Annotated in this window: 52 protein-coding genes, 1 tRNA gene and 1 pseudogene (1 of these 54 only partly in view); 38 read left to right on the top strand and 16 right to left on the bottom strand. The window is 56.8% G+C overall.

What is annotated here, in order from left to right; translation table 11 throughout:
• From JFT87_RS27415 to JFT87_RS27405, 3 genes are all read right to left on the bottom strand, one after another.
• A protein-coding gene (locus tag JFT87_RS27415; protein ID WP_201206485.1) for an alkaline phosphatase D family protein crosses the window boundary here: on the bottom strand, window positions 1-1,016 show its 5' portion. The gene continues 895 nt to the left of window position 1, outside the view; only the first 1,016 of its 1,911 coding nucleotides appear in the window; it begins with the start codon at window positions 1,014-1,016; its stop codon lies off the left edge, out of view.
• A gap of 72 nt (window positions 1,017-1,088) precedes the next feature.
• A complete protein-coding gene (locus JFT87_RS27410) occupies window positions 1,089-1,883 on the bottom strand; it encodes a hypothetical protein (protein ID WP_242487351.1) in 795 nt (264 codons plus the stop codon).
• A 206-nt stretch (window positions 1,884-2,089) separates the two neighbouring features.
• On the bottom strand, window positions 2,090-2,419 hold the full coding sequence (locus JFT87_RS27405) for a hypothetical protein (RefSeq protein ID WP_201206483.1): 330 nt from the start codon (window positions 2,417-2,419) through the stop codon (window positions 2,090-2,092).
• A gap of 922 nt (window positions 2,420-3,341) precedes the next feature.
• Here JFT87_RS27405 and JFT87_RS27400 point away from each other — a divergent pair.
• Together JFT87_RS27400 and JFT87_RS27395 are read left to right on the top strand one after the other, a co-directional pair.
• Window positions 3,342-7,376: a Pls/PosA family non-ribosomal peptide synthetase gene (locus JFT87_RS27400; RefSeq protein ID WP_446739744.1), complete on the top strand. Its 4,035-nt coding sequence runs from the start codon at window positions 3,342-3,344 to the stop codon at window positions 7,374-7,376.
• Complete coding sequence (locus tag JFT87_RS27395) at window positions 7,369-7,902, top strand: 4'-phosphopantetheinyl transferase family protein (RefSeq protein WP_201206479.1); 534 nt, start codon at window positions 7,369-7,371, stop codon at window positions 7,900-7,902. Before JFT87_RS27400 ends, JFT87_RS27395 begins: the two co-directional genes overlap by 8 nt.
• Before the next feature lie 12 nt (window positions 7,903-7,914).
• Here JFT87_RS27395 and JFT87_RS27390 read toward each other — a convergent pair whose 3' ends face one another.
• Together JFT87_RS27390 and JFT87_RS27385 are read right to left on the bottom strand one after the other, a co-directional pair.
• Window positions 7,915-8,187 (bottom strand): hypothetical protein, encoded by a 273-nt coding sequence (locus JFT87_RS27390; protein WP_242487350.1) that lies wholly within the window; start codon window positions 8,185-8,187, stop codon window positions 7,915-7,917.
• Between the two features lie 265 nt (window positions 8,188-8,452).
• Window positions 8,453-9,493, bottom strand: coding sequence for a DMT family transporter (locus JFT87_RS27385; RefSeq protein ID WP_274610105.1), 1,041 nt, complete (start codon window positions 9,491-9,493; stop codon window positions 8,453-8,455).
• Between the two features lie 904 nt (window positions 9,494-10,397).
• Between JFT87_RS27385 and JFT87_RS27380 the strand changes: the two genes are divergently transcribed.
• From JFT87_RS27380 to JFT87_RS27365, 4 genes are all read left to right on the top strand, one after another.
• Complete coding sequence (locus tag JFT87_RS27380) at window positions 10,398-11,408, top strand: AAA family ATPase (RefSeq protein WP_201206477.1); 1,011 nt, start codon at window positions 10,398-10,400, stop codon at window positions 11,406-11,408.
• 369 nt (window positions 11,409-11,777) lie between these two features.
• On the top strand, window positions 11,778-13,970 hold the full coding sequence (locus JFT87_RS27375) for a S8 family peptidase (RefSeq protein WP_201206475.1): 2,193 nt from the start codon (window positions 11,778-11,780) through the stop codon (window positions 13,968-13,970).
• Between the two features lie 501 nt (window positions 13,971-14,471).
• On the top strand, window positions 14,472-15,467 hold the full coding sequence (locus JFT87_RS27370; protein WP_201206473.1) for an AAA family ATPase: 996 nt from the start codon (window positions 14,472-14,474) through the stop codon (window positions 15,465-15,467).
• A complete protein-coding gene (locus JFT87_RS27365) occupies window positions 15,460-16,128 on the top strand; it encodes an HNH endonuclease (RefSeq protein ID WP_242487349.1) in 669 nt (222 codons plus the stop codon). The genes JFT87_RS27370 and JFT87_RS27365 overlap by 8 nt, the downstream gene beginning before the upstream one ends.
• Before the next feature lie 130 nt (window positions 16,129-16,258).
• Here the strand turns inward: JFT87_RS27365 and JFT87_RS27360 are convergent, their stop codons facing one another.
• The 6 genes and pseudogenes from JFT87_RS27360 to JFT87_RS27335 form a co-directional block, all read right to left on the bottom strand.
• Window positions 16,259-16,624, bottom strand: coding sequence for a histone-like nucleoid-structuring protein, MvaT/MvaU family (locus JFT87_RS27360; RefSeq protein WP_201206471.1), 366 nt, complete (start codon window positions 16,622-16,624; stop codon window positions 16,259-16,261).
• A 65-nt stretch (window positions 16,625-16,689) separates the two neighbouring features.
• Window positions 16,690-16,878, bottom strand: coding sequence for a hypothetical protein (locus tag JFT87_RS27355; protein ID WP_201206469.1), 189 nt, complete (start codon window positions 16,876-16,878; stop codon window positions 16,690-16,692).
• 64 nt (window positions 16,879-16,942) lie between these two features.
• Window positions 16,943-17,923 (bottom strand): chromosome segregation protein SMC, encoded by a 981-nt coding sequence (locus JFT87_RS27350; RefSeq protein ID WP_242487348.1) that lies wholly within the window; start codon window positions 17,921-17,923, stop codon window positions 16,943-16,945.
• 91 nt (window positions 17,924-18,014) lie between these two features.
• Window positions 18,015-18,776 (bottom strand): annotated as a pseudogene (locus JFT87_RS28570) (DUF927 domain-containing protein); the annotation flags it as partial.
• Window positions 18,737-19,135: an Arm DNA-binding domain-containing protein gene (locus JFT87_RS27340; RefSeq protein ID WP_446739743.1), complete on the bottom strand. Its 399-nt coding sequence runs from the start codon at window positions 19,133-19,135 to the stop codon at window positions 18,737-18,739. The gene JFT87_RS27340 and the pseudogene JFT87_RS28570, both read right to left, overlap by 40 nt.
• 171 nt (window positions 19,136-19,306) lie before the next feature.
• A tRNA-Leu gene (locus JFT87_RS27335) sits at window positions 19,307-19,391 on the bottom strand.
• A gap of 107 nt (window positions 19,392-19,498) precedes the next feature.
• Here JFT87_RS27335 and queA point away from each other — a divergent pair.
• The 6 genes from queA to JFT87_RS27305 all read left to right on the top strand — a co-directional run bounded on the left by queA (window position 19,499) and on the right by JFT87_RS27305 (window position 25,592).
• Window positions 19,499-20,563 carry a tRNA preQ1(34) S-adenosylmethionine ribosyltransferase-isomerase QueA gene (queA, locus tag JFT87_RS27330; RefSeq protein ID WP_201206467.1) on the top strand — a complete coding sequence of 355 codons (1,065 nt, stop codon included), beginning with the start codon at window positions 19,499-19,501 and terminating at the stop codon, window positions 20,561-20,563.
• Between the two features lie 5 nt (window positions 20,564-20,568).
• On the top strand, window positions 20,569-21,684 hold the full coding sequence (tgt, locus tag JFT87_RS27325) for a tRNA guanosine(34) transglycosylase Tgt (RefSeq protein ID WP_201206781.1): 1,116 nt from the start codon (window positions 20,569-20,571) through the stop codon (window positions 21,682-21,684).
• A 43-nt stretch (window positions 21,685-21,727) separates the two neighbouring features.
• Entirely contained in the window at window positions 21,728-22,066 is a 339-nt protein-coding gene (yajC, locus tag JFT87_RS27320; RefSeq protein WP_201193698.1) for a preprotein translocase subunit YajC, read from the top strand.
• Window positions 22,067-22,129: 63 nt separating this feature from the next.
• Entirely contained in the window at window positions 22,130-23,998 is a 1,869-nt protein-coding gene (gene secD, locus JFT87_RS27315) for a protein translocase subunit SecD (protein WP_201206465.1), read from the top strand.
• 9 nt (window positions 23,999-24,007) lie between these two features.
• Window positions 24,008-24,922 (top strand): protein translocase subunit SecF, encoded by a 915-nt coding sequence (gene secF, locus JFT87_RS27310; RefSeq protein WP_201206463.1) that lies wholly within the window; start codon window positions 24,008-24,010, stop codon window positions 24,920-24,922.
• 121 nt (window positions 24,923-25,043) lie between these two features.
• The gene (locus tag JFT87_RS27305; protein WP_201206461.1) at window positions 25,044-25,592 is read left to right on the top strand and encodes a glycine zipper 2TM domain-containing protein; all 549 of its coding nucleotides are present in this window, start codon (window positions 25,044-25,046) and stop codon (window positions 25,590-25,592) included.
• 221 nt (window positions 25,593-25,813) lie between these two features.
• Here the strand turns inward: JFT87_RS27305 and suhB are convergent, their stop codons facing one another.
• Window positions 25,814-26,629 carry a type III secretion system regulator SuhB gene (gene suhB, locus JFT87_RS27300; protein WP_008147729.1) on the bottom strand — a complete coding sequence of 272 codons (816 nt, stop codon included), beginning with the start codon at window positions 26,627-26,629 and terminating at the stop codon, window positions 25,814-25,816.
• A 146-nt stretch (window positions 26,630-26,775) separates the two neighbouring features.
• Between suhB and trmJ the strand changes: the two genes are divergently transcribed.
• The 21 genes from trmJ to JFT87_RS27195 all read left to right on the top strand — a co-directional run bounded on the left by trmJ (window position 26,776) and on the right by JFT87_RS27195 (window position 45,700).
• The gene (gene trmJ / locus JFT87_RS27295) at window positions 26,776-27,546 is read left to right on the top strand and encodes a tRNA (cytosine(32)/uridine(32)-2'-O)-methyltransferase TrmJ (RefSeq protein ID WP_201206458.1); all 771 of its coding nucleotides are present in this window, start codon (window positions 26,776-26,778) and stop codon (window positions 27,544-27,546) included.
• A gap of 3 nt (window positions 27,547-27,549) precedes the next feature.
• Window positions 27,550-28,326: a serine O-acetyltransferase gene (cysE, locus tag JFT87_RS27290; protein ID WP_149658082.1), complete on the top strand. Its 777-nt coding sequence runs from the start codon at window positions 27,550-27,552 to the stop codon at window positions 28,324-28,326.
• A gap of 196 nt (window positions 28,327-28,522) precedes the next feature.
• The gene (gene iscR, locus JFT87_RS27285) at window positions 28,523-29,014 is read left to right on the top strand and encodes a Fe-S cluster assembly transcriptional regulator IscR (RefSeq protein WP_007956690.1); all 492 of its coding nucleotides are present in this window, start codon (window positions 28,523-28,525) and stop codon (window positions 29,012-29,014) included.
• 50 nt (window positions 29,015-29,064) lie between these two features.
• Window positions 29,065-30,279 (top strand): IscS subfamily cysteine desulfurase, encoded by a 1,215-nt coding sequence (locus JFT87_RS27280; protein ID WP_059403380.1) that lies wholly within the window; start codon window positions 29,065-29,067, stop codon window positions 30,277-30,279.
• Between the two features lie 84 nt (window positions 30,280-30,363).
• The gene (iscU, locus tag JFT87_RS27275; protein ID WP_003443374.1) at window positions 30,364-30,750 is read left to right on the top strand and encodes a Fe-S cluster assembly scaffold IscU; all 387 of its coding nucleotides are present in this window, start codon (window positions 30,364-30,366) and stop codon (window positions 30,748-30,750) included.
• Window positions 30,751-30,784: 34 nt separating this feature from the next.
• On the top strand, window positions 30,785-31,108 hold the full coding sequence (gene iscA, locus JFT87_RS27270; protein WP_007903589.1) for an iron-sulfur cluster assembly protein IscA: 324 nt from the start codon (window positions 30,785-30,787) through the stop codon (window positions 31,106-31,108).
• An 8-nt stretch (window positions 31,109-31,116) separates the two neighbouring features.
• A complete protein-coding gene (gene hscB, locus JFT87_RS27265; protein ID WP_201206779.1) occupies window positions 31,117-31,638 on the top strand; it encodes a co-chaperone HscB in 522 nt (173 codons plus the stop codon).
• Window positions 31,639-31,689: 51 nt separating this feature from the next.
• Entirely contained in the window at window positions 31,690-33,552 is a 1,863-nt protein-coding gene (hscA, locus tag JFT87_RS27260) for a Fe-S protein assembly chaperone HscA (RefSeq protein ID WP_201206456.1), read from the top strand.
• A gap of 3 nt (window positions 33,553-33,555) precedes the next feature.
• On the top strand, window positions 33,556-33,897 hold the full coding sequence (gene fdx, locus JFT87_RS27255; RefSeq protein WP_133840209.1) for an ISC system 2Fe-2S type ferredoxin: 342 nt from the start codon (window positions 33,556-33,558) through the stop codon (window positions 33,895-33,897).
• Window positions 33,898-33,911: 14 nt separating this feature from the next.
• Window positions 33,912-34,112 (top strand): Fe-S cluster assembly protein IscX, encoded by a 201-nt coding sequence (gene iscX / locus JFT87_RS27250; RefSeq protein WP_201206454.1) that lies wholly within the window; start codon window positions 33,912-33,914, stop codon window positions 34,110-34,112.
• 88 nt (window positions 34,113-34,200) lie between these two features.
• The gene (ndk, locus tag JFT87_RS27245; RefSeq protein ID WP_007916882.1) at window positions 34,201-34,626 is read left to right on the top strand and encodes a nucleoside-diphosphate kinase; all 426 of its coding nucleotides are present in this window, start codon (window positions 34,201-34,203) and stop codon (window positions 34,624-34,626) included.
• Window positions 34,627-34,654: 28 nt separating this feature from the next.
• Window positions 34,655-35,803 (top strand): 23S rRNA (adenine(2503)-C(2))-methyltransferase RlmN, encoded by a 1,149-nt coding sequence (rlmN, locus tag JFT87_RS27240; protein WP_201206452.1) that lies wholly within the window; start codon window positions 34,655-34,657, stop codon window positions 35,801-35,803.
• Between the two features lie 12 nt (window positions 35,804-35,815).
• Window positions 35,816-36,574, top strand: coding sequence for a type IV pilus biogenesis/stability protein PilW (gene pilW / locus JFT87_RS27235; protein ID WP_201206450.1), 759 nt, complete (start codon window positions 35,816-35,818; stop codon window positions 36,572-36,574).
• The gene (locus JFT87_RS27230) at window positions 36,574-37,617 is read left to right on the top strand and encodes a RodZ domain-containing protein (RefSeq protein ID WP_201206448.1); all 1,044 of its coding nucleotides are present in this window, start codon (window positions 36,574-36,576) and stop codon (window positions 37,615-37,617) included. The genes pilW and JFT87_RS27230 overlap by 1 nt, the downstream gene beginning before the upstream one ends.
• A gap of 3 nt (window positions 37,618-37,620) precedes the next feature.
• Entirely contained in the window at window positions 37,621-38,730 is a 1,110-nt protein-coding gene (gene ispG, locus JFT87_RS27225) for a flavodoxin-dependent (E)-4-hydroxy-3-methylbut-2-enyl-diphosphate synthase (RefSeq protein ID WP_133840204.1), read from the top strand.
• 23 nt (window positions 38,731-38,753) lie between these two features.
• Entirely contained in the window at window positions 38,754-40,043 is a 1,290-nt protein-coding gene (gene hisS / locus JFT87_RS27220; RefSeq protein ID WP_201206446.1) for a histidine--tRNA ligase, read from the top strand.
• 40 nt (window positions 40,044-40,083) lie between these two features.
• Window positions 40,084-40,725: a tetratricopeptide repeat protein gene (locus tag JFT87_RS27215; RefSeq protein WP_201193725.1), complete on the top strand. Its 642-nt coding sequence runs from the start codon at window positions 40,084-40,086 to the stop codon at window positions 40,723-40,725.
• Window positions 40,718-41,869 carry an outer membrane protein assembly factor BamB gene (gene bamB / locus JFT87_RS27210; protein ID WP_201206444.1) on the top strand — a complete coding sequence of 384 codons (1,152 nt, stop codon included), beginning with the start codon at window positions 40,718-40,720 and terminating at the stop codon, window positions 41,867-41,869. The genes JFT87_RS27215 and bamB overlap by 8 nt, the downstream gene beginning before the upstream one ends.
• Before the next feature lie 140 nt (window positions 41,870-42,009).
• Window positions 42,010-43,479 (top strand): ribosome biogenesis GTPase Der, encoded by a 1,470-nt coding sequence (gene der / locus JFT87_RS27205; RefSeq protein WP_201206442.1) that lies wholly within the window; start codon window positions 42,010-42,012, stop codon window positions 43,477-43,479.
• Window positions 43,480-43,772: 293 nt separating this feature from the next.
• A complete protein-coding gene (locus JFT87_RS27200; protein ID WP_201206440.1) occupies window positions 43,773-44,921 on the top strand; it encodes a pyridoxal phosphate-dependent aminotransferase in 1,149 nt (382 codons plus the stop codon).
• A complete protein-coding gene (locus tag JFT87_RS27195; RefSeq protein ID WP_201206438.1) occupies window positions 44,909-45,700 on the top strand; it encodes an amidohydrolase in 792 nt (263 codons plus the stop codon). The genes JFT87_RS27200 and JFT87_RS27195 overlap by 13 nt, the downstream gene beginning before the upstream one ends.
• Before the next feature lie 158 nt (window positions 45,701-45,858).
• Here JFT87_RS27195 and leuA read toward each other — a convergent pair whose 3' ends face one another.
• The 4 genes from leuA to JFT87_RS27175 all read right to left on the bottom strand — a co-directional run bounded on the left by leuA (window position 45,859) and on the right by JFT87_RS27175 (window position 51,248).
• Window positions 45,859-47,541: a 2-isopropylmalate synthase gene (gene leuA / locus JFT87_RS27190; protein ID WP_201206435.1), complete on the bottom strand. Its 1,683-nt coding sequence runs from the start codon at window positions 47,539-47,541 to the stop codon at window positions 45,859-45,861.
• A gap of 465 nt (window positions 47,542-48,006) precedes the next feature.
• A complete protein-coding gene (locus JFT87_RS27185) occupies window positions 48,007-48,828 on the bottom strand; it encodes a peptidoglycan DD-metalloendopeptidase family protein (protein WP_201206433.1) in 822 nt (273 codons plus the stop codon).
• Between the two features lie 3 nt (window positions 48,829-48,831).
• Window positions 48,832-50,211, bottom strand: coding sequence for an exodeoxyribonuclease VII large subunit (gene xseA / locus JFT87_RS27180; RefSeq protein ID WP_201206431.1), 1,380 nt, complete (start codon window positions 50,209-50,211; stop codon window positions 48,832-48,834).
• A gap of 89 nt (window positions 50,212-50,300) precedes the next feature.
• Window positions 50,301-51,248 carry a LysR substrate-binding domain-containing protein gene (locus JFT87_RS27175; protein ID WP_201206430.1) on the bottom strand — a complete coding sequence of 316 codons (948 nt, stop codon included), beginning with the start codon at window positions 51,246-51,248 and terminating at the stop codon, window positions 50,301-50,303.
• A gap of 100 nt (window positions 51,249-51,348) precedes the next feature.
• Here JFT87_RS27175 and JFT87_RS27170 point away from each other — a divergent pair, with 100 nt between their 5' ends.
• The 5 genes from JFT87_RS27170 to JFT87_RS27150 all read left to right on the top strand — a co-directional run bounded on the left by JFT87_RS27170 (window position 51,349) and on the right by JFT87_RS27150 (window position 57,628).
• A complete protein-coding gene (locus tag JFT87_RS27170) occupies window positions 51,349-52,116 on the top strand; it encodes a sulfite exporter TauE/SafE family protein (RefSeq protein WP_201206428.1) in 768 nt (255 codons plus the stop codon).
• Window positions 52,117-52,278: 162 nt separating this feature from the next.
• Complete coding sequence (locus JFT87_RS27165; protein ID WP_201206426.1) at window positions 52,279-52,827, top strand: sugar ABC transporter ATPase; 549 nt, start codon at window positions 52,279-52,281, stop codon at window positions 52,825-52,827.
• 252 nt (window positions 52,828-53,079) lie between these two features.
• Window positions 53,080-54,549: an IMP dehydrogenase gene (guaB, locus tag JFT87_RS27160; protein WP_201206424.1), complete on the top strand. Its 1,470-nt coding sequence runs from the start codon at window positions 53,080-53,082 to the stop codon at window positions 54,547-54,549.
• 82 nt (window positions 54,550-54,631) lie between these two features.
• Window positions 54,632-56,209 carry a glutamine-hydrolyzing GMP synthase gene (gene guaA, locus JFT87_RS27155; RefSeq protein WP_201206422.1) on the top strand — a complete coding sequence of 526 codons (1,578 nt, stop codon included), beginning with the start codon at window positions 54,632-54,634 and terminating at the stop codon, window positions 56,207-56,209.
• Window positions 56,210-56,524: 315 nt separating this feature from the next.
• Window positions 56,525-57,628, top strand: a complete 1,104-nt coding sequence (locus tag JFT87_RS27150) for a protein kinase domain-containing protein (RefSeq protein WP_201206421.1) — start codon at window positions 56,525-56,527, stop codon at window positions 57,626-57,628.
• The last annotated feature ends 43 nt before the right edge of the window (window positions 57,629-57,671 follow it).

Here is a 57,671-nt window from a genome sequence, read left to right as displayed (position 1 = left end):
AACGGATGCCCGTAGGCCGTTTCCTCCCATTGCGCGGAAAGATTCCAGTCATCGGTGACATCGTGGTCATCGAAAATCATCAGGCACGGCAGGTGCGCCATCGCCCGGCCAACGCCGCACAGGCCAGCCTTGAAGGCGTCGATACGGGTCTGTTCAAGGGCATAACGTTCAAGTCTTTCGGCCGTCAGTGCTGGCGGCTTCGGATCGATCAACGTCCAGGGCGTCGGCGACCAGACCAGCAGGTACATGGCCATGACTTCAGCAAAGGTCACCAGGTGATTGTCGGCGCTGCTGCTGGTGAAAATCGGCTTACGGGCGCCGCCGAAAAATCGCTCGCGCAGGGTTTCGTTGCTCTCAAGCGCCGGTAACAAATCCGCACGATGGTAGTAACTGGCCGGGTGCTCGTAGAGCCTGGCGCTGTCGCTGACCACGGCGCCTTCGAGGTGTTCGTCGAACAACCCCAGCCGCTGGATCAAGGCATGAATGGCCCGCAGCATCGGCCCAGCGACGTCGTCGGCGTAGACCTGGTCGCCGCTCATCATCAACAGGGCCGGGCGCTCTGTCGCTACATGTTCAGCCGCCAACAGACGATCGACACACAGCAAACCGTCCGCCGCCGGGTGATGAGGCTTACGGCAGGAACCGTGCAGCAGTTGATCGATTGTTGAGCGCAACACGAAGTTTGGAGACGCGGCGTTACCGTACCGCAGATGAGGTGCCCAGTCGGCGATGCCCTTGTTATCAATCAACAGGTCGTAGTTGATCAGGGTGTCGCAGGGCAGGGCGCTTTGCAGGGTGACCTCAATGAGGTGAATGAATGCCCGACGGCCTACAGGAATGACCGTACATTGCTCGGCACCGAGAGGAATATCTCCTACATCGTGCAGGCGCAAAGTCAGTGACAGTTGGCGTGTACCCACCAGCCACAACACCAGTCGCGTCGGTTCCAGCCGTCGCAACAGCGGACCGGCCAAAACGGCTGGCAACGGGATCAGGTCATCAGGTGTTGGAGGCATTCGCAGGCAAAGCTCAAGGCGCACAGGCCGGCGATGATAGCGCAGCCGGCGCCTTTAACCCTTAAGCGAGACTTAAGATTGGCTCTTCTTCAACTTCAGATCGAGCAGTCGCCATTCGGCATTTTCGCCATTGCTGCCCGGTACTGGTTGCACTGAGCAGGTGTAGCGATAACTCACATCGTCGCCAAGCATGTTGCGGGCAGTGACGGTGTTGCTGATCGTATAGACCTGATCCTTGAAGCGCTGGCTTTTGTTGGTGACTTGCGGAGCAATCAGCGTCGCCGCCGGGAAGCGCATGGCACTGTGAATGAACGGTGCGCAGATCACCGCCGCCATCATGGATTTATCGGCATACGGATCTTTGCCGAGGGTTGCGCGCAGGGCAGCGAAGTCCTGGCCGAGCGCGTCTGCAACCTGCTTCTCGGATACCGTGTTGGTCAGGCGATTGCTGTAGTTGGGCAGGAGCGCGGACTCGGGTGGCGAAGGCTCATTCTGTGGTTTACCAGCAACGAATGCCGGAAAATTGTCCGGTGCAGGTGCAGGTGCAGGTGCAGGTGCAGGTGCAGGTGCAGGTGCAGGTGCCGGCGGCGCGACGGCGACCGGGGCCGGCGCAGGAACAGTCTCGGGCTCGGGTTCAGGCATCATCGCAGCAGGCGCGACCGCTTGAGTTGCCGTTTCTTGAACCTGCTTTTTTGCAGTTTTAAGCTCCGGTGCAAAGAGTGACAGCGTGATGGAAAACACCACCACGCCGACAATAAACCCCGCCCCGGCACCGAGAACGTTGCCGAAAAAAGATTCCAGTTGCCGCGGTTCTTCACCACCCAGCGCCACATTAAACCCCATGTCGCCAGAAATGCGAGTAGACACAGAAACGCCATTCGATCCTTTCCTTTACCTGCAAAAATCCTGAGACAGCGCGCATTGATGAGGCGCGCTGTAGACGGACGGCAAGATAACAAAATAGTAGCGTCGCGCCACTCACTTCATCGGTGTCAAACGGTGGAGAAGAGCGATGGGGGCGGGATTTTTCTTCAACCAGAGGATGGATAGATAAGGGCGCGCGGCGCGCTGAATTACAGAATGTCCTTCAGATAACCCTTGAGCGCGAGCAGCGGCTGATCAAGCTGCTCCAGCGACTGCGCCTGGCTGAAGTCCGCTGACAGCTTGTGCAACTCACGACCGAGCGGTTTCTCGACACCGCCCAAGGCGTCCAGCGCCAGTCCCAGGCATTCATTCACTTTTAACTGAATGGTCTCCACATCACGCCGGCGCACCAACAACTCGAAAATGTCCCGCTGGTAGTCACCCATGACCATGTCATCGCGCAGGATCGGGCTCAGGCCTTCTTCCTCGTAGGCGAGCTTGAGGGAGAAAAGGGCGACTGTTTCCAGAGAGGTTTCCATGGTGTGCCTTTAGCGATGCCCTTCAGTATGCGTGTCGAAAACGTGGATGCAGTCAGCGTGAGAGCGAGACGCGTGGGACTGTTTTCAGGAGCGCGTGATTATACGGCGAGAGATTCACAAGTGCAGCCCAAAGGCGAGGCGGGGCAAGCTGAAGCCACCCCGCACAATGACTGAACGGCCAACACGAACTTCCAGCGCGTGTATACGTTGCCGAACCGCTGAAGGGGTAAATACCGGTCGCTGCATTTTCGAATGCTGGCGCCCCTGACGACGCTCAGAAACGCCTGCATCTGCTCTGCATCGAGCTCCATATTGGTGGCTCTAATTAAGTATTTTTAATGGCAACTGAAACATACTTAATTCTGCTTCACTTAAAAACCTGTCTGATCAATCATTCGTCTGGTCAACATTGAGCCACGAAAATTAATTAACCAGCCAGAGATTACAAAACTTGATAGCGGATTGAGTGCAGCGAGATCAAGTGGCGTTATGTTGCGGGCTAACCAGAATCTCCTGTTGCCAAATGGGGGCGCAACTTGCCAACCCCAGGCACGAATATGTCATATACGAATCAAATAAAGTTTCTGATATATGACTGCGTCTATGCACGAACCGCAAAATATCTTTGCCGCTAGTTTGAATGGGGCAAGTTCTACCTCCTGGCTTTGCTGCTGCAACATAAAGTCGTCCAAGACGTACTTGAATAAAAGATGCAGATATACCTCATGCAAGATGCCTGAACCTCGCAACGTTTAGCTGTGGGAACGGGCCGTTCCGAAGATCGCGACATAGTGAGCGTCGATAAATGCTGACTTTTTGACTTTGCGAGCCAGCATGCTCCAACAAACACTTAATTAACTCAGGGCCACTCGGCTTTTACTTTTTTAAACACAGCGAAAACCACTTCATGAATAACTTAACAATGCTTGAGCCTTCTAAGACGGAGCGATTGGAGGACGTTCTGTACGGTCCGATTCAACCTGAACTGCTACGCGAGGAAGTGTTGGCCGACTTGCTTGAAGCCAGCGCCCGTCGGCATCCTGAGCAGATTGCTCTAATCTTCGGTGAGCGCCGGCTTACTTATCGGGAACTCGACCATCAAGCCGCTCAGGTGGCATCAAAACTGATTCGGGACGGCGTTCAGCCAGGGCAGATCGTTGGTCTGTGGCTGCCACGCGGGATCGAGTTGCTGGTGATGCAGGCAGGCATCGCCAAGGCCGGTGCGGCATGGTTGCCGCTGGATCAGGATACGCCGGTGGAACGCCTGCAAGTCTGCATGGAAGACGCCAGCGCCGTGGGTGTGGTGTGTTGCGATGAACTGGCGCCAGCACTGGCCGAAACCGGCCTGACGCTGTGGACCGCCGAAACCCTGCTGACGCCATGCGACTCGCCACAGCTGCGACGCTGCGGTGCGCTGCCAGACCACGCCGCCTACGTGATCTACACCTCGGGCTCGACCGGCAAACCCAAGGGTATCCTGATTTCCCAACGCAGCATTTGCCACTTCCTGCGCAGCGAGAACGCGATCCTCGGCATCCGCGCCAGCGACCGGATCTACCAGGGTTTTTCGGTGGCGTTCGACATGTCGTTCGAGGAAATCTGGATCGCCTATCTGGTCGGCGCCACGCTGTGGATCGGCCCCAAAGAAGCCAGCGGCGACCCGGAAGTCCTGCCGCGCCTGCTCAACGAGCAACGCATCAGCGTGCTCCATGCCGTGCCGACCCTGCTGGCGCTGTTCAGTGAAGACGTGCCGGGCTTGCGTCTGATCAACCTCGGCGGCGAAATGTGCCCCGAGTCGCTGGTCGAGCGCTGGAGCAAACCCGGGCGGCAAATCTTCAACACCTACGGCCCGACTGAAGCCACCGTGTCGGCGAGCCTCGCGCGGCTGACGCCCGGTCATCCGGTGACCATCGGCACGCCCCTGCCTAACTACGGTTTGCTGGTGATTGCCAATGAGGACGAGGTCGGTGACGGTCGAGCGCCGACTCTGCTGCCACGCGGTGAAACCGGGGAGTTATGCATCATTGGCCCCGGTTTGGCTGATGGCTATCTGGGCCGCCCGGACCTGACTGCGGAAAAATTCCTGCACAACCCTTGGGCCAGCGGTTACCACGATGCGCGTCTCTACCGCACTGGCGACCTGGCGCGGATCGACGTCGATGGCCAAGTTCAATGCCTCGGCCGTGCGGATGATCAGGTGAAGATTCGCGGCTTCCGCGTTGAGCTGGGCGAGATCGAAGCCCTGCTCGCGCAGCAACCCGGCGTCGGCACCGTGGCGGTTTTACTGCGCAACGAGGATGGCCTCGATCAACTGATCGCCTATCTGGTGTGCGACGACGCCACGCCCGCCACGTTTACCTGCCAGTTACGCAAAGCCCTGCAAGCCAAACTGCCGTCGTACATGGTGCCCGGCCGCTTTGAATTGCTCGACAGCATGCCGCGCCTGACCTCCGGCAAAATCGACCGCAAAGCCCTCAAGGCACGTCCGCTCAGCACCGATACCGGCGGCGCCGATGTAGAATCCGATGCCGCGGAAAACGAGGGTGAAACCGTGTTGTTCGCCGCGCTGGCGCAGCTGTTCCCGGGCCAGCCGATTCGCCGTGACGCCGACTTTTTCAGCGACCTCGGCGGCCACTCGTTCTTCGCCGCACGCCTGGCCTCGGCGTTGCGCGCCGACCCGCGTTTTGCCCACATCACCGTGCGAGACATCTACCAACAGCGGCGTATCGGCGCCATCGCCGCCGTGTTGGCGCAAACCCCGGAAGCGGCAGAAGCGCCGGTGCAATGGACCCCGTCGTCGGCCTGGCGGCGCTGGCGCTGTGGCGTGGCGCAAGCGGTGGCGCTGCCGGTGATGGTCGGCCTGCGTATGACCCAATGGCTGGCGCCATTCTTCACCTATCACTTCCTTACCGGCGCACCCGGCGATTCGATAGCGCTCGCGACCCTCGCTTCCATCGCAGTTTTCCTACTCGCCACCGTGCTGCAATTCGGCATCGCTCTGGCCGGTAAATGGTTGATCGGAGGACGCCTGAAACCCGGCACCTACCCGCTGTGGGGCCTGACGTATTTCCGCTGGTGGGCGGCCGACCGCATGGTCGAGTCGGCACCGGTTTACCTGCTGAGTGGCTCGTCGCTTTACCCGTTGTGGTTGCGTGCCCTTGGCGCCAAAGTCGGCCAGGACGTGATCATCGGCGGTGTCGGTCTTCGTGCCCCGGATCTGTTGGAAATAGGCCATGGCGTCAGCATCGGCAACGGCGTCAGCTTCGAAAACGCCCGCGTCGAGCGCGGCCAGTTGCACCTCGGGCGCGTTGCCCTGCAAGGCAATGCCTGCATCGGTTCCTACGTGATCATGGAAGGCAACACCAGCGTCGGTCACTTCGGTCATCTCGAAGGCCAATCGGCGCTGGCGGACGGTCACCACGTACCGGCCGGGCGTATCTGGCAAGGCTCGCCGGCCCGCGACATCGGCAGCTTCGACATTCAGGATCAGGCACCGCGCCCGGCCGTGACGGCCACGCGATTATTCGCTGAGCGCGTGTTCTTTGTCTTCGGCATCCTGTTGATCGCCACACTGTTTTTCCTTCCGGTGTTCCCGACCTTCTTCCTGCTTGACTGGTTTGACGAACAGCAAATTCTGCCAGCGCTGCAAGGCGACAGCGTGTTCCTGCAACTGGCGCGTTACTTCGCCCTCGCGCTGCCGGCCAGCGCCGTGTTGATCGTCGCCACCGCACTGGCGTCCGCTGCGCTGCGCTGGATTGCTTTACCCCGGCTCAAGCCCGGCAACTACCCGGTGCACAGCAACACCTACTGCGCCAAGTGGCTGGTCAGCCATATCCAGGAGGCGAGCCTCAACGTCCTGTCCGGCATTTACGCCACGGTGTACGCGCCGTTCTGGTATCGCCTGCTGGGCGCCAAGGTCGGGCGCGACGCCGAGATATCCACCGCTCAGGGCGTGATCCCGGACATGCTGACCCTCGGTGATGAAACCTTCATCGCTGACGCCGTGATGCTCGGCGACGAGCGCATCGATGGCGGCTGGATGAGCCTGCAACCGACCGTCATCTCTAACCGCAGTTTTGTCGGTAACGGCAGCTACATCCCGGACGGCACCGTGCTGCCCGAGAACGTACTGATCGGCGTGCACTCCGCCGCGCCGGACAACGTCGCATTGTCCAACGGCGACACCTGGCTTGGCTCGCCGCCAATCAACCTGCCGGCCCGCGAGCAAGTCAGTGGCTACCCGGAATCCCTGACCTTCCGTCCTTCGCCGCTACGGCGCCTGACCCGTGGCCTGATCGAAGCATTCCGCATCGTCACCCCGCATGCGGCCGTGATCGCCGTCGGCTATACGGTCATGCTCGACCTGATGCCACTGGCCGCCGAAGAACGCTGGGGCGCGGTGCTCGGTTACCTCGGGCTGATCGGCCTGGCTTACGGCGTCGGCAACTTCCTGTTCGTGGTCGCGCTGAAATGGCTGATCATAGGCCGCTACCGCAAACGCGCCGACCCGATGTGGACGCGGTTCGTGTGGCTGTCCGAAGGCATCACCAGCCTCTACGAAGGCATGGCCGCGCCGAACTTCCTCCGCTACCTGCGCGGCACCCCGTGGCTGCCACTGGCATTCAACATGCTCGGCTGCAAAATCGCCCGCGGCGTGTACATGGACACCACCGACATCACCGAATTTGACTGCGTGACCATCGGTGCCGACAGCGAACTCAACGCCGGCGCCTGCCCGCAAACTCACCTGTTCGAAGACCGCGTGATGAAAATTGACCAGGTCACCATCGGCGAACGCGTCTACATGGGCCCGCGCAGTTCGGTGCTGTACAGCGCCGTGGTCGGCAACGACGCGCACCTCGGCCCACTGACTCTGGTCATGAAAGGCGAACATATCCCCGCCACTAGTCGTTGGGCCGGCTGCCCCGCCGCGCCGGGTCGTGCACAAAATGCTTGAACGGTTGGCAGACGGTGTTTGGCTGATCAGCACCCGTCATCCTCCCGGTACACGACGCGAAGACGCCCGCCAGCGGATTCGTGACCATGTGCGGGAGGTGTTGGGGAAGGAACTCGGGTTGCCGGCGCAGGCGATCAGCGTGGTTAGCCAGCCAGGGTCTGCACCTCGGTTGTTGCTGGGCAAAATGCGCGAACCGGGGTTTTCGATCAGCCATGACAACGGTATGTCGGTCGCAGCGATCAATTTGCATGGCAAGGTCGGCATTGATCTGATGCACGTTCAGGAAGTTCCAGACTGGCAAGCGGTAGCGCTGGATTTTCTGGGTCCGAGAATTACTACGCTGTTGCAGCGCATACCCGAAGATCAGCGGCCGAAGGCTTTTGCTACCGCATGGTGCCAACAGGAAGCTCGGTTGAAATGCCATGGGTACAAACTGGTTGAATGGGCTTGGGCACCAGTGATGTCGGAGCGGACGATTGAGTTAAATCTCCCTTACCCACTGGTTGGCGCAATAGCCACTGTTTAATCGAAAGCATCTTCAATATGGCTTCCCCAGTGATTTTTTGCTGAAGCAAACTCGTTCTTTGTCGAGTTGGGAGAGGATTTTGTTGAGAGTGGAGGGTACGACACCCTTTTTCTCTTTTGCCTTCAGCCAGGCATCAGCGGCAACTCGGAAGGTTCGAGTCTTGGCCGCATCGATAGCAGCTTTCGCGGATCGCTGTTCAAAGGGGGAGGGCACCTTTGATTCCTGCCTCAATCCCGCAAGTGTGGTGTCAGGGAGAGGGCGGCGCTGGATGTCTGCGCGCTTCATCCTTGTGTCCAAAGTTCGGGATTTTTCTCAGGATGCAAGCAGGGATACAGCGGATAAGGGGATACAACGTTAAACAGACAGGCACAAAAAAACCGGCCAAGTGGCCGGTTTCTTTGGGTCTGAGAGTCTGGTAGAGACTTTCAGATACTGCTATATGGTGCCCCGAGGGGGACTTGCTTGTTCCATATTCTATATGGCTTCCAAGGCATTTTGGAAGTTAGGGATACATGTAGGGATACACGCTTCTCTGTGCTAGGGCTCCCCCTCAGTGTTTGTGCCTGTGATGAATATCCGGAAAGTGTGGATGGCTGTGTTGGATCGGCGCATGTTCATGAGCATGGCTATGTGCTCCTGTCCCACTCCACTCAAACGAATGTTCGTGCTGATGGTGCTCGTCGTGAACGTGGCGATGCTCATGCGTCTGAGGATCGTGTTGATGTTCGTGTGAATGACTCTCGGTGAGGTGTATCCAGACTCCAATCCCCATTAGGCCCGCAGCAACCCAAAACACCCATGACACGGCTTCGCCTAGAAACAGGATTGAAATAGCTGCTCCCAAGAATGGAGCAGTAGAGAAATACGCTCCGGTCCGTGCTGTTCCAAGTCCCCGCAACGCCAGCACGAAAAGCACCAGGCTTACGCCGTATCCTAAGAAGCCTACGAGTAGCGTTGGCCCGAGTAGAGACAATTCAGGGAGATGCATTCCAAGAGCAATTCCCAAGGTGCAGTTGACGACCCCGGCGACCAATCCCTTGATGCCTGCAATGAACAATGCATCTGAGGCTGAAACCTTCCGAGTAAGATTGTTATCAATGGCCCAACAAAGACATGCTACGGCAACGGCGACCGGGCCAATCCACCCATGAATCTCTGCTGAGGTTTGAGGCCAGCCCAACAATACGCCCCCTGCAACTATTGCGATCATTCCAACGACGATCCGCCTATCTGCGTTCTCCTTGAAAACCATCCATGCAAGAAGGGCAGTCAACACAGCTTCAAGGTTCAGCAGCAGCGAAGCAGTGGTGCCAGATGTCAGGGAAAGGCCGAACATCAAAGACACAGGCCCCAACACTCCACCGAATGCAATAGCTCCGAGGAGCCATGGCCACTCTGACTTAGTTAAGCCGGAAGGCTGCCAGCCGCGATCACGGATCAGTCTAGTAACCGTCAAGCCTAAGCCGCTTCCCAGGTACAGCAAGCCGGCGAGCAACACGGGGGAGACGTTAAGTCCCAGAACCTTGGCGAGAGGTGTGCTGGCACCAAAGAGTGCAGCAGCGGCCAAGGCGTAGAAAATACTTTTGGTCATCATCCAATCCGTAGCAATGGCGTTGATGGGAAACACGATACTCGCCGCTAGCGGATAGCGCATTGAATCGCAGTGGCTGAGACGAAAAACTGCCGGGGCCCCTGAGGAATACCTAAGCATACGGGGTCGGAAACCCGCGGGACTGTCTTAGTGGAAGCATTTCAAAGTTACTGAAATTTCAGGGATTGAAATCGAAAAAATATGATTGAAAAGCGCTATTTTTACTGTCTGGGTAACGATAGCTTCGCATGTTGATGATTATGGTCACCAGCGCCGTCAACGGAGTCAACCTGTTAAACCACCGCGACAGAGTCAGCCACTAACAAGATCGCGCAGGTTATGTGCCCCTGCCATGTCAGAGATGCATAGGTCCCCTCGACCTATCAGCAGCTTTGTGCATTTGCACTAATGAATTGTTAACCCGGTTCAGCTGTTCCCTAAGCTGGGCATCTGCCCGCTAACAAAGCCCGGGGGCCGATCCACTATGGGATAACGACAGCACAGCCCCTCTTTGCAGAAGCAATTCTCTAGGTCGAGCTGTGTTCGCGCTGGAGGCGTCGACACTCATGGGGGTGAAAAATGGAGGTTACTGGTGTTACCTGAGTTACAAGTTGCGGTAACTATATGAATAACAAGGGTTTCTATTGCGTAACACTCCATGCGGGGTTTCGGTTTTTGCGTGTTACTGAGTACGCTGGTGTTACAACCGAACCAAGAAATTCGATGGGGCGATATCAGTGATCGGCTACCGCAAAATTTCATCGAAAGCCCAAGCCGGACGGTTGATTTATCAGTTTTACGATGGATAGAAATTCAGATGGCCGTGGGTAGGCCGGATTGGCTCAATCGACTAGAATGAATTGACGTTAAGCAGTAGCCCACCCACCGCAGGGAAGACACTCCGATGGCTACGGCCCAACAAATTATCGCCCTCCTCAGCAGCCACAACCAAGGCGACGAAGAACAGTTCCTCTCGATCGCCTTGCAGGTCGCCGCTGCGGAAGCTCGACAGGGGCGGCGCGAGGTTGCGGACGAGCTGAAAACGTTGGTTGAAGCTGCTCGAAAGAGAAAGCAAATTAAACCGCTTCAACAGCGTGTGAGCGATCAGGTAGCCATTCCCATCTCAAAGCCTAGGGGAGAGCTAGAGAATCTACTGTCTGTGACATATCCAAAATCTCAAATGCAAGATTTGATATTGGACGATGCTAAGCGTACGCAACTCAATAGGCTTATCCATCAGCAACGACAGCGCGATAAACTTCGTAGTCATGGGTTATCTCCGAGCTCGCGAATATTGTTAGTAGGGCCGCCTGGGTCGGGGAAAACTTTGACTGCCTCTATCTTGGCGGGTGAGCTGAAATTGCCGTTGTTCACAATTCGATTGGAAACGGTGATTACTCGTTATATGGGAGAAACAGCGTCGAAGCTACGTCTGATTTTTGACCAAATAGCGTCGGTGCGGGCGGTTTATTTGTTTGATGAGTTTGATGCGATTGGCGGTCGACGGAATGCTGATAATGACGTTGGAGAAATGCGGAGAGTTCTAAACTCTTTTTTACAGTTTTTAGAAGAGTCTAATAGTACCGATAGTTTGGTAGTGGCGACGACGAACCACGCGGAGTTATTAGACAGAGCGCTGTTTCGACGGTTTGACGAGATTGTCGAGTACTCCTTGCCTGATTCAAAAGGTATCAAGGCAGTACTTGAAGTATTTATGCATGCATATTTGCCTAAGAGGATGCCGTGGGCAAAAGTAACTTCGGTTGCTGATGGGCTAAGTCAAGCAGAAATAAGCCGAGCTTCCTCTGAAGTTGTGAAAGACTTAATTCTTCACGATTCTAAGCAAGCGTCGATTGAGCAGATCATTAACGCGCTTCAACAACGTCACGCGCTGAAGGATACTTGTCAGTATTGAATCAGAGCTTACTGATCTAGCGAACTCAGCCTTGGATTTACGGAAAACTCCAACATGGCATCCTACGACTTCCCGCACTTCAGATTCGAAAAATTCAAGACAGGCCATGCTTACCAACGGCCTGTAAAGGATATGAGTTCCTCATCGTCTGGCAGAGAGGACGATCACGGCAGTCGGCTCCGAGAAGGATATGATCTTGCTGTCCGTGCATTTGCTGGTCAGAACGGGTATTTCAGTACCGATATCAGCGAGGGCACACGAGCCCTGTATTTGGAGGTGTCGTTAGAAGAGGGCGCTGCTCCCCCAGATTTAAACTGGAAGTCTCAGAATATCCGAATGTCAGCATTGAGAGTCCAGGATAACGGAGCCATGATTGGAGCATTGTATGTTCCAGAGAACTCGATTGGATACCTCGATCGTAAGCTTATGGAATATGCAGAGGAAAAGACTCCTTCAGGCAAAGCTAAAAACGATACTAAGTTTTCGGCCGTGAATAGCTTCGTTTTGGGGGATATTCAGACACTATGGACAGATTCACGTCCATTTCCAAATGGTCTTTCCCAACATCTATGGTGGGAGTGCTGGTGCGTATCGTCGAAAGTAGGGCAGGTATCTCGCATCGTTCATACGCTTAGACTTAGAGTGAATGAAAATTCACTCAGCTTTCCAGATACCGAAGTTTTATTGATATATGCCAATACTCTTGAGATGACAATTCTCGTAGGAAATGCTGACGGAGTCGAAGAGCTTCGAAGAGCTAATGACAATCCCTACTTCTTCACGCGACTGACCTCTCGTGAAAAATACGACTGGATTTCGGATTTATCAAGTCGCGTTAAATCACCCGTTGAAGATAGCCCCGCCATATGTATTTTGGATAACGGAATAAATCATGCGCACCCGTTACTTCAGCCTGCTCTTTCATCTGGTGATTGCCAAGCTGTAAATGAAAGTTGGGGAAGGGATGATCACCACGGGCATGGAACAAATATGGCTGGTGCGGCGCTTTATGGCGATATGACATATTCGCTTGCGGACCAGCGATGCATAGATCTACAAGCCAGATTGGAGTCGGTGAAATTTCTGCCTCCCAGCGGTTGGATAAGAAATGATCCGTCTAGCTACGGATTTATCACTCAGTCTGCTGTCAGCTTAGCTGAGACGAACGCGCCCTTGCGCAATAGAGTTTTTTGCATGGCTGTTTCGAATGAAGATGTCTCAGGTATGAGACCTACAACCTGGAGCTCTTCAATTGACCAAATATGTTCTGGTTCGATGGTGGGTGACTTCGATGAGTTAGGCGGGCTTGGACCTCGGCGCTTATTCATTCTTTCAGCGGGCAATATACCTGACTCCTCAAGTCCTGAAGATATATCGGACCTTTATGACTTTCCAATTGAAGACCCCGCTCAAGCATGGAATGCGATAGCTGTGGGAGGGTTCACTGACAAAGTAGAATTTCAAAATCAACCGGGATATGAGGGATGGCAAGCAGTCGCAGGTGTCGGAGACCACAGTCCATATAGTCGTGCATCAATAGATTGGGAGCATGCCCGCAGTCCTATCAAGCCAGAGGTAGTGTTCGAAGCTGGAAACAAAGCTATCAGCCCTGATGGGACGCAAATAGTTTCTGGAGTCCCAGCGCTTTCCATTCTAACCACCGGTAAAGATTTTACTAGAAACCCGATTGAAGAGTTTTGGGCTACAAGTTCAGCGACGGCTCAAGCTGCAGGCCTAGCCGCCGCAATTATGGCCGCGCACCCAGACCTTTGGCCAGAGACAGTGAGGGCTCTAATTATCCATAGTGCTCAGTGGACCCCGGCGATGCTGGCGAGACTTAAAGGAAAAGGGAAAAAAGAGTGTGTGATGCTTGCTAGGCATTTTGGCTATGGAGTGCCGCAATTGAAGCGTGCTTTGGCGTCAGCACAAAACGATCTAGCATTGATATCAGAGTCTTTTATACAGCCATTCATCAAGCGGGTCGATGAACATGGGCGCGAGCACGGTGAGCCACACTTTAATGAGGTGCATTATTACGACCTTCCCTGGCCTAAATCGGAATTGGAGCGCCTCGAAAATCGCGAGGTTCAATTAAAGATTACACTTTCATATTTTGTTGAGCCTAGTCCAGGTGAGATGGCACAAGTGGTCCCCGCCCGTTATCAATCCTTCGGTCTACGTTTCGATCTTAAGAGAAGGTCGGAAACTGAGGCCGCGTTCAGACATCGTATAAACAAGCTCGAATCTCTAGAGCTTAAGCCCCCGCCTCCGGAGACGGATAATAACTGGACGTTCGGCTCGAAGCATGTTGTGGCTGGCTCTGTGCATAGTGATGTATGGACTGGGCCGGCAATAAATTTGGCTGCGAGAGATAAAATTGCCATTTCGCCAGTTGCTGGTTGGTGGAGATATAGGCCTCATCTGGGCAGGTGTAATAGTAGCGCTCGATATAGTTTGGTTGTTTCCATATCTTCCGATGGTGACGATGTTAAGTTGTATTCAGAAATAGCTAATTTGATTTCCGCTGAAATTACTCCTGATGTCTCTATTGAAGTTTATTGATATTGAGATGGTTGTCTGGGGAGGGTTTATGTGGCGGGTGAAAGTTTAATGCTGTTAGTGTGATATCTGATATTATTGCTCATCATGCTACGTTTTCATTTTTAAAAAAATACTAAGTTAAAGAGGTTCTCAATAGTGATTCGGAAATTTGAATGCAAGGAGGGTGTGTTTGAGTTTGTCCGGCCCTTTTCTCGTGGAGAGAACCAGAATACATTTACCGTTATCGTTGGAAAGAATGGCACGGGCAAAAGCCGCCTGCTCCGCTCAGTTGTTTCTAATTTATTGCCCGATCTGATTGACACTGGGTCGCTAACGCGAGAGGAAGTTTCAAGTCTAAGGAGAACTGGCTTCCTAGAATTCGATGCGCTTCCTTCAAAGGTTATATGTGTTTCGACGAGTCCGTTTGACAGATTTCCTTTGCTGCGTAGAGATTCTTACTGTAGCCAATATAGCTATCTCGGTCTTCGTGGGTTATCGACGATGAGCCTAGGGATGGGCTATATGTCAAAGATAATTTTTACATTGATTGGTGCCGCATCAAACAGCGCTGTACAGGCTAATGCAATCGTTTCTGTTCTAGAGTATCTCGGCTATCAGAACAGAATGAACGTGATTTTGAAGTATCCTTCCAGAAATTTTGTGGAGGAGCTAATTGATTCTTCAGATCCGGTGAGAACTATTGAGAATAAGTTAAACCAGCCAAAATTCTTTCCTACAGACTCCAATATTGCGCTGCGTCAGTTGCAAAATAAGCCCCGCGATGAGCTGGATTGTCTGATACATATATTGGGTAGGATGTATAAGCTATCGAAGCGATCTCCTAAGATAGAGTTACGTATTACAAGCGAAGGGGTGGATTTTGAAGGCGATCTTCTTGGAGAGCCAAATGACCTTGCAGTATTGGCAAGTTCGGGTTTGCTGCAGCTCAAAGAAGTCATGTTTTACAAGAGCGGTTTTTCTTCTCCCATTAAGTTCCATGAGGCTAGCTCAGGGGAGCAATCTGTAGTAATGGCATTGCTCGGTATCGGTAGCCAGATATGTGACGATGCAGTAATTTGTATCGATGAGCCCGAAATCTGTTTGCATCCGGAGTGGCAAGAGAAATATATAGAGCTGCTTTTTTATACTTTTAATCATTATCGTGGTTGCCATTTCATTATTGCTACGCACTCACCCCAGATAGTCGCGCAGTTGCCGGACGGTAATTGCTTTATCATGTCTATGGAAAGTGGTCTCGCTCAAGATGCTGAGCTGTATGCTCATCGTTCAATTGATTTTCAGCTGGCTGAGGTCTTTAAGGCCCCGGGTTTCAGGAACGAGTACTTGAGTCGTCTCGCTTTGAATATATTTGCTCGTGTTTCTAGGTCTAAAGTGTTTGATGAGCAAAGTAGTTTCGAATTTGAAAGATTGAAGAAGATGCAAGGTGAATTGAGACCGGAAGATCCCCTGGTAGATCTTATCAAAGCGCTAGATGGGATGGCCATAAAATATGGCTGATATAACTGTGCCTGATATAACTGTGCCTGTCATTTTTCCGCTCGAAATGCAGACTTTGATACAGACCAAGTTGAAGGATCCAGAATTTTCGCATGCTAATTGGGGGGATGCCGATCTCGAGGATGTGCGTTGTCATATTCGTAATCATTACCGGGATGTGCAAAAAGGCGTTTGCTACTACTGCAGAGGTGTGGTTTCGCTTAAGTCGGCATTGAATTGTCACGTTGAGCATATAGCCCCAAAATCACTTTACCGAGAGTTTATGTTCGAGCCTAAAAATCTGTGCGTCATATGTGCAGATTGCAACGAAATAAAACGTGAGCAAGAGGTGATGTCGGAGGTCCCTGACACAGTTAAGAGTGGCAAGGCTCGACGCCAATATCCTCGCTCCGAGAAAGCCTTCAGGATTGTTCAACCGCATTTTCATGCCTACCATAAGCACATAGATGTATTTGAAGGCTTTTACGTTGATTTGACTGATGAAGGGCATTTCACTATTGGTGCTTGTCGTTTGAATCGGAGAATAAGGCGGTTTGGGTGGGAGAAGGAGTATGAAGATGCGGAAGTTGCAGCTACTGCAGAGAGGTATCTGTCTACGCAGGACCCGCTTGCTAGATATAAAGTGCTGCGTGAATTGAAAAAGAAATTGATTAGAGTTTGATGTAATGAGTGTCCTGCTATGGTGGCGATTCTGATATTTTTCAGGCGAAATCTTAATCAAAAAAATTAGCAGGTGTAGGAAAGAATGGGTATTGAAAAAAGGCCTCATTAGAGGCCTTTTTTCATCGAAGTTATTTGGCCAACCAGCTTTCCACTTCGTCGGCACCGTGCTTGGTTTTCCACTCTTTCAACGTTTTGTGATTGCCGCCTTTGGTTTGAACCATTTCGCCGGTGTGCGGGTTCTTGTATGTCTTAAGCTCGCGAGGCTTTCGACTGCCGGCCGTTTGAAGAAGTGACTGGCGACGCGAGCTGCCCTCCGGATCAAGCACACTGATGATGTGCTTGAGGCTGAAGCTGTAATGATCGAGCAGCTCGCGTAGCTTGGTTTCGAACTCTATCTCTTTCTTCAGAGCAGCATCGCCCTTCAGTGCTTCCAAGGCCTGGAGCTGTTCAGCTAAGTGTTTTTCAAGCTGGCGGTATTCGGCAAGTTTGGACATTAGGTCTTCCTGATAGGTGCGTTGTGATATGTATCTGAATAGGATGAAAGGTGACAAGTTCAGCGTTACGACCGGCCTTTCAATTTATTTTCCACGTAGCTCATTTCATTCTTGATCAAATCGATTGTGAGTACCTGGACCTTTGTGGTCTTTCCGATTTTGATATCGAGAATTTTTAGCAACGCGGTCAGGTGCTCCTTACGCGCTTTCAAGGTTTCGCTCCAGCTCGCGCTGCTTTGGATATGGTTGATCATGTCTTCGTCCCGATGGAGTTAAAAGCAGCCCGCATCCGCAGGCTGTTTCCGATGGCTCAGTGCGTTACAGCGAAAGGATGTCTTCAACGGTGAACTTGTATGAACGGTCAGCGAGTTCACGGCTACCCCACGTGTCGAAGCCTTCACCTTCTTTAGGCAGCACCAATCTTCTAAGACTGAGTTGATCGTCACCTAGCAAACGTTGGGTTGCCCACAGCTTGGCGCCCATATCCATCAGTGTTTGAGCTTTTTCGTTCCACTGCTCTTCCAATACCTTTTCAGCCAGCAATAATGCGGTTTTCTGGATGGCCAAGTGTTCCTTTTGCGCCTCGGCGATGTGCTGGTCGACGATGGCAAGCTCCTGCTCCAGCGCGACAATGATGAGGTGTTGCCGACGATTGTGCTCTATGGCAGCCCCAAGGTTTTTCGCAGCCTTTTGCGCGTCTGTATTGGCGTTCTTTTCGCCCTCAGTGTCGCCCCAAGCTACTGCCTGTGCGTAGGCGGTGGCTGCATCGGTTTCGGCTTGCCGGGCCTTGGCCAGGTCTTCTACTGCTTGTTGCTGAATCTGATTCAAACGGGTGCTGAGGCTATCTCGTTTTTCGTTGAGCTCTAGCTCGTCGGCTTTCCAGTTCGCCATCGCTTCGGTGTAACCGGCCATCAAGGTTTCGTGATTGAGCAGTTGCTCGCGTCGAGTGATCTGAGTGTCTAAAATCCAGGCATGGTGCTTATTGGAGTCGTAGGGAAGTTTCAGCGTGTTGTACTCACTGCGGACTTCACGCAGACGATCTGCGTCTAATTCTTCGTCGCCCTCCAGTAATGCTTCCAACGGTGCAATCCCGGCGTATTGTTCTTCAGCCGCCCTCAGGTATTTATCACGGCGGGTGGTCAGTTGGTCGATCTCATCGATCAACCGTTGCTTCTTCTCGCAGTTAGCGGCCGCGTGAGTGCTATCCGAATTCGGCAGTGAAAGTAAGATGGTCTCGCTGCACCCCAGTTCGCTGGCCGGCAGTTCATGTTGTTCGGTAGAAGCTTGGAATTCTTTCATCTGTCTTATTCCTTCAAATTAGGTTTGGGTTGAATGAGCGGCTGGCGAGGCCGGGAATAAGCCGGCGCTACCTCGATCAGCAGACGTGCCCTCAGGCAGCGCGAGCCTCGCTCTCATCCGTTCCCGGAATCGTCTTTACGATGTAGCAGCGCTGCGGCCCCAGACCGGGCAACCGGACCAAGCTCGATGCCTTGCCGTCGCTGGCCGGTTCCAGCACTTCGCGCTGCAGCAGTTCCTTGTTCACGGCGTTGATGTTCATGCCCCGGAAGATCTCGGAGCGCCACGCTTCGGGCAGCACGTAATAGGTGTTGGTGGTGTGCATGGTGTCCCCCATGCCGTGCTCCAGCGTCTTGCGAAAGCCGAGACGGTCGATGGTGCGCAGGCCGTGCTCGTCGACCTTCGCTGCCGCCGATTCCCTGCGGGTGAAGCAGCTTTAGCCAAATCGTTCTATGACTTGCCGCAGCCGCGCCAAGATCGCATCGCCCTCGAAGTTACCGGCGCCGCCGCGCTCGTTGAGCCAAGCGTTCAAGCAAACGCGAGCGGCAGTAGTGGCGGTTCCGTCCGGCCAGCCGGTGATGCCCATTACGGTGGCCAGCTCGCCCGCTGCGGCGGCGAGGCCGAAGCGAGCAGCGGCACGGTGTGCCTGTGCAGGGAGCAACTTGGCAATAAAGCCTTCCAGCGTGCGGCGCAGGATCGCTGCCCAGCCGTGATGCTTGCCTGGCCCGCACAGGGCGGCGAGGAACGCGGTGATCGGTGTGCCGTAGTAGTCCGCCACGCTAGCTTTGAGCGCGTCGGACAGTGCCGCCGCGTCTTCTAAACCGTTGAGAGTGTCGAACATGCCGGTGTCTTTGCTTTTGCCTTCATCCAGGCATCAGCGGCAGATCGAAAGGTTTGGGTCTTGACCGCATCGATAGCAGCTTTCGCGGATTGCTTTTGTGCAAGGGGGTCGGCACCGCTACTCACTACTTTGCGTAGATCGGCAGCTTTGTCCCGTGCCAACGCACCACTTACTTCCGGGTCCCCCCCGAGCCCCATCCAAGCCCGACTGCCCGCCGGACGTCTGTAGCGTAGCTGCCAGGATTTACCACCATCAGGTTTAACCTGGAAGTAGAGGCCGTTTCCGTCCAGCTTCCTATATTCCTTTGATTTCTGCCTCAATCCCGCAAGTGTGGTGTCAGGGAGAGGACGGCGCTTGATATGTGCGCACTTCATCCTTGTGTCCAAAGTTCGGGGTTTTCTCAGGATACAAGCAGCGATACAGCGGATAAGGGGATACAGCGGATAAGGGGATACAACGTTAAACAGACAGGCACAAAAAAACCGGCCAAGTGGCCGGTTTCTTTGGGTCTGAGAGTCTGGTAGAGACTTTCAGATACTGCTATATGGTGCCCCGAGGGAGACTCGAACTCCCACTTCTTGCGAAAACGGATTTTGAATCCGCCGCGTCTACCAATTCCGCCATCAGGGCTTAATGGCCGCGGAGTATAGAGATGAGATTACCGTTGGTCAATCAGGTACATAGAGAATTTTCACTATTTCGGCTAGACTCCCGGCCCCTGCTAGACGAACTCCATCATGCGCGTTGCTGACTTTACTTTCGAACTCCCTGATTCGCTGATCGCTCGCCACCCTTTGGCCGAGCGTCGCAACAGTCGCCTGTTGACCCTGGATGGGGTCAGCGGCGCCCTGGCACACCGTCAATTCACTGATTTGCTCGAGCATTTGCGTCCGGGCGATTTGATGGTGTTCAACAATACCCGGGTGATTCCGGCGCGGCTGTTTGGCCAGAAGGCTTCCGGCGGCAAGCTGGAAATTCTGGTGGAGCGAGTGCTCGACAGTCATCGCGTGCTGGCCCATGTGCGGTCCAGCAAGTCGCCCAAGCCCGGTACGAAGATCCTGATCGACGGCGGCGGCGAGGCAGAAATGCTGGCGCGGCACGATACGTTGTTCGAGTTGGGCTTCACCGAAGAGGTGTTGCCGCTGCTTGATCGTGTCGGGCACATGCCGCTGCCTCCTTATATAGATCGCCCGGACGAAGGTTCGGACCGCGAGCGTTATCAGACCGTGTACGCCGAGCGCCTCGGCGCAGTGGCGGCGCCGACGGCGGGGCTGCATTTCGATCAGCCGTTGCTGGATGCGATTGCCGCCAAGGGCGTCGAGACGGCGTTCGTGACCTTGCACGTCGGTGCGGGGACGTTCCAGCCTGTGCGCGTTGAGAAGCTTGAAGACCACCACATGCATAGCGAATGGCTGGAAGTCGGCCAGGACGTGGTGGATGCCGTCGCTGCCTGCCGTGCTCGCGGTGGTCGGGTGGTGGCGGTGGGGACCACCAGCGTGCGTTCCCTGGAAAGCGCCGCCCGCGATGGCGTGCTCAAGCCGTTCAGTGGCGACACTGACATCTTTATCTACCCGGGCCGGCCGTTTCATGTGGTCGATGCTCTGGTCACCAACTTCCATTTGCCTGAATCCACGCTGTTGATGCTGGTTTCGGCGTTCGCCGGTTATCCCGAAGCCATGGCTGCCTATAAAGCAGCGGTGGAGCATGGTTACCGCTTTTTCAGCTACGGTGATGCGATGTTTATCACCCGTAATCCTGCGCCGACTGCCCCTAAAGAATCGGGCCCTGAGGAAACTGTATGAGTCGTATGTCGTTTGAACTGCTGGCCACTGACGGCAAGGCTCGTCGCGGTCGTTTGACCTTCCCGCGCGGTACCGTCGAGACCCCGGCTTTCATGCCGGTGGGCACGTATGGCACCGTGAAGGGCATGTTGCCGCGGGATATCACCGCCACCGGCGCGGAAATCATTCTGGGCAACACCTTCCACTTGTGGCTGCGTCCTGGCACCGAAGTGATCAAGAAGCACGGCGACCTGCACGATTTCATGCAGTGGAAAGGCCCGATTCTTACAGACTCCGGCGGTTTTCAGGTGTTCAGCCTGGGCGCGATGCGCAAGATCAAGGAGGAGGGCGTGACCTTCGCCTCTCCGGTTGATGGCGCCAAAGTGTTCATGGGCCCGGAAGAGTCGATGCAGGTCCAGCGTGACCTGGGCTCTGACATCGTGATGATTTTCGACGAATGCACCCCGTACCCGGCTGACGAAGACGTTGCCCGTGTGTCCATGGAGCTCTCGCTGCGCTGGGCCCAGCGTTCGAAAAACGCCCATGGCGACAACACGGCGGCGCTGTTCGGCATCGTTCAGGGCGGCATGCACCAGGACCTGCGCATGCGCTCCCTGGAAGGCCTCGACAAGATCGGCTTTGATGGCCTGGCCATTGGCGGCCTGTCGGTGGGCGAGCCCAAGCACGAAATGATCAAGGTGCTGGATTACCTGCCGGGCATGATGCCGGCTGACAAACCTCGTTACCTTATGGGCGTTGGCAAACCGGAAGATCTGGTTGAGGGTGTGCGCCGCGGTGTGGACATGTTCGATTGCGTGATGCCAACCCGTAATGCCCGCAATGGGCATCTGTTCATTGATACAGGCGTGCTGAAGATCCGTAACGCGTTCCATCGCCATGATGATACGCCGCTGGATCCGACCTGCGATTGCTACACCTGCCAGAACTTCTCCCGTGCTTATCTGCACCATCTGGACAAGTGCGGCGAAATGCTGGGTAGCATGTTGAATACCATCCACAATTTGCGCCATTACCAGGTGCTTATGGCTGGTTTGCGCGAGGCTATTCAACAGGGTACATTGGCCGCCTTTGTCGATGCCTTCTACGCCAAACGCGGGCTACCTGTTCCGCCTTTGGACTGAGTTTTCTGACCCCAAGATTCAACATTTGCAACTGGAGTGCTAAATGAGCTTTTTTATCTCTAATGCCATGGCCGATGGTGCTGCACCCGCAGCTGCAGGCCCAATGGGCGGCGGCTTTGAGTGGATTTTCCTGGTCGGCTTCCTGGTCATCTTCTACCTGATGATCTGGCGTCCACAGGCCAAGCGCGCCAAAGAGCAGAAGAACCTGCTGGGTAGCCTGCAAAAAGGCGACGAAGTTGTGACCACCGGTGGTATCGCCGGCAAGATCACTAAAGTGGCTGATGATTTCGTGGTTCTGGAAGTTTCCGACACCGTGGAAATGAAGTTCCAGAAAGGCGCCATCGCCGCCACGCTGCCAAAAGGCACGCTCAAAGCGATCTAAGTTCCAACTTCTACTCAATCGACGGGGCGCGCAAGGCGCCCCGCGTCATAAGCGGGCGGCGTGATGCTGAACAAATACCCTCTGTGGAAATACATTCTGATCCTGGCGGTGCTGGCGGTCGGTCTGATTTATTCCGCTCCCAATCTTTATCCTGATGACCCGGCCATTCAGGTCAGCGGTGCAAGTACTGCACTGTTGGTCAATCAGGCTGATCTGGACCGTGTGAGCACTGCGCTCAAAGAGTCCGGGATCAACGTCAAGGCAGCCACGCTGTCGGCGAACGGCAAGGGCGGCCTGATCCGTCTGACCAAGGCTGAAGACCAGCTGCCGGCCAAAGACGTAGTGCGCAAGGCATTGGGTGATGACTACGTCGTTGCACTGAACCTGGCACAAACCACCCCGCAATGGCTGCGCAGCCTCGGTGCGCACCCGATGAAGCTGGGTCTGGACTTGTCCGGTGGTGTGCACTTCCTGCTGGAAGTGGACATGGACAAAGCCCTCGACGCCCGCCTGAAAGTCTACGAAGGCGACGTCAAGAGCCTGTTGCGTAAAGAGAAACTGCGCTATCGCAGCCTGCCGCAACTCAATGGTGCCATTCAGCTGGGCTTCACTGATGAAGCAACCCGCGAACAGGCCCGTGCGCTGGTCCGCAAGAGCTTCAACGATTTCGACATTGTTCCGGCTGACCTCAATGGTCAACCGGTGCTGCGTCTGGCGATGACCCCGGCCAAGCTGGCGGAAATCCGTGAATACTCCATCAAGCAGAACTTGACCACGGTACGTAACCGCGTCAACGAACTGGGTGTTGCCGAACCGATTGTTCAGCGTCAGGGTGCCAACCGCATCGTGGTTGAGCTGCCGGGCGTGCAGGACACCGCAGAAGCCAAGCGTATCCTCGGCAAGACGGCCAACCTCGAGTTTCGTCTGGCTGCTGAGCCAGGTGCTTCGAAAGCCACTTCCGAAACCTTCGAGTTCCGTGAAGGCAAGCGTCCGCCGGCACAGATCGAGCGTGGCCTGATCATCACCGGTGACCAGGTAACTGACGCCAAGGCTGGCTTCGGCGAGCACGGCACGCCAGAAGTGAACATCCGTCTGGATGGTCATGGTGGCGAGCTGATGAGTCGTGCGACTCGCAGCAACGTCGGTCGCAGCATGGCGGTGATCTTCATCGAACAGCGTCCTGTCACCACCTACACCAAGCAATTGGTTGATGGTGTCGAGAAAGACGTCGCGGTTCAAACGTTCAAAGAAGAGAAGAAGATCATCAGCCTGGCGACCATCCAGTCGCCACTGGGTGCTCAGTTCCGTATTACTGGCCTGAACGGTCAGGGCGAGTCGTCCGAACTGGCGCTGCTGTTGCGTGCCGGTGGTCTGGCTGCACCAATGTACTTCGCTGAAGAGCGCACCATTGGCCCGAGCCTGGGTGCTGACAACATCACCAAGGGTATCGATGCATCGCTGTGGGGCATGCTGTTTGTCTCGCTGTTCATCATCGCCATCTACCGTTTCTTCGGCATCATCGCCACCGTCGCTCTGGGCGTGAACATGGTGCTGCTGCTGGCCTTGATGTCGCTGCTGGGTGCAACGCTGACCCTGCCGGGTATCGCCGGTATCGTGCTGACCATGGGTATGGCGGTCGACGCCAACGTACTGATTTTCTCGCGTATTCGTGAAGAGATCGCGGCAGGCATGACGGTACAACGGGCAATCAACGAAGGCTTCGGCCGGGCATTCACCGCGATTCTCGACGCCAACCTGACAACATTGTTGGTCGGCGGGATTCTCTTTGCGATGGGCACCGGTCCCGTCAAAGGCTTCGCAGTGACCATGTCCCTCGGGATCTTTACCTCGATGTTCACGGCCATCATGGTGACCCGCGCGATGGTCAACCTGATCTTCGGCGGTCGGGACTTCAAGAAGTTGTGGATTTAAGGGGCTGCCATGTTACGTACAATCAACTTCATGGGCGTTCGCAACTTCGCGTTCGGCGTCACATTGTTCCTTACGGCGCTGGCCATTTTCAGCGTCGTCCACAAGGGCATGAACTGGGGGCTGGATTTCACCGGTGGTACGCTCATTGAGCTGACCTACGAGCATCCAGCCGATGTCACCAAGGTGCGTGAGCAACTGACTTCGGCGGGTTACCACGAAGCCATCGTTCAGAGCTTTGGTGCGACCACCGATCTACTCGTGCGTATGCCGGGTGAAGACCCGCAACTGGGTCACCAGGTGGCCGATGCCTTGAAAAAGGTCGGCGGCGATAACCCGGCCGAGGTCAAGCGTGTCGAGTTCGTCGGCCCGCAGGTAGGTGAAGAGCTGCGCGACCAGGGCGGCCTCGGCATGCTGATGGCGCTGGGCGGCATCCTGATCTACCTGGCTTTCCGCTTTCAGTGGAAGTTCGCGGTCGGCGCCATTGTTTCGCTGATCCACGACGTGATCGTGACCGTCGGTATCCTGTCGTTCTTCCAGATCACCTTCGATTTGACGGTCCTGGCGGCGGTGCTGGCGATTATCGGGTACTCGCTCAACGACACCATCGTGGTATTCGACCGGGTTCGTGAGAACTTCCGGGTGCTGCGCAAGGCGAGCCTGATCGAGAACATCAACATCTCGACCACGCAAACCCTGCTGCGGACCATGGCGACGTCGATCTCCACCTTGCTGGCGATCTCGGCGCTGTTGTTCTTCGGTGGCGACAACCTGTTCGGCTTCTCCATTGCCCTGTTCATCGGTGTTCTGGCAGGTACCTACTCGTCGATCTACATCGCGAACGTGGTGCTGATCTGGCTGAACCTGAACAGCGAGGATTTGATTCCTCCTGCGGCTACCGAAAAGGAAATCGACGACCGTCCATAACGGCCATCGTTTTTCCAGCTATTAGCCAAAAAAGGCGCGAGTTGAACTCGCGCCTTTTTTTATGCTCCAAGGCTGGGAGAAGCGCGGGCAATGACCCGCATGTGATGGTCAGGAGGTTCATGTGAACAAGTCGTTACTGGTTGGTGCGGTATTGGGTGCTGTCGGTGTGACTGCCGGGGGTGCTGTTGCCACCTACAGCCTGGTAAAAAGCGGCCCTGAGTATGCGCAAGTTCTGGCGGTTGAGCCGGTCAAGACACAGATCAAGACTCCACGTGAAGTGTGCAAGGACGTTGCAGTGACTCGGCAAGCGCCAGTCAAGGATCAGCATCAGATCATGGGCACAGTGCTCGGTGCGGTCGGTGGTGGTCTGTTGGGCAATATGGTTGGTGGCGGTAATGGCAAGAAGCTTGCCACCGTTGCGGGCGCTGTTGGCGGCGGATATGCCGGTAACAAGGTTCAGGAAGGCATGCAGAACCGTGATACCTACACCACGACGCAAACTCGGTGTAATACGGTGAACGACATCAGCGACAAGGTTGTCGGCTACGACGTCCGTTACTCGCTGGACGGCAAGGAAGGCAAAGTGCGGATGGATCGCGATCCGGGTAACCAGATTCCGGTCGATAAAGAAGGCAAGCTGGTTTTGTCGCAGAACGAACCGGGCCAGTAACAGGTCGATCGTTTGGAAAAAAGCACCCTGCGGGGTGCTTTTTGTGCCTGCAAAAAACCCGATTCCCGTGTAGGAGCTGCCGAAGGTTGCGATCTTTTGATATTGGCTTTTGAAAAACAAAGATCAAAAGATCGCAGCCTTCGGCAGCTCCTACAGGAAGGTTTTGTAAAATTTCAGGCATAAAAAAAGCACCCCGAAGGGTGCTTTTTTGTGGCGCTCGCTTAGCGTTTCAGCGAAGCCGGCAAGTGCGGCTGGATGGCCGTCAGAACTGCTTTGAAGCATTTGGTGTTGCCAGCAACGACGTGGCCTTTTTCAAGGAAGTCGTGACCGCCGGTGAAGTCGCTCACCAAACCGCCGGCTTCCTGGATCAGCAGGGCGCCTGCAGCCATGTCCCACTCGGACAAGCCCGACTCCCAGAACGCGTCGAAACGACCGGCAGCCACGTAGGCCAGGTCCAGGCTAGCCGAGCCGGCGCGACGGATGCCGGCGGTCTGGCCAACCAGGGCGCGGAACATGCCCAGGTAGTTGTCGAGGTTGTCCATCTGGTCGTCACGGAACGGGAAGCCGGTACCCAGCAGGGCGCCGTCGAGGCTGGTGCGACCGCTGACGCGCAGGCGACGACCGTTCAGTTGAGCGCCGCGACCACGGCTAGCAGTGAATTCTTCCTGGCGAACCGGGTCCAGAACAACAGCGTGTTCCAGGCGACCGCGGTATTTGCAGGCGATGCTGACAGCGAAGTGAGGAATGCCGCGCAGGAAGTTGGTGGTGCCGTCCAGCGGATCGATGATCCACAGGTATTCTTCGCCTTCGCCGCTACCTGGGTGCATACCGGTTTCTTCACCGAGAATGCCGTGGGTAGGGTAGGCCTTGCGCAGCGCGTCGATGATTTTCTGTTCGGCGGCGCGATCCACCTCGGATACGTAATCCTTGGCGTCTTTTTCGTCGACCTTGATGGTATCCAGGCGCTCGATGGAGCGGAAGATCAATTCACTGGCGCTGCGGGCGGCGCGCAGCGCGATATTCAGCATGGGCTGCATGGATGTGTCACCTAAGGTTGTTAAAGAAAGCCGGGCATTCTATCAGAAAGTTTCTACAGGTGAAGGTCGGTGTTCGCTTTCATAGCTTAACGGTAGGTTGAGCTGTAAGATTCGGCTCCCTAATTTAGTGTTCGAGATCGCCTCCCGTGCTGCAAAACATTCGTGTCGTCCTGGTCAATACCAGCCATCCCGGCAATATCGGCGGGGCTGCGCGTGCCATGAAGAACATGGGCCTGTCGCGGCTGGTGCTGGTCGAACCGCGGTTGTTCCCGCATCACGAGGCCGATGCTCGTGCCTCCGGTGCCGGTGACATCCTTGAAAACGCGCAAGTCGTCGCCACCTTGGAAGATGCCTTGGTCGGTTGCAATCTGGTGCTCGGCACCAGTGCTCGTGACCGCCGCATTCCCTGGCCGCTGCTCGATCCCCGCGAATGCGGTGTGAAAGTGGTCGAGGAGGCTGCGCAGGGTGCCGAGATTGCCTTGGTCTTTGGTCGTGAAGATTCCGGCCTGACCAATGAAGAGCTGCAGCGATGTCATTATCACGTGCACATCCCATCAGACCCTGAGTTCAGCTCGCTGAACCTTGGGGCGGCGGTGCAGGTGTTGAGTTATGAAGTGCGCATGTCCTGGCTCGCAGCCGCGGGCCAGCCGAGCAAGGTCGAGAAGGATGAAGTGGCGTCCACCAAGAGTGGTGAACTGGCGACCATGGATGAGCTGGAGCGATTCTATGAGCACCTGGAGCAAACCCTGGTGGCCATTGAATTTCTCGATCCGGAAAAGCCGCGACACTTGATGGCGCGCCTGCGTCGGTTGTACGGACGAAGCTCGGTCAGCCGGGCGGAAATGAATATATTGCGTGGCATCCTCACGGAAACCCAGAAAGCGGCCCGTGGTGAGCTTCTTAAGCGGAAGGATTGAAAAATGTTTGAGCGTTTGCGTGAAGATATCCAGAGTGTTTTCCACCGTGATCCGGCAGCGCGTAACGCTTTTGAAGTCCTGACTTGCTACCCCGGCATGCATGCCATCTGGATTCATCGCCTGTCGTCAGCCCTATGGGGCATGGGCTGGAAGTGGCTGGCGCGTCTGGTCTCGAATTTTGGCCGATGGTTGACCGGGATTGAGATTCATCCGGGCGCCAAGGTCGGCCGTCGTTTCTTTATTGACCATGGCATGGGCATTGTCATCGGTGAGACCGCCGAAATCGGCAACGACGTCACCCTTTATCAGGGTGTGACCCTCGGTGGCACCAGTTGGAACAAGGGCAAGCGTCACCCGACCCTCGAAGACGGGGTTGTGGTGGGGGCGGGCGCCAAGGTGCTCGGGCCATTCACGGTCGGCGCCGGGGCCAAGGTCGGTTCCAATGCAGTGGTGACCAAGGCTGTTCCGCCGGGTGCGACGGTCGTCGGGATTCCAGGGCGGATCATCGTCAAGTCCGATGAAGAGCAAGATGCCAAGCGCAAGGCAATGGCCGAGAAGATCGGCTTCGATGCTTATGGCGTCGGTGAAGACATGCCGGACCCGGTGGCGCGTGCCATTGGTCAGTTGCTGGATCACCTGCAGGCGGTCGATGGTCGTCTGGAGGGGATGTGCGGTGCCTTGAAGGATCTGGGCAGTAATTACTGCGCCAAGGATTTGCCTGAGCTGCGTGAAGAAGACTTCGCCTGCGTAAAAGGCAAAGACGAAACCAAGGCCGGCTGATGCCTGTGTAGGAGTTGCCGAAGGTCGCGATCAGGCAATGGCACGGCGCTGACCGGTGTGCCATTAGGCTGCAGACCCTGATATGATGCGCGCGCTCTTTTGCGGGTAAACCTGACTAAAGTACTAGGTCTTATAGTTGACTTAAATACTCGGGAATTGCATACTCGCCCCATTCCGAACTCCGTGGTAATTGTCCATGAGACTGACTACAAAAGGCCGATACGCCGTGACCGCCATGCTTGACCTGGCGTTGCATGCGCAGCACGGGCCGGTGTCCCTGGCCGATATCTCCGAGCGCCAAGGCATCTCCCTGTCCTACCTTGAACAGCTTTTCGCCAAATTGCGTCGTAGCAATCTGGTCTCCAGTGTTCGTGGTCCGGGCGGTGGCTACCAACTGTCCCGCGACATGCAGGGCATCCAGGTCGCCCAAGTGATCGATGCGGTAAACGAATCGGTCGATGCAACCAAATGCCAGGGCCAAGGTGATTGCCATTCCGGCGATACCTGTCTGACCCACCACTTGTGGTGCGATCTGAGCCTGCAGATTCACGAATTTCTGAGCGGTATCAGCTTGGCTGACCTTGTAACTCGCCGTGAGGTGCAAGAAGTAGCCCAGCGTCAGGATCAGCGCCGTTGCAATGGCAAGGCGCCACGCCTGGACAAGATTGAAGCGTCCGCCGTCGAATGACAGCCAAAGAGCAAGCGGCACGCCAGCCAGCCTGATTTAGGAGATAGTCCATGAAATTGCCGATTTACCTTGATTACTCTGCGACCACCCCGGTTGATCCGCGTGTCGCGCAAAAGATGAGTGAATGCCTGCTGGTCGACGGAAACTTCGGTAACCCGGCGTCCCGTTCCCATGTGTTCGGCTGGAAAGCTGAAGAGTCCGTCGAAAACGCCCGTCGTCAGGTCGCAGACCTGGTCAACGCCGACCCGCGTGAAATCGTCTGGACCTCTGGTGCCACCGAATCCGACAACCTGGCAATCAAGGGTGCGGCGCATTTCTATGCGACCAAAGGCAAACACCTGATCACCACCAAGATTGAGCACAAGGCTGTCCTCGACACCATGCGCCAACTGGAGCGTGAAGGCTTCGAAGTGACCTACCTCGAGCCTCAGACTGATGGTCTGGTAACGCCTGCAATGATCGAAGCAGCACTGCGTGACGACACCATCCTGGTTTCGGTCATGCACGTGAACAACGAAATCGGCACCATCAACGACATCGCAGCCATCGGCGAACTGACCCGCTCCAAGGGCATTCTGTTCCACGTTGACGCGGCTCAGTCCACCGGCAAGGTTGATATCGACCTGTCGAAGCTGAAAGTCGACATGATGTCGTTCTCTGCCCACAAAACCTACGGCCCTAAAGGCATCGGCGCGCTGTACGTCAGCCGCAAGCCGCGTGTTCGCATCGAAGCGACCATGCATGGCGGCGGTCACGAACGTGGCATGCGTTCCGGCACCCTGGCGACTCACCAGATCGTCGGCATGGGTGAAGCCTTCCGTGTAGCCAAGGAAGACATGGCTGCCGAGAACGTGCGCATCAAAGCCCTGAGCGACCGCTTCTTCAAGCAGGTCGAAGGCCTGGAAGAGCTGTACATCAACGGCAGCATGACCGCCCGCGTACCGCACAACCTGAACCTGAGCTTCAACTACGTTGAAGGCGAGTCGCTGATCATGGCCCTCAAGGATCTGGCGGTTTCGTCCGGTTCGGCCTGCACCTCGGCCTCCCTTGAGCCTTCGTACGTACTGCGCGCCCTGGGCCGCAACGACGAACTGGCACACAGCTCGATTCGCTTCACCTTCGGCCGTTTCACCACCGAAGAAGAAATCGACTACGCCGCGCAGAAAGTCTGCGAGGCCGTTACCAAGCTGCGCACTTTGTCGCCGCTGTGGGACATGTACAAAGACGGTGTCGACATTTCGAAAATCGAGTGGGCGGCACACTGATTTCAAGTCGCCGCAAACCGGCCCTGCAATACTTAAGTGTGCAGGGCTCAAGAGCGACTCTCTGATGAGTGAGGATTAAGAATCATGGCTTACAGCGAAAAGGTCATCGACCACTACGAGAACCCGCGCAACGTCGGCAAGATGGACGCGGAAGACCCGGATGTCGGCACTGGCATGGTCGGCGCTCCGGCGTGCGGCGACGTGATGCGTCTGCAGATCAAGGTTAACGAGCAAGGCATCATCGAAGACGCCAAGTTCAAGACCTATGGTTGCGGTTCCGCTATCGCGTCCAGCTCCCTGGCCACCGAGTGGATGAAAGGCAAGACTCTGGATGAAGCAGAGACCATCAAGAACACTCAGCTGGCTGAAGAACTGGCCCTGCCGCCAGTGAAAATTCACTGCTCCGTACTTGCTGAAGACGCTATCAAAGCGGCCGTTCGCGACTACAAGCAGAAGAAAGGCTTGATCTGACTTTCAAGTATTGGCGACGAGTAAGGAGTCACCGATGGCTATCAGCATGACAGAAGCGGCAGCTCAACACGTGCGACGCTCCCTCAACGGGCGCGGCAAAGGTGAAGGGATTCGTCTGGGTGTTCGCACCACAGGCTGTTCCGGCCTTGCCTACGTGCTGGAGTTCGTCGACGAGGTGGTTGCAGAGGATCAGGTGTTCGAAAGTCACGGCGAGAAAGTGATCATCGACCCGAAAAGCCTGGCATACCTGGACGGCACCGAGCTCGATTTCGTCAAGGAAGGGTTGAACGAAGGCTTCAAGTTCAACAATCCCAACGTACGCGGTGAATGTGGCTGCGGCGAAAGCTTCAACATCTGAGGCTGCGCGTGGGTATTCCTTGTCATTACGCTTTATTTGAACTGCAGCCGAGCTTCCGTCTGGATCTCGAACAGTTGGCCACGCGCTATCGTGAGTTGGCGCGCGGTGTTCATCCGGACCGCTTTGCCGACGCTCCCGAGCGCGAGCAGCGGCTGGCGCTCGAGCAATCCGCGAACCTCAACGAGGCTTACCAGACGCTCAAAAGCCCCCCGAAACGCGCGCGTTATCTGCTCGCCATGGGTGGTCGCGAGTTGCCGCTGGAGGTCACGGTGCATGATCCGGAGTTTCTTCTGCAACAGATGCAATGGCGCGAAGAGCTCGAAGACCTGCAAGACAGCGCCGACCTGGCCGGCATTGCCGTGTTCAAGCGCCGCTTGAAGGTTGCACAGGATGAACTGAACGAAAGCTTCGCAGCTTGTTGGGATGATGCAGCGCAACGTGAGCAGGCCGAACGCCTGATGCGGCGTATGCAGTTCCTCGACAAGCTCACCTACGAAGTGCGCCAGTTAGAAGAGCGCCTCGACGATTAACCCAGTGCCGCTCCGGTCGCACGCCTGATATACAGATAAGTCCTGATTACGATGGCCCTACTGCAGATCGCCGAACCCGGCCAAAGTCCTCAACCGCACCAGCGTCGTCTGGCTGTGGGGATCGACTTGGGCACTACCAATTCGCTGGTCGCTGCATTGCGCAGTGGTCTTTCCGAACCTCTGGCCGACGCTGACGGGCAGGTCATCCTGCCGTCTGCCGTGCGCTATCACGCCGACCGCGTCGAAGTTGGCGAATCCGCCAAACTGGCTGCCGCTACCGATCCCTTGAATACCGTGCTGTCGGTCAAGCGCTTGATGGGTCGTGGTCTGTCCGACGTCAAGCAATTGGGCGATCAATTGCCATACCGCTTTGTCGGTGGCGAATCGCACATGCCGTTCATCGACACCGTGCAAGGTCCGAAAAGTCCGGTCGAAGTCTCTGCCGAAATCCTCAAGGTGCTGCGTCAGCGCGCCGAGTCGACGTTGGGCGGTGAGCTGGTGGGCGCGGTGATCACCGTTCCGGCCTATTTCGATGATGCTCAGCGTCAAGCCACCAAGGACGCGGCCAAGCTGGCTGGTCTTAACGTGCTGCGTTTGCTCAATGAGCCGACCGCTGCTGCGGTGGCTTATGGTCTGGATCAGCATGCTGAAGGCCTGGTCGCTATTTATGACTTGGGCGGCGGTACATTCGATATTTCGATTCTGCGCCTGACTGGCGGCGTGTTTGAAGTGTTGGCCACTGGTGGCGATAGCGCCTTGGGCGGCGACGACTTCGATCACGCGATCGCTGGCTGGATCATTGAGCGCGCCGGTTTGTCCGCCGACCTCGATCCGGGCGCGCAACGCCATCTGCTGCAAACCGCGTGTGCGGCCAAAGAAGCCCTGACCACGGTCGCAACTGTTGAAGTCGCTTACGGCGACTGGAAAGCCCAGTTGACCCGCGAAGCCTTCGATGCGCTGATCGAGCCGATGGTTGCCCGCAGCCTGAAAGCCTGTCGCCGTGCAGTGCGTGACTCCGGCATCGAGCTGGAAGAAGTGCACGCTGTGGTCATGGTCGGCGGCTCTACTCGCGTACCTCGCGTTCGCGACGCCGTCGCTGAAGCCTTTGGTCGTCAGCCGTTGACCGAAATCGATCCGGATCAAGTGGTGGCCATTGGTGCCGCGATCCAGGCCGATACCTTGGCTGGCAACAAGCGCGATGGCGGCGAGCTGCTGCTGCTCGACGTGATTCCATTGTCCCTGGGGCTGGAAACCATGGGCGGCCTGATGGAGAAGGTGATTCCGCGCAACACCACCATCCCCGTCGCCCGCGCCCAGGACTTCACCACATACAAAGATGGCCAGTCGGCCATGGCGATTCACGTCTTGCAGGGCGAGCGTGAGTTGATCAGCGATTGCCGTTCCCTGGCGCGCTTCGAATTGCGCGGCATTCCGGCGATGGTGGCTGGCGCGGCGAAGATTCGCGTGACCTTCCAGGTCGATGCCGATGGTCTGCTCAGCGTTGCGGCGCGTGAGTTGGGCTCGGGCGTCGAAGCCAGTATTCAGGTCAAGCCGTCCTACGGCCTGACCGACGGCGAAATCGCCAAGATGCTGAAAGATTCGTTCCAGCACGCCAACGACGACAAAGTCGCTCGTGTATTGCGTGAGCAGCAAGTCGATGCCCAGCGCCTGATCGAAGCGGTGCAGGGCGCCCTCGAGGTTGATGGCGAGCGTCTGCTCGACGCCGACGAGCGCATGGTCATCGAGATGCAAGTGCAGGAACTGACCGAACTGATGAAAGGCACCGATGGTTTCGCCATCGAGCAGCAGACCAAGCGTCTGTCGCAAGTGACTGATGCCTTTGCTGCCCGCCGCCTGGACTCGACGGTGAAAGCCGCTCTGGCGGGGCGCAACCTGAATGAAATCGAGGAATAACTGATGCCGCAGATCATTTTTCTGCCTCACGCCGAGCATTGCCCGGACGGTATGGTTGTCGAGGCTGAAACCGGTAAGTCCATTCTCGAAGTGGCTCATGACAACCACATCGAGATGGAAAGCGCCTGTGGCGGCGTTTGCGCCTGCACCACCTGTCACTGCATCATTCGTGAAGGTTTCAACTCGCTCGAAGAAGCCGATGAGCTGGAAGAAGACTTTCTTGATCGGGCCTGGGGTCTGGAGCCGCAATCTCGTCTAGGCTGTCAGGCGATTGTCGGGACTGAAGACCTGACCGTCGAGATTCCAAAGTATTCGCTCAACCATGCAGCCGAAGCGCCGCACTGATTCAAGGAACTGTCATGAGTCTCAAGTGGACTGATGTGCTGGAAATCGCAATACAGTTGGCTGAAAGCAAGCCTGAAGTGGACCCTATGTCGGTCAACTTCGTCGATCTGCGCAAATGGGTGATGGAATTGCCCGAGTTCGACGACAAGCCTGAGCACTGTGGCGAGAAGGTCCTGGAGGCCATTCAGGCCCACTGGATCGAAGAACGCGACTGAGCCACGCTGCAGGTTAGGCAATACCCAAGAACCCGCGTATAATTCGCGGGTTTAATTTTTCACAAATTACCGTTTCTGGAGTTACACCATGGCTGTTCAACGTACTTTCTCCATCATCAAGCCTGACGCTGTTGCAAAAAACGTTATCGGCGAGATCACCACTCGTTTCGAAAAAGCTGGCCTGCGCGTTGTAGCTTCGAAACTGAAGCAACTGTCCAAAGCTGAAGCTGAAGGCTTCTACGCTGAGCACAGCGCTCGTGGTTTCTTCGGCGACCTGGTTGCTTTCATGATCTCCGGTCCGGTTGTCGTTCAGGTTCTGGAAGGCGAAAACGCTATCGCTCTGAACCGTGAGCTGATGGGCGCTACCAACCCTAAAGAAGCTGCTGCCGGCACCATCCGCGCTGACTTCGCTGATTCGATCGACGCCAACGCTGTACACGGTTCGGACTCCGAAGCCGCTGCTGCTCGCGAAATCTCGTACTTCTTCGCAGCTACTGAAGTAACCACTCGCTAAGCATTGGCTTATGAGTGAAGGTGAATCCATGACTACATCGACTGTTAAAACTAACCTGCTGGGTCTGACTCAGCTGGAAATGGAAAAATTCTTCGACTCAATCGGGGAGAAGCGTTTCCGTGCCGGTCAGGTAATGAAATGGATTCACCACCTTGGCGTCGATGATTTCGACGCCATGACGAACGTCAGCAAAGCCTTGCGCGACAAGCTCAAGGTCATTGCTGAAGTTCGCGGTCCTGAAGTGGTCAGCGAGGACATTTCCACCGACGGCACCCGTAAGTGGGTGGTGCGCGTGGCGTCCGGTAGCTGCGTCGAGACCGTTTACATTCCCCAGGGCAAACGCGGCACGTTGTGCGTTTCGTCCCAGGCAGGCTGTGCCCTGGATTGCAGTTTCTGCTCCACCGGCAAGCAAGGTTTCAACAGCAACCTCACCGCCGCCGAAGTCATCGGCCAAGTGTGGATTGCCAATAAATCGTTCGGCAGCATCCCGGCAACCGCCGACCGTGCCATCACCAACGTGGTGATGATGGGCATGGGTGAGCCGCTGCTGAACTTCGACAACGTCGTGGCTGCCATGCATCTGATGATGGATGACCTGGGCTACGGAATCTCCAAGCGCCGCGTGACCCTGTCCACTTCGGGCGTGGTGCCGATGATCGATGAGCTGTCCAAGCACATCGACGTTTCCCTGGCGTTGTCGCTGCACGCACCAAATGACGCATTGCGTAACCAATTGGTGCCGATCAACAAGAAATATCCGCTTAAGATGCTGCTCGAGTCTTGCCAGCGCTACATGGCGACCTTGGGCGAGAAGCGTGTGTTGACCATTGAGTACACCATGCTCAAGGACATCAACGACAAGGTTGAGCACGCCGTCGAGATGATCGAACTGCTCAAGAATGTACCCTGCAAGATCAACCTGATTCCGTTCAACCCGTTCCCGCATTCCGGCTATGAGCGTCCAAGCAACAACGCCATTCGCCGTTTTCAGGATCAGCTTCACCATGCCGGCTACAACGTCACCGTGCGCACCACGCGTGGTGAAGACATCGATGCCGCGTGTGGCCAATTGGTAGGGCAGGTGCTGGATCGCACCCGTCGCAGCGAACGTTATATCGCGGTGCGTGAATTGAGCGCCGAGAACGATTTGGCACAGAACGCCGCGAACAATAATTAAGAGAGGATCTCTATGTCCCTGCGCTTTGCGCTGCTTGTGCTGTTGGCCAGCCTCTGTGCTGGTTGTGTCCTGTCGGGCGATTTCAACCCGATGAAGACCAGCAAGGGCCGCGACGAAGCGCGTGCCGCCTACGTGCAGCTGGGGCTGGGGTACTTGCAGCAAGGGATGACCGAACGGGCGAAAGTGCCGTTGAAAAAGGCGCTGGACCTGGATAATTCGGACCCTGACGCCAACGCGGCGCTGGGTCTGGTGTTTCAGGCAGAGATGGAGCCGGAGCTGGCCGATCAGCACTTTCGCAAAGCGCTGTCTTCCCGTCCCACCGATGCACGTATCCTGAACAACTACGGCAGTTTTCTGTACGAAGAAAAACGATACAAGGAAGCGTACGAGCGCTTTGAGCAGGCCGCCGCCGATACCCTGTATCCTGAGCGTTCTCGGGTGTTCGAAAACCTGGGCATGACCGCTTCCAAGCTTGGCCAGCGTGATCTGGCCCAGCAGCAACTGGAAAAAGCCCTGCGTTTGAACCGTCAACAACCACGCGCATTGCTGGAAATGGCTGAGTTGTCTTACGAAGACAGGCATTATGTGCCCGCACGTGACTATTACGACCGTTTTAGCCTGCTCACCGAGCAAAATGCACGTAGTCTATTGCTCGGCGTTCGGCTCGCAAAAGTGTTTGAAGATCGCGACAAGGCCGCCAGTTTTGGCCTGCAATTAAAACGACTCTATCCCGGTACGCCGGAATATCAGCAATACCTGTCGGAGCAATGATGAAAGCGGCGCATCCCGAAGTTGTAGCAGCGAATCGCGTTAACCCCGGTGAGACTTTGCGCCAGGCCCGCGAAAGCAATGGCTGGTCGCTGGCCGAAGTGGCCCTCAAGCTCAACCTCACCGTTAATTCCCTGGGTAATCTGGAATCCGGCGCTTTCGACAAGCTGCCAGGGCATACCTTTGCTCGCGGCTATATTCGCGCTTACGCCAAATTGCTCGGTATGGACCAGACCGTTCTGGTCCAACAATTCGACCAATCCACCGGCACCGACTCCCAGGGCAGCAACGTCCATAGCCTGGGTCGTATCGAAGAGCCGGTTCGGGTTTCCCACACCATTTTGCGAATTGTCAGCCTGCTGTTGCTGATCGCGGTGATTGGCGGTGGTTTTGTCTGGTGGCAGGATCAAACCTCGCTGCGCACCAAGGACCTGGCCAGCCTGACTCCGGAACACGTTGAAGTCGAAGGCGCCGACGGTACCACTCAGATCCATCCGCTGGACGAGCCAGAAGACCAGGCTGTCGCGCAAGGTCAGACCCAGGGTTCGACTGCACTGGCATTGCCTCAGTCCGAAACCAGCGCTGAATCGACCGGTGCCGAAGGCGCTGCTCCGGCCACCGAGCCAGCAGCACCTGTCGCTCCGGCAGCCACTGCGGTTGCACCGGTTCATACGCCTGCGCCCGTGGTTGCCACACCAGCTACTCCGGCCCCGACCGTTCCGAGCACACCGGCAGCGACGGTCACGGCGCCAGTGGCACCGGCTGTTTCCGCAGCGGCTGCTGCACCGGTTGCGGCGGTCGCCGGTCAAGGTCAGGTGTCGGTGCAGTTCGTTGCCGATTGCTGGACGCAAGTGACTGACGGCAGCGGCAAAGTGCTGTTAAGCGGTCTCAAGCGCAAAGGCGAAAACGTTTCTGTCAGCGGCAAGCCACCCTTTGCCGTACGTCTGGGCTTCGCCCGTGGCGCGCAAGTCAGCTACAACGGTCAGGTGGTTGATGTCGCTCCGTTCACCAGTGGCGAGACTGCTCGCCTGAAGTTGGGTCAATAAGTCATGCACGGCGAATCTCCAATCAAACGTCGCGAATCCCGCAAGATTTGGGTCGGTAACGTGCCTGTTGGCGGCGATGCGCCTATCGCTGTGCAGAGCATGACCAACAGCGACACCAATGACGTGGCCGCCACCGTGGCCCAGATCAATCGCCTGGAAGCCGCTGGCGTCGATATCGTGCGCATTTCGGTGCCGGACATGGACGCTGCCGAGGCATTCGGCAAGATCAAGCAACTGGTCAAGGTGCCGTTGGTTGCCGACATCCACTTCGACTACAAGATCGCTCTGCGCGTAGCCGAACTGGGCGTTGACTGCCTGCGCATCAACCCGGGCAACATCGGTCGTGAAGATCGCGTGCGTGCGGTGGTTGATGCCGCTCGTGACCGCGGGATCCCGATCCGCATCGGCGTGAACGCCGGTTCCCTGGAAAAAGACCTGCAAAAGAAATACGGCGAGCCGACCCCGGCCGCGCTGGTCGAGTCGGCCCTGCGTCATGTCGAGCACCTGGAACGCCTGAATTTCAAGGACTTCAAGGTCAGCGTGAAGGCTTCCGACGTGTTCATGGCCGTCGCCGCCTATCGCTTGCTGGCCAAGGAAATTGTCCAGCCGCTGCACTTGGGTATCACCGAAGCCGGCGGTTTGCGCTCTGGCACGGTGAAATCCGCCGTGGGCCTCGGTATGCTGCTCGCCGAAGGGATTGGCGATACTATTCGCATCTCGTTGGCGGCTGACCCGGTCGAGGAAGTGAAAGTCGGCTACGACATTCTCAAATCTCTGCACCTGCGTTCCCGTGGTATCAACTTCATCGCCTGCCCGAGCTGCTCGCGGCAGAACTTCGATGTGGTCAAAACCATGAACGAGCTGGAAGGGCGCCTCGAAGATCTGTTGGTGCCGCTGGATGTCGCGGTCATCGGTTGTGTGGTCAACGGGCCGGGCGAAGCCAAGGAAGCCCATATCGGCTTGACCGGCGGCACGCCAAACCTGATTTACATCGACGGCAAGCCGGCGCAGAAACTGACGAATGATAATCTGGTGGATGAGCTTGAACGCTTGATCCGCCAGAAAGCGGCCGAAAAGGTCGAGGCCGACGCAGCTGTAATCGCTCGCGGCTGATCGAACGAATTTAAGGATTTATAGTGAGCAAGTCTCTGCAAGCCATTCGTGGCATGAACGACATCCTGCCCGAGCAGACTCCCCTGTGGCGTCATTTCGAGGGCACTGTCTCGCGTCTGCTGGATAACTACGGTTACAAGCAGATCCGCATGCCGATCGTCGAATTCACCGAGCTGTTCAAGCGCTCCATCGGTGAAGTGACCGACATCGTCGAAAAAGAGATGTACACCTTCGACGACCGCAACGGCGACTCCCTGACCCTGCGCCCTGAAGGCACGGCGGCCTGCGTGCGTGCGGTGCTCGAGCACGGCATCACCGGCGGTGGCCAGGTGCAGAAACTCTGGTACATCGGCCCGATGTTCCGCCACGAACGTCCACAGAAAGGTCGTTATCGCCAGTTCCACCAGATCGGTTGCGAAGTCTTCAACCTGGATGGTCCGGACATCGATGCCGAGCTGATTGTGCTGACCTGGCGTCTGTGGGGCGAGCTGGGCATCCGTGATGCGGTCAAGCTTGAACTCAACAGCCTGGGGACTGCTGAATCCCGCGGTCGTTATCGCGAAGCCCTGGTTGAGTTCCTCTCGGCGCACCTGGACAAGCTCGACGAAGACAGCCAACGCCGTCTGAAAACCAACCCGTTGCGGGTTCTGGACACCAAGAACGCCGACACTCAAGCGGTATTGGTCGACGCGCCGAAAATGGCCGATTACCTCGACGACGAATCCCGCGTGCACTTCGAGGGCCTAAAGGCTCGCCTCGACACTGCCGGCATTCCTTACGTGATCAACCCGAAGCTGGTTCGCGGGCTGGACTACTACAGCAAGACCGTTTTCGAATGGGTCACCGACAAGTTGGGCGCCCAGGGTACCGTGTGTGCCGGTGGCCGTTACGACGGTCTGGTCGAGCAAATGGGCGGCAAGCCGACCCCGGGCGTTGGTTTCGCCATGGGCATCGAGCGTCTGGTGCTGTTGCTGGAAACCCTGGAGCAGATCCCGGAAGAAATCTCCCGTCAGGTCGACGTCTACCTCTGCGCCTTCGGTGAAGCTGCCGAGTTGGCCGGTCTGGCCTTGAGTGAACGTGTTCGTGACCAGTTGCCCAACCTGCGCCTGCAAGTCAATGCCGGCGCCGGCAGTTTCAAAAGTCAGTTCAAGAAAGCCGACAAGAGCGGTGCGCTGTATGCGCTGATCCTTGGTGACGACGAGATGGCCCAGCAAGTGGTAGGTTTCAAACCCCTGCGTGGCCAGGGCGAACAACAAAGCATTGCCTGGGATGCGCTCGCTGCACACCTGGCCACCTGCGTCGTGCAGGGTTGAAGCTGTCAAACAGCCGATTTAGCGATTAAGGAGTATTGGGGTGTCGAGTACCGAAGACGAACAACTGGCGGATTTTAAGGACTGGTGGACACGTAACGGCAAGCCCCTGGTCACTGGCGGCCTGTTGGCGCTGGTCATCGTGTTCGGCTGGCAGGCCTTCCACAAGTATCAGAGCAATCAGTCGCAAGGCGCCTCGATTCTCTATCAGCAACTGCTGGAAACCACGCTGACGCCTGACGGCAAGCCTGACGCAGCCCGTGTTGCGGACCTGGCCGGCAAGCTCAACAGCGAGTTCGGCGGTTCTGCTTATGCGCAATACGGCAGCCTGTTCGTGGCGAAAGTTGCGGTCGACAGCGGCAAGCTGGACGACGCAGCCAGCGAGCTGAAAGCCATTACCGACAAACCGGCCAACCCGGCGCTGGGCGAAATCGCCCGTCAGCGTCTGGCGCAGGTGCTGGCGGCGCAGAACAAGGTCGAAGACGCCCTGAAACTGCTTGAAGGCGATGCCGACAAGTCGTTCCTGGCCACTCGCGAAGAACTCAAGGGCGACCTGCTGGTGCAGTTGGGTCGTACTGACGAAGCGAATACGGCGTATCAAAAAGCCAAGGCAGCACTGTCGGATGAAGCGGCAGTCGGCGGCCTACAAATCAAGCTGGACGACCTGGCCAAAGGGGATGCGTGACGTGATCCGTTGGAAACATGCAGCATTGCTGGCTCTGGCCATTTTGGCCGCGGGTTGCAGCAGCAACAGCAAAAAAGAATTGCCGCCAGCCGAACTGGTCGACTTCAAAGAGGAAGTGGTCCTGCACAAGCAGTGGAGTCGTTCGATCGGTGACGGTCAGGGCGAAACCTACAACATGCTGGTGCCGGCGATCGATGGCGATACCATCTATGCCGCCGACGTTACAGGCGTTGTGGTGGCGATGGACCGCAACACTGGCGACGTGAAGTGGAAGAAAAAGCTCGATCTGCCTGTCTCCGGCGCCGTTGGCGTAGGTTATGGTCTGGTTACGATCGGTACGCTCAAGGGCGAAATCGTTGCCCTTGACGCCACCAACGGTGAAGAGAAGTGGAAGGCTCGCGTTTCCAGCGAAGTTCTCGCACCGCCCGCCAACAACGGTGACGTTGTGGTGGTTCAGACTCAGGACGATCGTCTGATCGGCCTGGATGCTTCAACCGGTACCCAGCGCTGGTTGTATGACAGCACGCCAGCGGTCCTGACCCTGCGCGGCACCAGTGCGCCAATCGTCACCAACCGCCTCGCGGTGGCTGGCCTGTCGACCGGTAAAGTGGTCGCTCTCGACATTACCAACGGCGTGCCGGTGTGGGAACAGCGGATTGCGATTCCACAGGGTCGTTCGGAACTGGAGCGCGTGGTCGACATTGACGGTGGTCTGCTGCTTTCCGGCGGTACACTGTACGTCGCCAGCTACCAGGGTCGCGTTGCGGCACTGGACCTGGAAAGCGGTCGTCAGCTCTGGCAGCGTGATGCTTCCAGCTATGCGGGTGTCGCCCAGGGTTTCGGCAGCGTTTACGTGAGCCTGTCTTCGGGCACCGTTGAAGGCGTCGACGAACGTTCTACCACAGCCTTGTGGACCAACGATTCGCTGGCTCGCCGTCAACTGTCGGCTCCGGAAGTGTTCTCCAGCTACGTTGCAGTCGGCGACATGGAAGGCTACCTGCACCTGCTGAGCCAGGTGGACGGTCGCTTCGTCGGCCGCGAACGCATCGACAGCGACGGCCTGCGCGCCCGTCCGCTGGTGGTGGGTGACACGATTTATGTGTATGGCAACAGTGGCAAACTGGAAGCCCTGACCATTAAGTAAAGATTTGACTATGCTTGGGGTTTAACCCCCAAGCGGCCTTGTTCTGCAAGGCTCGCAGCGCTTCCAAGCGCTGCCCCGAGCACCAGCCGCTGCCTAGCAGCGGCTTTTGTATTTTCTGAAATAACGAAGTGGAGAGCCGCATGGTTCCCGTAATCGCCCTGGTGGGCCGACCGAACGTCGGCAAGTCCACCTTGTTCAACCGCCTGACCAGGACTCGTGACGCCATCGTCGGCGACTTGTCCGGTCTGACCCGTGATCGCCAATACGGTGAGGCCAAGTGGCAAGGGCGTTCCTACATTCTGGTCGACACCGGCGGTATCTCCGGTGACGAGCACGGTATGGACGAAAAAATGGCCGAGCAGTCGCTGCTGGCCATTGAAGAAGCCGATGTCGTTCTGTTCCTGGTAGATGCCAAGGCTGGTTTCACCGCCGCCGACCAGATGATCGCCGAGCATTTGCGCAAACGTAACAAGCGTTCCTACGTGGTTGCCAACAAGGTCGACAACATCGACCCTGAAATGGCCCGCGCCGAGTTCGCTCCGTTGGGCATGGGTCACGCGATTCCAATCGCCGGTGCCCACGGTCGTGGCATCACCCAGATGCTGGAAATTGCTCTCAGCACTTTCCCGAAAGACGAAGAAGAGTCGGAAGACGGCGAAGAAGAGATCGTTGCTGAAGGCGAGGAAGCCAAGCGCATTCCTGGTCCAAGCGAAAAAGACGGGATCAAGATCGCCATCATCGGCCGTCCGAACGTCGGCAAGTCGACCCTCGTCAACCGCATGCTCGGTGAAGACCGGGTAATCGTTTATGACGAACCCGGCACCACCCGCGACAGTATCTACATCCCGTTCGAGCGTAACGACGAGAAGTACACGCTGATCGACACCGCCGGTGTGCGCAAGCGCGGCAAAATCCACGAAGAAGTTGAAAAATTCTCCGTGGTCAAAACCCTGCAAGCGATCAAAGACGCCAACGTGGTGATCTTCGTGATGGACGCCCGTGAAGGCGTCGTGGATCACGACCTCAACCTGCTGGGCTTTGCCATCGAAGCGGGTCGTGCGCTGGTTATTGCGATCAACAAGTGGGACGGCATGACGCCGAGCGAGCGCGACTTCGTGAAGGTCGAGCTGCAACGTCGTCTGTTCTTCGTCGACTTCGCCGACATCCACTTCATCTCGGCCCTGCACGGCACTGGCGTAGGTAACCTTTACGCGTCGGTACAGAACTCGTTCAAGTCCGCGGTTACCCGCTGGCCGACCAACCGCCTGACCCAGATTCTGGAAGATGCGGTCGGTGAGCACGCGCCGCCGATGGTCAACAACCGCCGGATCAAGCTGCGTTACGCCCACTTGGGTGGTGCGAACCCGCCGATCATCGTGATCCACGGTAACCAGATCGAGAAGGTGCCGAAGTCTTACGTCCGTTACCTGGAAAACACTTACCGTCGTGTCTTGAAGCTGGTCGGTACGCCGATCCGCATCGAGTTCAAGGGCGGCGAGAACCCGTACGAAGGCAACAAGAACTCGCTCACCGACCGTCAGGTCAACAAGAAGCGTCGCATGATGTCGCACCACAAAAAAGCCGACAAGAAGCGCCGCGACAAGCGTTGATTGCTGGTTCCACACCCTTTATGTGTGGGGCTTGTTGTGGTGAGGGGGCTTGCCCCCGTTCGGCTGCGAAGCAGTCGCAAATCGATCGAGGTGTTCAGTCACTTACACCTCGATTGCAGATTTGGGGGCCGCTTCGCGACCCAACGGGGGCAAGCCCCCTCACCACAGGTTATGCGATGAATGTTTTAGAAGAGGGGCGCCTGTTGGCACCCTTTTTTTATGGGCGCCGTTTGGGCTATCCTCGGGCTCTCCCGCGCCGCCGTTAGAGCCGGGTGTAGAGCAGGGAATCACCGATGATCACCAGTAAGCTGCCGAATGTCGGCATCACTATCTTCACTCAGATGTCTCAACTCGCGGCGCAAACCGGGGCAATCAACCTGTCCCAGGGGTTTCCCGATTTCGACGGTCCTCAGGCGCTGCGTGATGCAGTCGGTCGGCATATCGCCAGCGGCCACAACCAGTATTCGCCGATGACCGGCCTGCCGGTGTTGCGGCAGCAGATTGCGGCGAAGATCGCGCGCAGCTATGGCGCCCAAGTGGATGCCGACCATGAAGTGACCGTCACCCCCGGCGCGACCCAGGCGATCTTCTGCGCGATCCAGGCAGTTATCCACAGCGGCGATGAAGTCATCGTGTTTGATCCAGCCTATGACAGCTACGAGCCGGCGGTTGAGTTGGCCGGTGGCCGTTGCGTCCATGTGCAGTTGGGTCTGAAAGACTTCGCCATTGACTTCCAGAAGCTCGCTGAGGCCCTGAGCCCGCGTACGCGGATGATCATCCTCAACACCCCGCACAACCCGAGCGGTGCGCTGATCAGTCGCGCCGAGCTGGATCAACTGGCAGCGCTGATCCGCGACCGTGACATCTATGTGATCAGCGACGAGGTCTACGAACACCTGGTGTTCGACGGTGTGCCCCACGTCAGTGTTCTGGCCCACGAAGAACTGTATAAACGTGCCTTCGTCGTCAGTTCGTTCGGCAAGACTTACCACGTCACTGGTTGGAAAACCGGCTACGTCGTTGCACCACCGGCCCTCACGGCGGAGCTGCGCAAGGTCCACCAGTACGTCAGTTTCTGTGGTGTGACACCGCTGCAATATGCGTTGGCCGATTACATGGCCGAGCATCCGGAACACGTCGAAGAATTGCCCGGTTTCTATCAGGCCAAGCGCGATCTGTTCTGCGATCTGCTGACGCCATCGCGTTTTAGCTTCACTCGAGTAACCGGCACCTATTTCCAGTTGGTCGATTATTCGCAGATTCGCCCGGACCTCAACGACGTCGAAATGGCCATGTGGATGACCCGCGAACACGGCGTGGCGAGCATCCCGGTTTCGGTGTTCTACCAAAACCCACCGGTCGGCCAGCGCCTGGTGCGGCTGTGCTTCGCCAAACGCGAGGAGACCCTACGTGAAGCAGCGGAAAAACTATGCGTGATCTGAGTGCGCTGCCCAACCTGAACATCGCTCTGATCCAGACCACCCTGGCCTGGCATGACCGCCAAGCCAACCTGGAGCATTTCGAGCAGTTGCTGGAACAGGCCCGCGGTGCGGACCTGATCATCCTGCCGGAGATGTTCACCACCGGGTTCTCCATGCAATCCGAGACCCTCGCCGAGGCGGAGAACGGCCCGACCACTAAATGGCTGAAGGTCCAGGCTGCGAAGCTCGATGCCGTGATCACCGGTAGCGTGATCGTTCAGGCGGCTGATGGCAGTCACCGCAATCGCCTGCTTTGGGCGCGGCCGGACGGTGATGTGTTGCATTACGACAAGCGCCACTTGTTCCGTATGGCCGGCGAACACAACCACTACACTCCCGGCGAGCGCCAAGTGCAGTTTGAACTCAAGGGCTGGCGGATTCGGCCGCTGATCTGCTACGACCTGCGCTTCCCGGTCTGGAGCCGTGATGCTCAGGACACCGACTTGCTGCTGTACACCGCCAACTGGCCGGGTGCACGGCGTCAGCACTGGAACCGTTTGTTGCCGGCCCGGGCAATCGAGAACCTCTGCTATGTGGCGGCGGTGAACCGGATTGGTACTGACGGCAAGGGCTTTGCGTATACCGGCGACAGTCAGGTTCTGGATTTCCAGGGCGAGACATTGCTCAGCGCAGGCGAAGCGGATGGCGTGTTTCAGGCGGTGCTGAATGCGGCGGAACTGGCGGCTTACCGCACGCGGTTTCCAGCGAATCTGGATGCTGATACCTTCGAGTTCACCTGACCGATCGTTCCCACGCTCTGCGTGGGAATGTAGCCCGTGACGCTCCGCGTCACTGGACGCGGAGCGTCCCTTGAGGCATTCCCACGCAGAGCGTGGGAACGATCAACAAAAAGGCCCCAAGGTTCTCACCTTGGGGCCTTTTGCATTTCAGCGAAGGCTTACGCCGCTTCTTTCGCTTCCGGCTGGCTCAGCGAGCGGTTCAGTGCGCTAAACAGCGCCTTGAAGCTGGCGGTGGTGATGTTTTCATCGATACCTACGCCGTGCACCGCACGCTGACCGTCAACCCGCAGTTCAATGTAGGCCGCAGCTTTGGCATTGGTGCCCGCGCCGATGGCGTGTTCGTTGTAGTCCATGATTTCCACCGGGATCGGCAGGCCAGCCACCAGTGCTTCCAGGGCGCCGTTGCCCTTGCCGCGCCAGTGCAGGTTGGTTTCGCCCTGGCCCTTGCCAGAGACTTCCACTTCGACCGAACTGTTGCCGTTCTCTTCCTGCAAGCGATGGCTGACCAGTGCGTACGGGGTGTTGGCCTGCAAGTACTCGCTGTGAAGCAGCGCGTGAATTTGCTGGGCGGTCATCTCCAGACCGAGGCGATCGGTTTCTCGCTGCACCACCTGGCTGAACTCGATCTGCATGCGGCGCGGCAAGCTGATGCCGTATTCCTGTTCCAGCAGGTAAGCGATACCGCCCTTGCCCGACTGGCTGTTGACGCGAATCACCGCTTCGTAGCTGCGGCCGATGTCGGCCGGGTCGATCGGCAAGTACGGCACTTCCCACAGGGTGTCCGGTTTCTGCTGGGCGAAGCCCTTGCGGATGGCGTCCTGGTGGGAGCCGGAGAACGCGGTGTGAACCAGGTCGCCAACGTACGGGTGACGTGGGTGCACCTGAATCTGGTTGCACTCTTCGACGACTTTGCGCACGCCGTCGATGTCGGAGAAGTCCAGCTCAGGGTGAATGCCCTGGGTGTAGAGGTTCAACGCCACGGTGACCAGGTCGACGTTACCGGTGCGCTCGCCGTTGCCGAACAGGCAACCTTCGACACGGTCAGCGCCGGCCATCAGGCCCAGCTCGGTGGCGGCCACGCCAGTGCCACGGTCGTTGTGGGTGTGCAGGCTGATGATCACGCTGTCACGACGGTTGATGTGACGGCCGAACCATTCGATCTGGTCGGCGTAGATGTTCGGGGTCGCGCATTCGACGGTGGCTGGCAGGTTGAGGATCACCTTGTGCTCAGGCGTCGGGTTCCAGACTTCAATGACTGCGTCGCAGACTTCTTTGGCGAACTCGAGCTCGGTGGCGCTGAAGGTTTCTGGCGAGTACTCGAAGGTCCACTCGGTGTCCGGCTGCTGGGCGGCGTATTTGACGAACAGCTTGGCAGCGTTAACGGCGATGGCCTTGATCCCGTCCTTGTCCTGGTTGAAGACAATGCGACGGAAAGAAGGGGAGGTCGCGTTGTACAGGTGAACGATGGCTTTCTTCGCGCCGCGCAGGGATTCGAAAGTGCGTTCGATCAAGTCTTCACGGCCCTGGGTCAGCACCTGAATGGTGGTGTCGTCCGGGATGTGGCCGTCTTCGATCAGGGTACGCACGAAGTCGAAGTCGGTTTGCGAAGCCGCCGGGAACGACGCTTCGATTTCTTTCACGCCGACTTGTACCAGGGTTTTCCAGAAACGCAGCTTTTTGACCGCGTCCATTGGCTCGATCAGCGACTGGTTACCGTCGCGCAAGTCCGAGCTGCACCAGATCGGCGCGGCGGTGATGGTCTTCGACGGCCAAGTGCGGTCCGGGATGTCGATGGTCGGGAACGCGCGGTATTTCGAAGACGGGTCTTTGAGCATGCTCATCGGGAAATCCTTATTGTGTGGGCCGAAAAAAGGCGGCCTGCCGGTGGATCAAAAGTGTTTGGGGAAACGTGTAAGGCGAGGCACCGCAATTCAGCCCGGCAGTCGTGCACTGACGAGGCACAGGCTGCGGTGCTGGCGAAGCTGAATGAGGGTGTGAGAGGTTTTCATGTCTTCAACCCTAACCGCCGGGGTTAAGGTTGGCAAGCAGTCGAAAAAAATTGAGAGGAATACCCGAAAAGCCGGGTTTTGCGAGATTTTATTGTGCCTAAGCCGGCGGATCTTTTTGATTTTTGCGTGAGCGTTGATTAGGGCGCAATTGAGGTTTGCGGGAATTCAGTGAGTATTGGTGTGTTGCGTAAGCCGCTTTCGCGAGCAGGCTCGCTCCCACTCTGGATCTTAATCACAACCCAGATCCCCTGTGGGAGCGAGCCTGCTCGCGAAGAGGCCGCGAGCCTCACCCATTAATCAAGGCTGAAACGCCCCAATAAAAATCGCCGGGTCGACCCGAGCATCATTCAGACTGACATTCCAGTGCATATGCGGCCCGGTCGCGCGCCCGGTCGAACCGACCTTGCCAACCACGCCACCACGGGCCAATTGCTGCCCAACCTTCACATCAATTTTCGACATGTGGCAGAACATGCTGATAAAGCCCTGGCCATGGTCGACAAACACGGTGTTGCCGTTAAAGAAGTAGTTACCGATCAAAATCACCTTGCCCGCCGCCGGCGTCTTGATCGGCGTACCCGCAGGCACCGCAAAGTCCAGCCCCGCATGAGGATTTCGCTCCTCACCATTAAAGAATCGACGTACACCAAACTTGCTCGACAGCGGGCCATTGACCGGTTTGTCCAGCAGCAGGTTGCTCGGGGTGACGGGGCTGAAGCTGCGATAAGCCTGGATTTGTTCTGCCAGTTCGCCTTCGATACGCTTCAGATTCTCCGGGTTTGGATTGACCTGCTGGGTGTTCTTCAGCGTGATGTGCTGTTCCGGGTATTTCTTGTTGCCGACCGTGAAGCTCAGATTACGGCCGCCGCTGTTCACTTGCTGGGTCCCCGGTTTGACCGTTAACGGCACACCGACGATCGCCAGCCAATTGCTCTGTTCCTTGACCACCAGCACCGGTTTGCCTTGATACGTGGCTTTTGGCGCCTGGGCAGCGGTGCCCAGGTCCACCACGGCCACGCCGCCCGGCACCGGTTTGTTCAACAGGCGGGTGATGTAACTGTCAGCGTGGGCGTTGAAGGTCAGGCACAACAAAAGCAACGGAGCTAAAAAACGTGGCATGGATCAATCCAGTAAAGAAAGGGTGACAGGCGTCAGGTGATTGTCTTCGACGCGAACTTGCAGCTCGCCATCGCCCAGTTTGGCTTTCAGGCGCTGGCCGTTGTGGGTCTGCTCGGCGCTGCGGATCGCGTTGCCACGCTCGTCCAGCAGAATGCTGTAGCCACGGGCGAGGGTCGCCAACGGACTGACCACTTGCAGTGTCTGCACCTGGCTTTGCAGTTGTAGGCGACGGCTTTTGAGGCCTTCGCGGATGGCCCGGGGCAGGCGTTCGGCGAGACTGTCGAGGCGCTGGCGCAGCATCGCCAATTGCCGACCTGGATGTTGCCCGGCGAGGCGGGTTTCCAGGCGGATCAAGCGTTCGCGACGGGTATTGAGGCTGCGCTCGAAGGCGCGGCGCATGCGCATGTCCAGATCGTCCAGGCGTTGCGCTTGTTGGCGTAGGCGTTCGCCGGGATGGCGCAGGCGACGGGACATGCCTTCCAGGCGCAGGCGATCGCGCATCAAGCGGTCACGGATGCGCATGACCAAGCGGCGATGCAGGCTTTCGACCCGGCGCACCAGATCGCTGGAGTCCGGCGCCAGCAGTTCGGCAGCGGCGGAAGGCGTCGGGGCGCGAACGTCGGCGACGAAGTCACTGATCGAGACGTCGGTTTCATGACCGACGGCGCTGACAATCGGCGTCACGCAGGCGTCCACGGCGCGGGCCACGGCTTCTTCGTTGAAACACCAGAGGTCTTCCAGCGAGCCGCCGCCACGGGCCAGGATCAGCGCATCGAAACCCCGGGCGTCCGCCAGTTTCAGGGCGCGGACAATTTGTGCAGTGGCTTCGCGACCCTGTACGGCGGTCGGGATCAGCGTCAGTTGGATCTGCGGCGCGCGGCGGCGGAACACGCTGATGATGTCGCGAATCACCGCGCCGGTGGGCGAACTGATGATGCCGATGCGTTGTGGATGCGCCGGCAGCGGCACTTTGCGTTCGGCACTGAACAGGCCTTCGGCGCTGAGTTTTTCTTTCAGCGCATCGAAGGCCAGGCGCAGGGCGCCGTCACCGGCCGGCTCCACAGTGTCGAGGATCAGTTGATAGTCGCCACGGCCCTCGAACAGCGAGACCTTGCCACGGACCTTGACCGCCAGGCCATCCTTCAACGCTTGGCGAACCTTAGCGGCGTTCTGCCGAAACAGTGCGCAACGGACCTGGGCGCCACTGTCCTTGAGGGTGAAATACACATGGCCGGACGCCGGGCGGGCGAGGTTGGAGATTTCGCCTTCGACCCAGATATTGCTGAACACGTCTTCCAGCAACACCCGCGCGCGGCCGTTGAGCTGGCTGACAGTCAGGACTTCACGGTCCAGGCCGAGTCTTGCAAAGGGATCTTTAATCATGGGGCGCATGATAAAGGCATTCGGCGAACAATCTCCATGCGTACACACAAATCCCTTGTGGGAGCGGGCTTGCTCGCGAAGACGGTGTGTCAGTTAGCGTCAATGTTGAATGTTAGGCCGCTTTCGCGAGCAAGCCCGCTCCCACAGGGATTTGTGCAGATGTTGATGAAGTGTTGGATCAGGGGCGGAGGATTTTGGCTGCAGGCGAGGGCGACGGTGCTGTGGCAATCCGGGTCGGCCAGTGGCAGGAAATGGATGTCGGGCGGGGCAATGTCTTGCAGCGATTCCGGCAACAGCGCAATGCCGAACCCGGCCTGAATCAATTGCAGTTGCGTGGTTTTGCGCGACACCACCCGAGCGGCCTTGGGGAAAAAGCCCTGGCGCATGCATAACTCGGCAGACAAGTAACTCAAGCCGCCACGCTGCGGATGAGGAATCGAGATAAACGCCTCATCCTTCAACTGCGCGAGGTCGATGCCTTGAGTGGACTTATCCACAGCCAGTGGATGATTCGGTGGCACAGCCAGCAGCAAACGCTCGCTATATAAAGGAACAATCTGCACGCCTTCGCGCTGACGCAGCACTGGCAAGCGCAACAGACCAACATCCAGACGACCTTCGGCCAGCTCTTCCAACTGCGCTTCGGAGGACAGTTTGACGATGTCCATGGACACGCCGGCATGCTGATCCAGATAAGCGCTGATGCCCCGCAACAAGCGGCCGCTCATCGGCACCGTACTGGAATGGCTCAGGCGCAAAGTGCCGAGTTGACCGTTGCCGACCTGAGTCGCCATCTCGCTGGCCTTGGTCAGCTCAAGCAACAGGTTTCTGGCCCGGGGCAAAAAGGCTTCACCAGCGGCGGTCAGTCGGGGCTGGCGCGCGGTACGTTCGAACAGCGGTGTTTGCAGGCGGGTTTCCATGTCCTTGATCTGCCGGCTCAGGGCGGACTGTGCGATAAACAGGCGTTCGGCCGCAGCGCTGAAACTGCCGCACTCGGCGATTTCCACGAAGTAACGCAATTGGCGGGTTGAAAGCACGAGGCATGCCTTTTCGAGATGGGTTGGCGACTTTGAAGATATTAGTCGCAACGCTTGGCGCTGGCTAAAGTCATCACAGGTATTCAAGGAAAGCCTGCAAATGAATGTGCTTGAGATGTTGAACCAATGGCCGTTCGGTGCGACGGCTTGGTTGGTGATCGGACTGGGCATCGTCCTGGCGTACATCGTGTTTGGCATTGCCGGGTTTGGCACCGCGCTGGTGGCCGGGCCGATCCTGATCCTGTTTATGCCGCTGTCGAAAATCGTGCCATTGCTGGTGCTGCTGGATTTTGTCGCGGCCTTCGGCAATCTGCTGCCCTCGCGGCGGGATGTGGACAAACCCGAACTGCTGCGGCTACTGCCGTGTATGGCGGTGGGCTGCACGTTGGGGGTGATTTTCCTGTTGAACCTCAAATCCGATTTGTTGTTGCTGTTGATGGGGCTGTTTATCAGCGCCTATGCAGTGTACAGCTTGTGGGCCAAAACCCGTCCGACACAGTTGTCTGCCGGTTGGGCAGTGCCGATGGGCACGGTGGGCGGGATGTTCGGGGCGTTGTTTGGCAGCGGTGGCTTTTTATATGCGATCTATCTGAACAGTCGCCTGCCCAAGGACGCGGCCCGGGCGACCCAGAGTGCGCTGATCAGTTGCAGCACCGTGGTGCGTTTGAGCCTGTTTGCCGTCGCGGGTGTGTATGCCGAGCTACCCTTATTGGTATTGGCCGTGTGCTTGTTACCGGCCATGGCGCTGGGGTTGTGGATCGGCCGGCGGTTGACGATGAAGCTGTCCCGGGAGGCCTTTGTACGGATGGTGACCTGGTTGGTGCTGGCCAGCGGCATTGCCTTGATCGGGCGCTATTTGAGTACTTGACCTGAGTGTGTCAGGGATTAAGCTGCCGGCCGCAGATCCTGTGGGAGCGAGCTTGCTCGCGATGGCGGTGGGTCAGGCAACATTAATGTTGGCTGCAATGCCCTCATCGCGAGCAAGCTCGCTCCCACAAGGGTGATCATTCAGTATTTGCAGGCTTGCACCATGAATTCCCAAAGCATCATCGTCCCGAAAATCTCCACGTTGCCGGTGCACGAACCCCGGGCCCGGGCAATCGTTCGGTGGCTGGTGCGCAAGAACATTATCAAAGAAGAGCTGACGACCTGCGGGCGCACTGGTAATCGCATGGGTTACGCACTGGCTGACGGCGCGCGCGCCGTGGTCCTGCACCCGGAAGCGCTGCCGTTCGGTGAGCCGATCAATGGCCTGGAAATCATCACCAAACGCTGCATCTACACGCCGGCCAAGGGTTTCCTGGAAGAGGCGGGTTGCGCCGAGTGCCGCAAGGAAGTCGGCGAAGCGCTGTTCGAAAGCCTGGAAGAGTGGATGCCGGGGCGCACCGATAACTTCACCTGCCCCGAGTGCGGGCATGAAGATGACATCAACGGGTTTCTGTTTTTGCAGGAATGCGGTTTCTCAAACCTGGGTTTCATCTTCAACAACTGGGCCGAGGCCGGGTTCAAGCAGAGCTTTATCGATGAGTTCGCCGATTGGCTCGATCAGCCCGTGAGTTGGGTGAAAGTCGAGTTATAACGTCGGGGGGACACCGTAGGAGCTGCCGAAGGCTGCGATCTTTTGACCTTGATCTTCGACGGAATTGAAATCGCTGAAGATCAAAAGATCGCAGCCTTCGGCAGTTCCTACAAAAAGCCGCAGACCCTGCAGATCCGCTCGGCAATCCCCGTATATCAGTAATGCCAATAATAGACAGAGTTTTACATTGAACCCGAGGGGGTGTCTGACTATAATGGCGCGCTTCCATTTTCCCGCTCGGGAGCCCCCGCGATGCTGCGTATCAGCCAAGAAGCTCTGACATTCGACGACATTCTCCTAGTGCCCGGTTATTCCGAGGTGCTTCCTAACGAAGTCAGTCTCAAGACCCGCCTAACCCGTGGCATCGAGCTGAATATTCCTCTGGTTTCTGCCGCAATGGACACCGTCACTGAAGCCCGTCTGGCAATCGCCATGGCTCAGGAAGGTGGCATCGGCATCATCCACAAGAACATGACCATCGAGCAGCAAGCTGCCGAAGTTCGCAAGGTCAAACGTTATGAAGCCGGCGTGGTCAAGGACCCGATCACCATCGAGGCTGACGCCACGGTTCGTGAACTGTTCGAACTGACCCGCCTGCACAACATCTCCGGCGTTCCGGTACTGCACGATGGCGACCTGGTCGGCATCGTCACTTCCCGTGACGTACGTTTCGAAAACCGTCTGGAAGCCACTGTCCGTGAAGTGATGACGCCTAAAGAGCGTCTGGTCACGGTCAAGGAAGGCGCCGACAAGAACGACGTCCGCGAGTTGTTGCACAAACATCGCATCGAACGCGTACTGATCGTCGACGACAAGTTTGCCCTCAAAGGCATGATGACCGTCAACGACATCGAAAAAGCCAAGGCTTACCCGCTGGCCAGCAAGGATGACCAAGGTCGTCTGCGCGTTGGCGCTGCTGTCGGCACCGGTAAAGACACCGGTGATCGCGTAGCTGCGTTGGTCAATGCCGGTGTCGACGTGGTGGTGGTCGACACCGCACACGGTCACTCCAAAGGCGTGATCGACCGCGTTCGCTGGGTCAAACAGAATTTCCCTGAAGTGCAGGTCATCGGCGGCAACATCGCTACCGGCGCTGCTGCTCTGGCTCTGGCCGAAGCTGGCGCTGATGCAGTCAAGGTCGGTATCGGCCCTGGCTCGATCTGCACCACTCGTATCGTCGCCGGTGTCGGCGTCCCGCAAATCAGTGCCATCGCCAACGTCGCCGCTGCCCTTGAAGGCACTGGTGTTCCGTTGATCGCCGACGGCGGCATCCGTTTCTCCGGTGACCTGTCCAAGGCTATCGTTGCCGGTGCTTCCTGCGTGATGATGGGCTCGATGTTCGCTGGTACTGAAGAAGCACCGGGCGAGATCGAACTGTTCCAGGGTCGTTCGTACAAGGCTTACCGCGGCATGGGTTCGCTGGGCGCCATGTCCCAGGCTCAAGGCTCCTCCGACCGTTACTTCCAGGATTCCTCGGCAGGCGCCGAGAAGCTTGTACCTGAAGGCATCGAAGGGCGTGTTCCGTACAAGGGCACCCTGAGCGCCATCATCCATCAACTGATGGGCGGCCTGCGTTCCTCGATGGGCTACACCGGCAGTGCCGACATCGAAGAAATGCGCACCAAGCCTGAGTTCGTGCGGATCACCGGCGCTGGCATGGCCGAGTCCCACGTTCACGACGTACAGATCACCAAAGAAGCGCCAAACTACCGCGTAGGTTGAGGCTTCCAGCAATAAGTTAAGTAACCGGGGCTGTTTTATTCAGCCCCGAGTTGTTTCTGATTCACTAGACGAGACTGACTTCATGGCCCTCGACATTCACGCCCACCGCATCCTGATCCTCGACTTCGGTTCCCAGTACACCCAACTGATCGCCCGCCGTGTGCGCGAGATCGGCGTGTACTGCGAACTGCATCCGTTCGACATGGACGACGAAGCGATTCGCGAATTCGCACCGAAGGGGATCATCCTCGCCGGCGGCCCCGAGTCCGTACACGTCGCCGACAGCCCGCGCGCACCGCAAGCTGTCTGGGACCTGGGCGTACCAGTCTTCGGTATCTGCTACGGCATGCAGACCATGGCTGAACAGCTGGGTGGCAAGGTCGAAGGTTCCGAGTTGCGTGAGTTCGGTTATGCCCGCGTTGACGTAGTCGGCAAGAGCCGCCTGCTCGACGGCATCGAAGACCACATCGACGCTGACGGCCTGTTCGGCCTCGACGTGTGGATGAGCCACGGTGACAAAGTCACCAAGATGCCTCAGGAATTCCACATCCTGGCCAGCACCCCGAGCTGCCCGATTGCCGGCATGTTCGACGACGCTCGCGGCTACTACGGCGTGCAGTTCCACCCGGAAGTGACCCATACCAAGCAGGGCGGTCGCATCCTTTCGCGCTTCGTCCTCGACATCTGCGGCTGCGAAGCCCTGTGGACGCCTTCGAAAATTGCCGAAGACGCCATCGCCAACATTCGCGCCCAGGTCGGCACCGACAACGTACTGCTCGGCCTGTCCGGCGGCGTTGACTCCTCGGTGGTTGCCGCGCTGCTGCACAAAGCCATTGGCGACCAACTGACCTGCGTCTTCGTCGACAACGGCCTGCTGCGTCTGCACGAAGGCGAGCAAGTGATGGCCATGTTCGCCGAGAACATGGGCGTCAAGGTGATCCGCGCCAACGCTGAAGATCAGTTCTTGAACAACCTGGCTGGCGAAAGCGACCCAGAGAAGAAGCGCAAGATCATCGGCCGCACCTTCATCGACGTATTCGATGCCCAGTCCAACAAACTGGACAACATCAAGTACCTCGCCCAAGGCACTATCTACCCGGACGTGATCGAGTCGGCTGGCGCCAAAAGCGGCAAGGCTCACGTGATCAAGTCGCACCACAACGTGGGCGGCCTGCCGGAAGAAATGAACCTGAAACTGGTCGAGCCGCTGCGCGAACTGTTCAAGGACGAAGTCCGTCGTCTGGGCCTGGAGCTGGGCCTGCCGTACGACATGGTCTACCGTCACCCGTTCCCGGGCCCGGGCCTGGGCGTGCGAATCCTCGGTGAAGTGAAGAAGGAATACGCCGACCTGCTGCGTCGCGCCGACCACATCTTCATCGAAGAACTGCGCAAGGCCGACTGGTATCACAAAGTCAGCCAGGCATTCGTGGTGTTCCAGCCAGTCAAATCGGTTGGCGTTGTTGGCGATGGCCGTCGTTACGCCTGGGTAGTTGCCCTGCGTGCCGTAGAAACCATCGACTTCATGACCGCGCGTTGGGCTCACCTGCCTTACGAACTGCTGGAAACCGTCAGCGGCCGCATCATCAATGAAATCGAAGGCATCTCCCGCGTTACCTACGACGTGTCGAGCAAGCCACCAGCGACCATCGAGTGGGAGTGATCTGAACAATAAGGGCGCCGAGAGGCGCCTTTATTGCATCTGCAGGAAATGGTGGTGGTGGGGGAAGCTATTTTCTGCAGCTTATGGACGAGATGTTCCCGATATAGTATTGAAATAACACGGTCTTAGGCTTTTTTATCGTCGTAATTGATCGATTACATATAGGCGTTAGAGTGCTGGATCCGCATAAAGAACTGTTTTCATTTTCATGATATGTACACGTCTATTGCGCGATCCGACACTGATCCAAAGAATCTTCGCGCCAGTCACGCAAAGATTGCTAATTGATTTAAAAATATTACAGGGAGTATATTTGTGAGGCAGAGGCCAAATGTTGAGGTTAAAGATGGTTTAGTCGTACTTAATGGTCATGCGATTAAATTGCCAAATATTAAAATTCTGCGAAGTATTGCATCAGGTGCTCACGGCACAGTCTTCGAAGGTGTTGATTTAGACATAGATCGCCATATTGCTGTTAAAGTTTGGTACAAATCGGGAGAGGCAGTCCGTGAAGGCGCTATGCGTGAAGTCCAACGCCTCGCCGCAATGACGCATCCATTGTTTGTTACGGTCTACAGACTAGACATCGCGGGAGACTCTCCGTTCGCTCTCATGGAGCTTATAGCTGGCGACTCGTTAAAGGGCTGGCTAAAAAAACAAGTCATCAAAGAGCCGAAAAGAGATCAATTGCTTGAGTACCTAAATAGTAATAAACAGAGTATTCTCCAACGATGCGCATTTTGGTGTTTGTATTCCCGCGGGCTTAAACATGTTTATAGTCAAGGGGTGCTGCATGGTGACCCACATACGGGGAATATACTGATCTTTGAAGACGAAGTCGGAGTTACAAAAAATTTTCATGACCATCATATTCTAAGAATTGGTTCTTTTTCCTCGTTGAAAATTATTGATCTCGGAACTAGCTTGCTTTGGAAGAACCCGGATGATAGAGAGCGGCGCGAGTTAGGTATCATATCTGAAACAGTGGAGCGTCTTTTTCCTGACTTCAAGCCAAGTGAGGTTATGCATATTTGTGCTGAGCTGGAACCCTCTTCGCTTTTGCAGGTTTTTGACAAATTTGTTGAGTATATTTTGGAGCTCGTGTCAGTTCCGTTTATAACTGAGGACGATTTCGCTCGTCTAGAACACAGTCTTCCACAACTTTTAGGTTGGTGTCCTTTTTTTAACTATTCACGAGTGTCTTTACACCTGAACTCGATATTCGAAATGGGTGAGGCCGAGTCTTTGATTCAACATGCGCGGTGGCAATTGGAAGGTAAGAGCTCGGTTGTTGTATCGAATGTGGTGGGTAAAAGTTCCAGTGTAGCAAAATCATCGCTTGAAGCTGATATTGATGCTTTAACAAAGCAAAGTAAGCAGCTGCAGGTAAATAATTGGATATTTGAGCCTGAAGACTGAAGTGCAACACCTTATCTTCATATATTTATGCTTCAACGGAGTG

Origin of the sequence: Pseudomonas sp. TH15, assembly GCF_016651105.1 — a bacterium.
Taxonomy (GTDB): domain Bacteria; phylum Pseudomonadota; class Gammaproteobacteria; order Pseudomonadales; family Pseudomonadaceae; genus Aquipseudomonas.
This window is presented reverse-complemented; position numbering and strand designations above follow the sequence as displayed.

Coding starts and splice junctions, on each gene's coding strand:
- JFT87_RS27405 (WP_201206483.1), bottom strand. CDS start 2,419: ATGGAAACCTCTCTGGAAACAGTCGCCCTTTTCTCCCTCAAGCTCGCC.
- JFT87_RS27400 (WP_446739744.1), top strand. CDS start 3,342: ATGCTTGAGCCTTCTAAGACGGAGCGATTGGAGGACGTTCTGTACGGT.
- JFT87_RS27395 (WP_201206479.1), top strand. CDS start 7,369: ATGCTTGAACGGTTGGCAGACGGTGTTTGGCTGATCAGCACCCGTCAT.
- JFT87_RS27390 (WP_242487350.1), bottom strand. CDS start 8,187: ATGAAGCGCGCAGACATCCAGCGCCGCCCTCTCCCTGACACCACACTT.
- JFT87_RS27385 (WP_274610105.1), bottom strand. CDS start 9,493: ATGACCAAAAGTATTTTCTACGCCTTGGCCGCTGCTGCACTCTTTGGT.
- JFT87_RS27380 (WP_201206477.1), top strand. CDS start 10,398: ATGGCTACGGCCCAACAAATTATCGCCCTCCTCAGCAGCCACAACCAA.
- JFT87_RS27375 (WP_201206475.1), top strand. CDS start 11,778: ATGATTGGAGCATTGTATGTTCCAGAGAACTCGATTGGATACCTCGAT.
- JFT87_RS27370 (WP_201206473.1), top strand. CDS start 14,472: ATGTCAAAGATAATTTTTACATTGATTGGTGCCGCATCAAACAGCGCT.
- JFT87_RS27365 (WP_242487349.1), top strand. CDS start 15,460: ATGGCTGATATAACTGTGCCTGATATAACTGTGCCTGTCATTTTTCCG.
- JFT87_RS27360 (WP_201206471.1), bottom strand. CDS start 16,624: ATGTCCAAACTTGCCGAATACCGCCAGCTTGAAAAACACTTAGCTGAA.
- JFT87_RS27355 (WP_201206469.1), bottom strand. CDS start 16,878: ATGATCAACCATATCCAAAGCAGCGCGAGCTGGAGCGAAACCTTGAAA.
- JFT87_RS27350 (WP_242487348.1), bottom strand. CDS start 17,923: ATGAAAGAATTCCAAGCTTCTACCGAACAACATGAACTGCCGGCCAGC.
- JFT87_RS27340 (WP_446739743.1), bottom strand. CDS start 19,135: ATGAAGTGCGCACATATCAAGCGCCGTCCTCTCCCTGACACCACACTT.
- queA (WP_201206467.1), top strand. CDS start 19,499: ATGCGCGTTGCTGACTTTACTTTCGAACTCCCTGATTCGCTGATCGCT.
- tgt (WP_201206781.1), top strand. CDS start 20,569: ATGTCGTTTGAACTGCTGGCCACTGACGGCAAGGCTCGTCGCGGTCGT.
- yajC (WP_201193698.1), top strand. CDS start 21,728: ATGAGCTTTTTTATCTCTAATGCCATGGCCGATGGTGCTGCACCCGCA.
- secD (WP_201206465.1), top strand. CDS start 22,130: ATGCTGAACAAATACCCTCTGTGGAAATACATTCTGATCCTGGCGGTG.
- secF (WP_201206463.1), top strand. CDS start 24,008: ATGTTACGTACAATCAACTTCATGGGCGTTCGCAACTTCGCGTTCGGC.
- suhB (WP_008147729.1), bottom strand. CDS start 26,629: ATGCAGCCCATGCTGAATATCGCGCTGCGCGCCGCCCGCAGCGCCAGT.
- cysE (WP_149658082.1), top strand. CDS start 27,550: ATGTTTGAGCGTTTGCGTGAAGATATCCAGAGTGTTTTCCACCGTGAT.
- iscR (WP_007956690.1), top strand. CDS start 28,523: ATGAGACTGACTACAAAAGGCCGATACGCCGTGACCGCCATGCTTGAC.
- JFT87_RS27280 (WP_059403380.1), top strand. CDS start 29,065: ATGAAATTGCCGATTTACCTTGATTACTCTGCGACCACCCCGGTTGAT.
- iscU (WP_003443374.1), top strand. CDS start 30,364: ATGGCTTACAGCGAAAAGGTCATCGACCACTACGAGAACCCGCGCAAC.
- iscA (WP_007903589.1), top strand. CDS start 30,785: ATGGCTATCAGCATGACAGAAGCGGCAGCTCAACACGTGCGACGCTCC.
- hscA (WP_201206456.1), top strand. CDS start 31,690: ATGGCCCTACTGCAGATCGCCGAACCCGGCCAAAGTCCTCAACCGCAC.
- fdx (WP_133840209.1), top strand. CDS start 33,556: ATGCCGCAGATCATTTTTCTGCCTCACGCCGAGCATTGCCCGGACGGT.
- iscX (WP_201206454.1), top strand. CDS start 33,912: ATGAGTCTCAAGTGGACTGATGTGCTGGAAATCGCAATACAGTTGGCT.
- ndk (WP_007916882.1), top strand. CDS start 34,201: ATGGCTGTTCAACGTACTTTCTCCATCATCAAGCCTGACGCTGTTGCA.
- rlmN (WP_201206452.1), top strand. CDS start 34,655: ATGACTACATCGACTGTTAAAACTAACCTGCTGGGTCTGACTCAGCTG.
- pilW (WP_201206450.1), top strand. CDS start 35,816: ATGTCCCTGCGCTTTGCGCTGCTTGTGCTGTTGGCCAGCCTCTGTGCT.
- JFT87_RS27230 (WP_201206448.1), top strand. CDS start 36,574: ATGAAAGCGGCGCATCCCGAAGTTGTAGCAGCGAATCGCGTTAACCCC.
- ispG (WP_133840204.1), top strand. CDS start 37,621: ATGCACGGCGAATCTCCAATCAAACGTCGCGAATCCCGCAAGATTTGG.
- bamB (WP_201206444.1), top strand. CDS start 40,718: ATGCGTGACGTGATCCGTTGGAAACATGCAGCATTGCTGGCTCTGGCC.
- der (WP_201206442.1), top strand. CDS start 42,010: ATGGTTCCCGTAATCGCCCTGGTGGGCCGACCGAACGTCGGCAAGTCC.
- JFT87_RS27200 (WP_201206440.1), top strand. CDS start 43,773: ATGATCACCAGTAAGCTGCCGAATGTCGGCATCACTATCTTCACTCAG.
- JFT87_RS27195 (WP_201206438.1), top strand. CDS start 44,909: ATGCGTGATCTGAGTGCGCTGCCCAACCTGAACATCGCTCTGATCCAG.
- leuA (WP_201206435.1), bottom strand. CDS start 47,541: ATGAGCATGCTCAAAGACCCGTCTTCGAAATACCGCGCGTTCCCGACC.
- JFT87_RS27185 (WP_201206433.1), bottom strand. CDS start 48,828: ATGCCACGTTTTTTAGCTCCGTTGCTTTTGTTGTGCCTGACCTTCAAC.
- xseA (WP_201206431.1), bottom strand. CDS start 50,211: ATGATTAAAGATCCCTTTGCAAGACTCGGCCTGGACCGTGAAGTCCTG.
- JFT87_RS27170 (WP_201206428.1), top strand. CDS start 51,349: ATGAATGTGCTTGAGATGTTGAACCAATGGCCGTTCGGTGCGACGGCT.
- JFT87_RS27165 (WP_201206426.1), top strand. CDS start 52,279: ATGAATTCCCAAAGCATCATCGTCCCGAAAATCTCCACGTTGCCGGTG.
- guaB (WP_201206424.1), top strand. CDS start 53,080: ATGCTGCGTATCAGCCAAGAAGCTCTGACATTCGACGACATTCTCCTA.
- guaA (WP_201206422.1), top strand. CDS start 54,632: ATGGCCCTCGACATTCACGCCCACCGCATCCTGATCCTCGACTTCGGT.